The 57671-nt window shown below is 65.2% G+C and carries 47 protein-coding genes (1 of these 47 only partly in view); 20 read left to right on the top strand and 27 right to left on the bottom strand.

The genetic code is table 11. From position 1 onward, the window contains the following. The 5 genes in view from ldcA to queE are tightly spaced (at most 40 nt apart) and all read right to left on the bottom strand, a layout consistent with a single transcriptional unit that may run on beyond the window. On the bottom strand, positions 1-26 hold the 5' end (the start) of the coding sequence (gene ldcA, locus H597_RS0128075; protein WP_028105052.1) for a muramoyltetrapeptide carboxypeptidase. 877 nt of this gene lie to the left of the window's left edge; only the first 26 of its 903 coding nucleotides appear in the window; it begins with the start codon at positions 24-26; its stop codon lies off the left edge, out of view. Continuing rightward, positions 23-919: an alpha/beta fold hydrolase gene (locus tag H597_RS0128070; protein ID WP_028105051.1), complete on the bottom strand. Its 897-nt coding sequence runs from the start codon at positions 917-919 to the stop codon at positions 23-25. Before H597_RS0128070 ends, ldcA begins: the two co-directional genes overlap by 4 nt. A 40-nt stretch (positions 920-959) precedes the next feature. After that, positions 960-1412, bottom strand: coding sequence for a tRNA adenosine(34) deaminase TadA (gene tadA / locus H597_RS32775; RefSeq protein WP_051294172.1), 453 nt, complete (start codon positions 1410-1412; stop codon positions 960-962). A 7-nt stretch (positions 1413-1419) separates the two neighbouring features. Next, a complete protein-coding gene (queD, locus tag H597_RS0128060) occupies positions 1420-1863 on the bottom strand; it encodes a 6-carboxytetrahydropterin synthase QueD (RefSeq protein ID WP_028105050.1) in 444 nt (147 codons plus the stop codon). A 14-nt stretch (positions 1864-1877) separates the two neighbouring features. Next, positions 1878-2510 (bottom strand): 7-carboxy-7-deazaguanine synthase, encoded by a 633-nt coding sequence (gene queE, locus H597_RS0128055; protein WP_028105049.1) that lies wholly within the window; start codon positions 2508-2510, stop codon positions 1878-1880. A 139-nt stretch (positions 2511-2649) separates the two neighbouring features. On the opposite strand from queE, the gene H597_RS0128050 reads away from it, so the two are divergent. Beyond that, entirely contained in the window at positions 2650-3642 is a 993-nt protein-coding gene (locus tag H597_RS0128050; RefSeq protein ID WP_028105048.1) for a sensor domain-containing diguanylate cyclase, read from the top strand. On the opposite strand, the gene H597_RS32770 is transcribed toward H597_RS0128050, so the two are convergent. From H597_RS32770 to H597_RS0128015, 7 genes are all read right to left on the bottom strand, one after another. Further along, complete coding sequence (locus H597_RS32770; protein WP_051294170.1) at positions 3623-4546, bottom strand: diguanylate cyclase domain-containing protein; 924 nt, start codon at positions 4544-4546, stop codon at positions 3623-3625. The two genes, H597_RS0128050 and H597_RS32770, sit on opposite strands and share 20 nt — an antisense overlap. Next, a complete protein-coding gene (locus H597_RS33640; protein WP_051294169.1) occupies positions 4528-8610 on the bottom strand; it encodes an ATP-binding protein in 4083 nt (1360 codons plus the stop codon). The genes H597_RS32770 and H597_RS33640 overlap by 19 nt, the downstream gene beginning before the upstream one ends. An 83-nt stretch (positions 8611-8693) precedes the next feature. Continuing rightward, a complete protein-coding gene (locus H597_RS32760; RefSeq protein ID WP_051294195.1) occupies positions 8694-8903 on the bottom strand; it encodes a hypothetical protein in 210 nt (69 codons plus the stop codon). Between the two features lie 69 nt (positions 8904-8972). Beyond that, positions 8973-9962 (bottom strand): response regulator, encoded by a 990-nt coding sequence (locus H597_RS0128030; protein ID WP_028105047.1) that lies wholly within the window; start codon positions 9960-9962, stop codon positions 8973-8975. Continuing rightward, a complete protein-coding gene (locus H597_RS0128025; RefSeq protein WP_028105046.1) occupies positions 9959-11086 on the bottom strand; it encodes a hybrid sensor histidine kinase/response regulator in 1128 nt (375 codons plus the stop codon). Before H597_RS0128025 ends, H597_RS0128030 begins: the two co-directional genes overlap by 4 nt. Beyond that, positions 11083-12432, bottom strand: coding sequence for a sensor histidine kinase (locus H597_RS0128020; protein WP_028105045.1), 1350 nt, complete (start codon positions 12430-12432; stop codon positions 11083-11085). The genes H597_RS0128025 and H597_RS0128020 overlap by 4 nt, the downstream gene beginning before the upstream one ends. Before the next feature lies 1 nt (position 12433). Beyond that, the gene (locus H597_RS0128015) at positions 12434-13834 is read right to left on the bottom strand and encodes a class I SAM-dependent methyltransferase (RefSeq protein WP_028105044.1); all 1401 of its coding nucleotides are present in this window, start codon (positions 13832-13834) and stop codon (positions 12434-12436) included. Between the two features lie 221 nt (positions 13835-14055). On the opposite strand from H597_RS0128015, the gene H597_RS0128005 reads away from it, so the two are divergent. After that, complete coding sequence (locus tag H597_RS0128005) at positions 14056-14238, top strand: hypothetical protein (RefSeq protein ID WP_035375416.1); 183 nt, start codon at positions 14056-14058, stop codon at positions 14236-14238. 54 nt (positions 14239-14292) lie between these two features. On the opposite strand, the gene H597_RS0128000 is transcribed toward H597_RS0128005, so the two are convergent. Beyond that, the gene (locus H597_RS0128000; protein WP_028105042.1) at positions 14293-15486 is read right to left on the bottom strand and encodes a hypothetical protein; all 1194 of its coding nucleotides are present in this window, start codon (positions 15484-15486) and stop codon (positions 14293-14295) included. 117 nt (positions 15487-15603) lie between these two features. Here H597_RS0128000 and H597_RS33635 point away from each other — a divergent pair, with 117 nt between their 5' ends. After that, entirely contained in the window at positions 15604-17979 is a 2376-nt protein-coding gene (locus H597_RS33635) for a diguanylate cyclase domain-containing protein (protein WP_229632266.1), read from the top strand. Here the strand turns inward: H597_RS33635 and H597_RS0127990 are convergent. Further along, positions 17976-18866, bottom strand: coding sequence for a LysR family transcriptional regulator (locus tag H597_RS0127990; protein ID WP_028105041.1), 891 nt, complete (start codon positions 18864-18866; stop codon positions 17976-17978). The genes H597_RS33635 and H597_RS0127990 overlap by 4 nt on opposite strands. 121 nt (positions 18867-18987) lie before the next feature. Here H597_RS0127990 and H597_RS33630 point away from each other — a divergent pair, with 121 nt between their 5' ends. Beyond that, the gene (locus tag H597_RS33630) at positions 18988-20088 is read left to right on the top strand and encodes a hypothetical protein (RefSeq protein WP_154668311.1); all 1101 of its coding nucleotides are present in this window, start codon (positions 18988-18990) and stop codon (positions 20086-20088) included. A gap of 248 nt (positions 20089-20336) precedes the next feature. Here the strand turns inward: H597_RS33630 and H597_RS0127980 are convergent, their stop codons facing one another. From H597_RS0127980 to H597_RS0127965, 4 genes are all read right to left on the bottom strand, one after another. Further along, complete coding sequence (locus H597_RS0127980) at positions 20337-20789, bottom strand: hypothetical protein (protein WP_028105039.1); 453 nt, start codon at positions 20787-20789, stop codon at positions 20337-20339. 117 nt (positions 20790-20906) lie between these two features. After that, on the bottom strand, positions 20907-21458 hold the full coding sequence (locus H597_RS33625; protein WP_051294167.1) for a hypothetical protein: 552 nt from the start codon (positions 21456-21458) through the stop codon (positions 20907-20909). Between the two features lie 153 nt (positions 21459-21611). Next, on the bottom strand, positions 21612-22649 hold the full coding sequence (locus H597_RS0127970) for a helix-turn-helix domain-containing protein (protein ID WP_051294166.1): 1038 nt from the start codon (positions 22647-22649) through the stop codon (positions 21612-21614). Further along, positions 22628-23488: a GGDEF domain-containing protein gene (locus H597_RS0127965; protein ID WP_028105037.1), complete on the bottom strand. Its 861-nt coding sequence runs from the start codon at positions 23486-23488 to the stop codon at positions 22628-22630. Before H597_RS0127965 ends, H597_RS0127970 begins: the two co-directional genes overlap by 22 nt. 136 nt (positions 23489-23624) lie before the next feature. Here H597_RS0127965 and H597_RS0127960 point away from each other — a divergent pair, with 136 nt between their 5' ends. From H597_RS0127960 to H597_RS0127950, 3 genes are read left to right on the top strand one after another with little or no spacing between them, the layout of a single operon-like run. Next, a complete protein-coding gene (locus tag H597_RS0127960; protein ID WP_035375415.1) occupies positions 23625-26132 on the top strand; it encodes a TonB-dependent receptor in 2508 nt (835 codons plus the stop codon). Further along, positions 26132-27790 carry a phytase gene (locus tag H597_RS32740; protein ID WP_035375414.1) on the top strand — a complete coding sequence of 553 codons (1659 nt, stop codon included), beginning with the start codon at positions 26132-26134 and terminating at the stop codon, positions 27788-27790. The genes H597_RS0127960 and H597_RS32740 overlap by 1 nt, the downstream gene beginning before the upstream one ends. Positions 27791-27806: 16 nt before the next feature. Continuing rightward, on the top strand, positions 27807-29126 hold the full coding sequence (locus tag H597_RS0127950; RefSeq protein WP_035375441.1) for an NCS2 family permease: 1320 nt from the start codon (positions 27807-27809) through the stop codon (positions 29124-29126). Here the strand turns inward: H597_RS0127950 and H597_RS0127945 are convergent. Then, positions 29111-29362, bottom strand: a complete 252-nt coding sequence (locus H597_RS0127945) for an ACT domain-containing protein (RefSeq protein ID WP_028105034.1) — start codon at positions 29360-29362, stop codon at positions 29111-29113. The genes H597_RS0127950 and H597_RS0127945 overlap by 16 nt on opposite strands. Before the next feature lie 95 nt (positions 29363-29457). Between H597_RS0127945 and H597_RS0127940 the strand changes: the two genes are divergently transcribed. Continuing rightward, positions 29458-29919, top strand: a complete 462-nt coding sequence (locus H597_RS0127940; protein WP_028105033.1) for an Lrp/AsnC family transcriptional regulator — start codon at positions 29458-29460, stop codon at positions 29917-29919. A 12-nt stretch (positions 29920-29931) separates the two neighbouring features. Then, positions 29932-30681: a DUF481 domain-containing protein gene (locus tag H597_RS0127935; RefSeq protein ID WP_028105032.1), complete on the top strand. Its 750-nt coding sequence runs from the start codon at positions 29932-29934 to the stop codon at positions 30679-30681. Between the two features lie 2 nt (positions 30682-30683). Here H597_RS0127935 and msbA read toward each other — a convergent pair whose 3' ends face one another. Further along, entirely contained in the window at positions 30684-32495 is a 1812-nt protein-coding gene (gene msbA / locus H597_RS0127930) for a lipid A export permease/ATP-binding protein MsbA (protein ID WP_035375412.1), read from the bottom strand. Between the two features lie 100 nt (positions 32496-32595). Between msbA and H597_RS0127925 the strand changes: the two genes are divergently transcribed. Beyond that, entirely contained in the window at positions 32596-33393 is a 798-nt protein-coding gene (locus H597_RS0127925; RefSeq protein WP_028105030.1) for an isocitrate lyase/PEP mutase family protein, read from the top strand. Here the strand turns inward: H597_RS0127925 and H597_RS0127920 are convergent. Then, positions 33380-33781, bottom strand: coding sequence for a hypothetical protein (locus H597_RS0127920; protein WP_028105029.1), 402 nt, complete (start codon positions 33779-33781; stop codon positions 33380-33382). The genes H597_RS0127925 and H597_RS0127920 overlap by 14 nt on opposite strands. Positions 33782-33986: 205 nt before the next feature. Between H597_RS0127920 and H597_RS0127915 the strand changes: the two genes are divergently transcribed. From H597_RS0127915 to H597_RS0127890, 6 genes are read left to right on the top strand one after another with little or no spacing between them, the layout of a single operon-like run. Next, entirely contained in the window at positions 33987-36224 is a 2238-nt protein-coding gene (locus H597_RS0127915) for a TonB-dependent receptor (protein ID WP_083941327.1), read from the top strand. A gap of 12 nt (positions 36225-36236) precedes the next feature. Beyond that, positions 36237-37037 carry a carotenoid biosynthesis protein gene (locus tag H597_RS0127910; RefSeq protein WP_028105027.1) on the top strand — a complete coding sequence of 267 codons (801 nt, stop codon included), beginning with the start codon at positions 36237-36239 and terminating at the stop codon, positions 37035-37037. Beyond that, positions 37034-38389: an oxygenase MpaB family protein gene (locus H597_RS0127905; protein ID WP_035375440.1), complete on the top strand. Its 1356-nt coding sequence runs from the start codon at positions 37034-37036 to the stop codon at positions 38387-38389. The genes H597_RS0127910 and H597_RS0127905 overlap by 4 nt, the downstream gene beginning before the upstream one ends. Further along, positions 38389-41802 carry a hybrid sensor histidine kinase/response regulator gene (locus H597_RS0127900; RefSeq protein ID WP_229632265.1) on the top strand — a complete coding sequence of 1138 codons (3414 nt, stop codon included), beginning with the start codon at positions 38389-38391 and terminating at the stop codon, positions 41800-41802. The genes H597_RS0127905 and H597_RS0127900 overlap by 1 nt, the downstream gene beginning before the upstream one ends. After that, positions 41799-42704, top strand: coding sequence for a diguanylate cyclase (locus H597_RS0127895; RefSeq protein ID WP_028105024.1), 906 nt, complete (start codon positions 41799-41801; stop codon positions 42702-42704). The genes H597_RS0127900 and H597_RS0127895 overlap by 4 nt, the downstream gene beginning before the upstream one ends. Further along, positions 42704-42982: an acylphosphatase gene (locus H597_RS0127890; protein WP_028105023.1), complete on the top strand. Its 279-nt coding sequence runs from the start codon at positions 42704-42706 to the stop codon at positions 42980-42982. The genes H597_RS0127895 and H597_RS0127890 overlap by 1 nt, the downstream gene beginning before the upstream one ends. Before the next feature lie 8 nt (positions 42983-42990). Here the strand turns inward: H597_RS0127890 and lnt are convergent, their stop codons facing one another. The 3 genes from lnt to H597_RS0127875 are packed head-to-tail and all read right to left on the bottom strand — an operon-like array spanning position 42991 to position 47182. After that, positions 42991-45426, bottom strand: coding sequence for an apolipoprotein N-acyltransferase (gene lnt / locus H597_RS0127885; protein WP_028105022.1), 2436 nt, complete (start codon positions 45424-45426; stop codon positions 42991-42993). After that, the gene (locus H597_RS0127880; protein WP_028105021.1) at positions 45423-46103 is read right to left on the bottom strand and encodes a hypothetical protein; all 681 of its coding nucleotides are present in this window, start codon (positions 46101-46103) and stop codon (positions 45423-45425) included. The genes lnt and H597_RS0127880 overlap by 4 nt, the downstream gene beginning before the upstream one ends. Beyond that, positions 46103-47182, bottom strand: a complete 1080-nt coding sequence (locus H597_RS0127875) for an SGNH/GDSL hydrolase family protein (protein ID WP_028105020.1) — start codon at positions 47180-47182, stop codon at positions 46103-46105. The genes H597_RS0127880 and H597_RS0127875 overlap by 1 nt, the downstream gene beginning before the upstream one ends. Positions 47183-47357: 175 nt before the next feature. Here H597_RS0127875 and H597_RS32735 point away from each other — a divergent pair, with 175 nt between their 5' ends. From H597_RS32735 to H597_RS32730, 4 genes are all read left to right on the top strand, one after another. Beyond that, positions 47358-48329 (top strand): ribonuclease Z, encoded by a 972-nt coding sequence (locus tag H597_RS32735; protein WP_035375409.1) that lies wholly within the window; start codon positions 47358-47360, stop codon positions 48327-48329. 3 nt (positions 48330-48332) lie between these two features. After that, the gene (locus tag H597_RS0127860; RefSeq protein WP_028105019.1) at positions 48333-48710 is read left to right on the top strand and encodes a cupin domain-containing protein; all 378 of its coding nucleotides are present in this window, start codon (positions 48333-48335) and stop codon (positions 48708-48710) included. A 42-nt stretch (positions 48711-48752) separates the two neighbouring features. Beyond that, complete coding sequence (locus tag H597_RS0127855; protein ID WP_028105018.1) at positions 48753-49355, top strand: DUF3617 domain-containing protein; 603 nt, start codon at positions 48753-48755, stop codon at positions 49353-49355. Between the two features lie 308 nt (positions 49356-49663). Then, positions 49664-50557, top strand: a complete 894-nt coding sequence (locus H597_RS32730) for a polysaccharide deacetylase family protein (protein ID WP_051294163.1) — start codon at positions 49664-49666, stop codon at positions 50555-50557. 7 nt (positions 50558-50564) lie between these two features. Here H597_RS32730 and H597_RS0127845 read toward each other — a convergent pair whose 3' ends face one another. The 3 genes from H597_RS0127845 to H597_RS35430 are packed head-to-tail and all read right to left on the bottom strand — an operon-like array spanning position 50565 to position 57613. After that, entirely contained in the window at positions 50565-51902 is a 1338-nt protein-coding gene (locus tag H597_RS0127845) for an HlyD family type I secretion periplasmic adaptor subunit (protein ID WP_028105017.1), read from the bottom strand. Further along, a complete protein-coding gene (locus H597_RS0127840) occupies positions 51899-53614 on the bottom strand; it encodes a type I secretion system permease/ATPase (RefSeq protein WP_028105016.1) in 1716 nt (571 codons plus the stop codon). The genes H597_RS0127845 and H597_RS0127840 overlap by 4 nt, the downstream gene beginning before the upstream one ends. 27 nt (positions 53615-53641) lie before the next feature. Next, on the bottom strand, positions 53642-57613 hold the full coding sequence (locus H597_RS35430; RefSeq protein WP_028105015.1) for a beta strand repeat-containing protein: 3972 nt from the start codon (positions 57611-57613) through the stop codon (positions 53642-53644). Between the last annotated feature and the right edge of the window lie 58 nt (positions 57614-57671).

Genomic DNA, 57671 nt, shown 5'->3' with positions numbered 1-57671 from the left:
GCAATGGCGATTCCGATATTTTTCACCCGGCCATCTTACTCCGCAGGTGTTGATCGAGCAAGGTTAGCAACCTGCCAACCAGCGCCGGCGGCAAATCGTGCCCCATGCCCTCGATCAGCTCCAGCCGCGCGCCCGGGATCTGGCGCGCCGTATCGATACCGCAGGCGCAAGGCACCAGCGGGTCGGCGTCGCCGTGAATCACCAGTGCGGGGCAGCGGATCTTACCCAGCAAGGCGCTACGGTCGCCGGAAGCAACGATCGCCACCAGCTGCCGCGCCACGCCGTCGCCGTTGACATTGCGCGCCACGGCCTCGCCGGCCATCTGGCGCAACAGCGCTTCCGGCATCGGATAGGCCGGACTGCCGATAGTCCGGAAAGTGTCGACCATCTGCTCCACCACGCGCGCCCGATGATGGGCGCTGGCCGTGCGGCGCAGCAGGATGCGGCGGGCGGCCGGCGTCGGCCCGGGCAACCCGGGACGGCCGCTGCTGGACATGATGGAGGTCAGGCTCAGGGTGCGCGCCGGATAGCGCGCCGCCATGATTTGCGACACCATGCCGCCCATCGAAACGCCCACAATATGGGCCGCCGCCACCCCTAGCGCGTCAAGCAGGCCGACCGCGTCGCCCGCCATATCGTTCAAGGTATACGGGGCGCGCTGGCGCCAGCCGAACAGGTGTCGCAGGTAGGCCAGCCAGAGATTGGGTGCGCCGAGGTGATTGAAATTGGACGACAGGCCGGCATCGCGGTTGTCGTAGCGGATCACGCGGTAGCCGCGCTGCACCAGCCCTTCCACCAATTCATAGGGCCAGGAAATCAGCTGCAGGGCGAGGCCCATATTCAGCAGCACGGCCGGTCCGGCCGGGTCGCCGCTGGACTCGTAGGTAATGGTAATACCGTTTACATTGATGCTCGCCATGCTCCAGCATAGCACCGCCCGCCAAGCGCATGGCGCGCAATCAGGCCGCGTTGTTTTTGCGCAAAGCGCGCCGTTCGGCGAAGAAATCTTTCAGCACCTGGCCGCAGTCGTCGGCCAGCAGGCCGCCCTCCACTTCGGCGTGATGGTTCAGCTGCTCGCTCTCGAAAACATTGACGACCGAGCCACAGGCGCCGGTCTTGGGATCGGTGGCGCCGTACACGATGCGCGCCAGGCGCGCATGCATCATGGCGCCGGAACACATCACACAAGGCTCCAGCGTCACATACAGCTCGCAGCCGGGCAGGCGGTAATTGCCCAGGGCCTCGGCGGCGGCGCGCATGGCGACGATTTCAGCGTGGGCCGTCGGGTCGTGGCGGCCGATCGGCTGGTTGTAGCCGCGCCCGATCACCACCCCATCCTTGACGACGACGGCGCCCACCGGCACCTCGCCTTCAGCCCAGGCGCGGCGCGCTTCCAGCAGCGCCTCGCGCATGTACAGCTCATTCGACAATTTCGGCCCAGCAGTTCGGGGTTTCGTGCAGCACCAGCTTGTGCAGGTGCAGGCCGGTGCCGTAGCGGTCCTTGAAGGCGGCCCGCAGGATGGTCCAGGCCACGGCGGCCAGGTTTTCCACCGTCGGGATACGGTCGATCACCACGGTTTTGTGGTTCGGCAAGGAGGCCAGGAAGTCCTTCACGGCGGCATCCTTTTCGTACACCAGGAAGGCGTGGTCCCAGACGTCGACCAGGTGCTCCTTCGCGATCGCTTTCACGTCCGAGAAGTCCATGATCATGCCGTTGTCGGAATTGCCTTCGGTGTCGATCACTTGGCCGGTCAGGGTGATTTCCAGCGTGTAGCGGTGGCCGTGCAGGTTGCGGCACTGGCTCTTGTGGTCCGGAATGCGATGACCGGCATCGAATTCGAGCTTGCGGGTAATGGTTAACATCGGTTCAGCAATACTTAAGGTATGTTCAACAATTTATGGGTTTGCAGGCTCAGCTTCCATTTCGGATTGCGCTTGCAGGTTTCGATCGCCAGCGTGGTATTGAAGGCCGCCAGCGGGCCATCCATCGGCTGCACGAAGAAATTCTCGAAATCCAGCCCTTCGTAGGCGGCCAGGTCCTGGTCCTTCTGCGGGATCACGACCTTGATTTCATTGCCTTTGCTTACCACCAGCGGCGCACCCATCTTGGGACTGACGCAGATCCAGTCGACCCCGGCCGGCACCTCGATGGTGCCATTGGTTTCGATGGCGATGGTAAAGCCGGCCGCGTGCATGGCGTCGATCAGCGAGGTATCGAGCTGCAACAGCGGTTCGCCGCCAGTAAACACCACGTATTTATGGCCATGGCCGGCCGGCCACAGGCTATCGATTGCGCTGGCCAGGGCCGCCGCCGTGGCGAATTTGCCGCCCCGCTCACCGTCCGTGCCGACGAAATCCGTATCGCAGAACTGGCACACGGCGCTGGCGCGGTCCTGCTCGCGGCCGGTCCACAGGTTGCAGCCGGAAAAACGGCAAAACACGGCAGGACGCCCCGCGTGGGCGCCTTCGCCCTGCAGGGTGTAGAAAATTTCCTTGATGCTATAAGTCACGGTGAATCCACTGGTCGGCAACCCTACATTATAGCGCGTTTCACGAAACGAAACGCCTTTGCGCTTCGTCAACATTTACCGCTGGCAGCGGCGGCACAATCGAATTCCAGACGCAGTGAACAATAAGGGCCGCCGCCAAATGAATAGTCTCCTGAAAGTCCCCCACCTGATGGAGGACGCACCGTCCCCCGGCCAGCCGCAAGGCTTTGCGCTCAAGCTGATGGAGCTGCTGGTCATTCCCACCTTCGTGCTCGACGCCCAGGGCCGCGTCATCATCTGGAACCGGGCCTGCGAGCGCCTGACCGGGGTCCCGGCCGTCGAGCTGCTGGGCACCAGCGGCCACTGGTGCGCCTTCTATGCCCAACAGCGCCCTACCCTGGCCGACCTGGTGCTAACCGGACGCACCGGCGAAATCCTCGACCTGTACGACGGCCAGGCGCGCGGCCCGGCCGGCACGCGCGACAACCTGTGCGCGGAAAACTGGTGCGAGATGCCGCGCACCAGCGGCCGGCGCTATTTGGCCGCGGACGCCAGCCCGATCCACGACAGCGACGGCAAGCTGGTGGCGGTGGTGGAGACGCTGCGCGATCTGACCGAGGAAAAGCAGGCCCAGATCGCCCTGGAACAGCTGGCCACGCGCGACGGCCTGACGGGCCTGGCCAACCGGCGCTGCTTCGACCATACCCTGCTGGCCGAATGGCAGCGCGCCCTGCGCCAGGCCCAGCCCCTGTCCCTGCTCATGGTGGACGTCGACAACTTCAAGCAGTACAACGACGCCTATGGCCATGTGGGCGGCGACGATTGCCTGAAGCGCATTGCCGGCGCCGTGGCCAGCGAAATGCGCGCCAACGACCTGGTGGCGCGCTACGGCGGCGAGGAATTCGCCGTCATCCTGCCCAACCAGTCGCTGAACGGGGCTGCCATCGTGGCCGAGCGCATCCGCTGCCGGGTCGAAGCGCTGCGCCTGCCCAATAGCGGCGCCGCCCAGCACTTTGTCACGGTTAGCATCGGCGCCGCCACCGCCATCGCCTCGCACGAGCACATGCCGGCGCAACTGGTGGCCACGGCCGACGCGGCCCTGTACCGCGCCAAGCACATGGGCCGCAACCGTATCAGCTTGCCAGGCGCGTAGCGCTGGCCGGCGCGCCCAGCATGGCCCGGTTGCGCCCGGCGCGCTTGGCTTCGTACAGTGCCTTGTCGGCAATTTCCAGCAGCAGCGCCGGCAGATCGTCGGTACCGGGCGCCAGCGAGCACAGGCCGATGCTGATGGTCACCTGGGGCGCCACCGGTGAGGCCGCGTGCGCCAGCTTGAGCGCCGCGACGTGCTCGCACACCCAGTCGCCGTAGCGCAGCACGTCGTCGCCGCAGCTATTGGGCAGCAGCACCACGAATTCTTCGCCGCCATAGCGCGCCACCAGCTCGCCCGGCCGCCGGGTGCACGCCGCCAGCGCCTGCGCCACCGAGCGCAGGCATTCATCGCCCAGCTGGTGGCCGTAGTGGTCGTTGTACAGCTTGAAATGGTCGACGTCGACCAGGGCCACGCCCAGCGCCGCGCCCTGGCGCCGGTGGCGCGCCACCTCGACCGCGAACTGTTCGTCGAAGAAGCGCCGGTTGTGCAGGCCGGTCAGGCCATCCTTGTGCGCCAGCGTATCGAGGCTAGCCAGCGCCGCCTGCAGGCGCAAATGGGTGCGCACGCGCGCCTGCACCACCGGGCCGCTGAGCGGCTTGGTGATGAAGTCGACCGCGCCCGCGTCCAGGCAGGCGATTTCATTGTCGATGCCGGTGGCGGCGGTGACGAAAATGACCGGGCAGTGGCGCAGGTCGGGGTCGGCCATGATGCGTTCGCACACGGCAAAGCCGTCCATGCTCTTCATCTGCAGGTCCAGCAGGATCAGTTGCGGGCGCTGGGCGCGCGCAATCTCCAGGCCGGCCATGCCGTTGGTGGCGAACAGCACGCGCGCCTGCTCGCGCAGCATGGCGCTGAGCAGCCGGATGGTGTCCGGATTGTCATCGATGATCAGGATGGTGCTTTCCATGCTTCCTCGCTCAGGACGTCCAGCGCGCTACCGAAGTCCAGCGCCTCGATCGCGGTTTCCATTTGGGCGGCGGCGGCATCGCCATGCCGGCTCGCCAGTTGCGGACGCAGCTGGCGGAACTGCACCAGCGCGTCCAGGTCCTGCCGCTGCAGCATGCCGGCCAGGGTATGCATGGCCGCCTGCAAGTCCTGCTGCACCGCGGCGTCCGGCACTGGCTGCTCCTGCTGCAGCCAGTGCGCCGCGGCCGCCAGCGTGGCCGACAGGGCTTGCTGGGCCTGGGCGAACTGCAGGGCGGCCGCCGCCGCATCGCCGCCGCGCAAGGCATGTTCCGCCGCCAGGGTGGCTTCGGCGAAGCGGCTCGCCCCCAGGCTGCCGACGCCGCCGCGCAGCGCATGCAGGGCCGCCGCCGCGCCGGCCGCGTTGCCGTCCTGCCACAGCGCCCGGGCGGCATCGAATTCGGCTTGCGACTGGCGCACCACGCGCCCCACCAGGGCCACGATGTTCTGGCGCTGCGGCGTATCGCCGATGACCGACATCAGCTTGCGGATGGCGAAGACGCCGGGCTGCTGGTCCGCTTCGGGCGTGCCTGCCGGCGCCGGCGCCGGCACGCGGAGCGGTTCGGGCGCCGGCGCCCCCGCCAGGTGGGCGCCGATGGTGGCCAGCATTTGCGTGTAGTCGATCGGCTTGGCGATGAAGCCGTCCATGCCGCATTCCTGGCAGCGCGCCTGCTCCGTTTCCAGCACACCCGCACTCATGGCCAGGATCGGCAGGCGCACGCCCAGTTGCTGGCGCAGGGTGCGCGTCGCTTCGAAACCGTCCATGACTGGCATCTGCACGTCCATCAATATCAGGTCAAAGGCGTCGCCGTCCGCACGCAGCAATTCCACCGCCTGCCGTCCATTCTCGGCCACCGTGATCATGGCGCCGCTCGGCTCCAGCACGCCGCGCGCCACCACCTGGTTGGTCGGGTTGTCTTCCACCAGCAGGATGCGGGCCCCGCGCAGCGCCGCCCCGGGCCCGGCCAGGGCCGCCTCGGGCGCCGACTGCACGGCGCGCTGCTGGCGCAGTCCCTGCAGCAGGGGCCGCAGCGCCGAGGGCAACACCGGCTTGGCCAGCGCCGCCGCTTCGCCGGCGCCCGGCGGGCGGTCCAGGCTGCGGTTCAGGGCCACCAGGATCAGGCCCGCATACGGCGCCGCCCCTTGCGTATCGAGCAAGACCGAATCGACCAGGGCCACGTCCCAATGACCGGCCACGGCGGCCGGGGCGGCCGCGTGGGCCTCGACTTCGCAGCCCCAGCGCTGCAACTGCGCCTGCAGATAGTGCAGGGTCGGCACATGGTCGTCCACCAGCAGCACGCGCAAGCCCGCCAGCGGCGCGCCTGCGCCTTCCTCGGCGCGCTGGCGGCGCGCCAGCTGCAGCGGCACCGACACCACGAATTCACTGCCGCTGCCGGCCTCGCTGCTGACGGTGATGGTGCCGCCCATCAGCTGCACCAGCTGCTGCGAGATCGACAGCCCCAGGCCGGTACCGCCGAAGCGGCGCGCCGTGGAACTGTCGGCCTGCTCGAACGGGTTGAACAGGCGCCCCAATTGCTCGCCGCTCATGCCAATGCCGCTGTCGCGCACCGTCAGCTGCAGGATTTCCATGGCGCTGCCCGGCGCGCTGGTGCCGATGTGCACCCGCACCTCGCCTTCGGCGGTGAATTTGATGGCATTGCCGACCAGGTTCAGGGCCACCTGGCGCAGGCGCTGCAGGTCGCCCACCAGGCTGTGCGGCAAGCCCGCATCGAGCGTCAGCAAGAGGTCCAGGCGCTTGCCCACGCTGGCCGACTGCATGGCCGCCGCCACCGCCTCGGCCAGCTCTTCCGTCTGGAACGGCGCGGCCACCACGGCCAGTTTGCCCGCTTCGATCTTGGACAGGTCGAGGATGTCGTTGACCAGGGCCAGCAGCGCGCTGCCGGAGGCCCGGATCAGACGCACATAATCCTGCTGCTCCGGCCCCAGCGGGGTGCGCTCGAGCAGTTGACTGATGCCCAGCACGGCATTCATCGGGGTGCGGATCTCGTGGCTCATATTGGCCAGGAAGGCGCTCTTGGCGCGGCTCGCTTCCTGCTGCTGCAGCTCGGCTTTCTTGCGCGCCGTGATGTCGAGCACCACGATATGGAAGCCGCACACGGCGCCCTGCACATCCGTGTCGGGGATGTAGTCGGTCATGAAATGGCGCTGCCAGCCGGCCCGCTCGGCATCGGTCTCGAAGTGCACGTGCTCGCCGCGCAAGGCGGCCACCACTTGCCCTTCACTCTGGTCGTACAGCGCCTCGCCCAGCACCTCGCGCATCGTGCGCCCGATCATGCCGGCCGGATCGATGCCGAGCAGGCTCTGGTAGCCGCGGTTGGCGAAGCGGAACACCTGGTCCTGGTCGACATAGCCGATGGCCGCCGGGTTGTGGTCGGCCACCATGCGCAGGAAGCGCTCCTTGTCGGCCAGTTCCAGCTGGGCGCTGGCCAGGGCCGACAACTGCGCCGCCGCGTCTTCCTCGCTGCGCCGGCTCTGCGTGACATCGGTGACAAACACGGCATAGCCGGGCGCGCCGTCGGCGCCGTGCTGCGCCAGGGTGAGTTCCGCGTCGAAGCGGGCGCCGTCGCGGCGCCAGCCGGTCAGCGCCACCGGCTGGCCGACACTGCCGTCGGCCAGGCTGGCCAGCAAGTCCGGTCCGGCCTGCAGCAGTTGGTCGAATGGCTTGCCCAGGGCGTCGCTGCGCTGCCAGCCGAAGACTTCGGCGGCCCGGCCATTCCAATCGATGATGCGGCCCTCGGCTGTCACGCCCAGGTAGGCTTGCTGGGCCGCGTCGAGCATGGCTTGCCGCCGCACTTCGCTGGCGCGCAGCGCGGACTGGGTCTGCGCCAGATCGGCGCCGCCCTCGAGCAAGCGCTCTTCCAGCGCCGCCTTGTCGCGCCCCAGCTGGCGCAATTGGCCGTACAACTGTCCCAGCACGGCGTTGCAGGCCAGGCGCAGGCTTTCCAGTTCGCCGAAAGCGCCCGGCAGCGGCGGCATGTCGCGCGCCGCGCCTTGCTCCACCGCCCGCAACGCCTGCGCCGCCCCCAGCACCGGCCGCGCCAGGCGGCGCGCCGCCAGCCAGCCCAGCCCCGCGAACAGTACGGCCAGGACCAGCCCGCCCAGCGCCACCGCCGCCTGCAGCCGGCGCACCGGCGCCAGCAACGCGGCGGCGTCCTGGCGCAGCACGACGGTCCAGCCCAGGCCCGGATACCCGTCATAGCCGCGGGTGCGCGCATAGCCGACCAGATAGCGCCGCCCGTCGGCGCCGTCTTCCACACCCTGGCCTGGCGCCTGCTGGCGCGCCGGCGCCAGGACGGTATTCGCCACGCTGCGCTCCAGCAACTCGTCCGGGCCGGCCAGCACCTTGCCGGCGCGCGACAGCAACAGCGCGTTGTCGGCCAGCAGGGGGCGCACCCAGTTCCAGTTCAGGCGGGCAGCCAGCACCCCGGCCGGCCGGCCGGCGCTGTCGAAATAAGGAAAAGCCAGGTCCACTACGCGCAGCGCGCGGCCGCCATGGGCCGGCAATAGGCGCGCCAGCTCCGGGTCGGCATGGGAGTCGTGCACATACACGCCCTGCGCCGTCTCGGCCTGCCACGGCTGGCGCGCCATGTCCGCGCCCTCGCCCAGGCCGCCGGTGGCGCTGAGCACCTTGCCGTGGTGGTCGGTCAGGCCGATCCACGCATACAGGGGGTAGCTGCGCTGCAGCTCCTCCAGCAGGCGGCGGCGCTGGGCCGCGCCGCCCGCCAGTTCCGGACGGCGCGCCAGCAGCTGGATTTCACGAAAACGTTCGAACATGGCGGCGTCCAGCTGCTCGGCCATGTCGCCGGCGCGCTGCGCCAGCGCCTGGCCGGCGCCGGCCTGCAAGCCCTCGCCCATGCGCCAGCCCAGCAAGGGCACCAGCACGGCCGTCAAGCCCAGCATTCCGACCGCCAAGGTGGCGGCCAGCAGGACGCCCAGGCCGAAGCGCTGGCGCAGCGGGGAACGCGCAGGCAAGACTTGCTCAGGCATGGCTGCTCCGGTTATCCGATGCACCGAGTATAACCGACTCTTCCTTGCAAAGTTGCCAGAAAGTCTTGCCTAAACTGACTTGCCTAATGCACTTTACGTGGTCCGCGCGCCTTCTGCGCCTTAGGCGGTTTTTGCGGTTTTTGCGCCGGGCTCTCGCCCTGCTCGCGGCGCTGCTTGTTGACAATGCGGGCCGCGACTTCCTCCTCGCGCCCCGGGTAGCGGTGCTCCTGCTGGAATTCCTGCTTGAGCTCCTGGTATTCGCGCTCGCGCTTCGGGCTGGCTCCTCGTGGCATGATGGCCTCCTTGTCTGGCGTCGCTGCCATGCTAATCAAGCCTGGCCGGGGCCAGCGCACGCCAGCGCCTCAGAACTGCTCGACCCAGGCCGCCAGCTGGGCCGGTGTGAGCGTTGCCTCGGCCGGCGCCAGGCGGCATTCCACCCCTTGCGCCGTGCCCACCAGTTGCAAGGTGGCGCCGCGCCGGCCCAGCCACATCAGGCACGCCAGCCAGAACGCGTGCTGCTCCGACACCGCGATGCCGGTCGGCGTTTCCAGGAATTCGGCCAGGCGTGCGTCCGGCAGCAATACGGCATGGCCAGCGTCGACCGCGCGGAAGGCGGGGCCGAAGACCTCGGCCAGCCACTCCAGCGCCTGGGCCGGCGTGCCGTCGCCGTGGCGCTGTTCCAGCTGCTGCAACTGCGCGCGCACGGCCCGACCGAAGGCGGCGCTGCGGAAGGCTTCCGAGCTGATCAGATCCGAGTGGTCCAGCAGCAGCCAGTCTGGCTCGGGCGCCGTCATGCCCGCGCTCAGGGCGCCGGCCAGGTAGCTCTCCACCGGCACAGCGGCGCCGCTCTCGTCCAGGCTGGCCGCCAGCGTGTACAGGGCGCCGATACGGCTGGCCACGGCCTGTTTCTGGCGCACCAGCAGCTTTTCGCGCAGCAGCTGGGCGTGTTCCTTCTGCAGCCTGGCCAGGGCCAGCGCCTGCTTCAATTCCATGCGCAGGGCGGCGATGTCCCAGGGCTTGGCGATATAGCGGTGGATCTGGCCCTGGTTGACGGCGTCGACCGTGTGTTCCAGCTCGGAATACGCGGTGGTCAGGATGCGCACGATGTGCGGATAGCGGTCCCACGCGTAAAACAGCAGCTCATTGCCGTAGGCGCCGGGCATGCGCTGGTCCGAGACCAGCACGGCGATTTCCTCGGCATGCTCGTCGAGCATGCGTTTGCCCTGCTCCACCGACTCGGCCACATACACGGGCGCCAGCGAACCCAAGGCGCGCTGGAAATATTTGAGCGCGGTGGCCTCGTCGTCGACGTAGAGGATCGCCGGCGCTGGCCGGCTCGCTTGTTCTGTCATGCTCGTTCCTTTTCTAACTGCGGGAAATTCATGGTGACGGTGGTGCCGCAACCGGGCTCGGACTGCACCCGCAGGTGGCCGCCGAACGATTGCATCACGCGGTTGCAGAAGATCAGGCCCCAGCCGCTGCCGCCGTCGGCGCCGTGCATGGAAATGGGATCCAGCAGCAAGCGGTTGAGCAGCGCCGGCGCGATGCCGGGACCGTTGTCTTCCATGATGATATAGGGATGGCCGGCCACACCGACGCTGATCTTCACCCTGGGCTGGGGCCGGTCCTGCAGCGCGCGCAGCGCGTTGTTCAGCAGCGACGACAGCACCAGCGCCACGCAGTTGGGTGCGGCGCGCACCGTGAAGTCTTCCCGCACGTCGACTGCGATGATGCCGCGCTGGCCCGGCGCCAGCGGGAACACGCCCAGCAGGGCCGCCACCATCTGCTGCGCGCTCCCGCTGGCCGGACGCGGCGCCGGCGCCGGCCCGGCGCGCCGGACCGATTCGACAAAGGTGGCCAGCACCGACAGGCAGTAGCGCGCATTGTCGTGCATATGCGCGGCGGCGTTGCCGATATCGGCTTTGAGCGGCAGGCCCGGCTCGGCGTTGTCGGCGCTGCTGGCGTTCACGCGGCGCTGAATGCTGCGCGCGAAATTGGAAATGGTGGCCAGGGGCGTGTTCAGTTCATGCGCCAGAAAGGCCACGGTCTCCTCGATGGCCAGGAGGCTTTGCTGGCGCAGCGCCCGTTCGCGCGCGCTGGCGCTGGCCAGGCGCAGCACGCTGCGCACGGTGTGCGCGTCGAGCGGTTTCTCCAGGATGCGGAAGATGTCGCCGCCGTTGATGGTTTCCAGCAGCACTTCCTTGTCGGCGTAAGCCGTCACCAGGATGCGCACCAGGTGCGGGTAGTCGCATTCGACCTGGCGCAGCAGCTCGCCGCCCACCCGGCCCGGCATGCGGTAGTCCGTCACCAGCACCTCGACCGCGCTGTCGGGCTGGGCCAGCAGCTGCAGCGCCTCGTCCACGCCGGCCGCGGTCAGCACCGTGAATTCGCCCTCCAGGGCGCGCGCGAAGTACTTGCGCGCCAGCTCTTCGTCGTCCACGTACAGCACGGTCGCCTGCGGGCTGCGTCCTGTCATGCTTCGCCTCCGGCCACGCGCGGCAGATCGAAACTGAAGGCGGTCCACTCGCCCGGCGCGCTGTCGGCGGCCAGCAGGCCGCCGTGGCGCTGGATCACGCTGTAGCAGATCGACAGGCCGAGGCCCAGGCCCTGCCCCACCTCGCGCGTGGTGAAGAACGGTTCGAACACGCGCCCCAGGTTTTCCGGCGCGATGCCGGGACCGTTGTCGCGCACCGTGACATGCAGGCGCTCGCCGCGCGCCTCGGCATGGACGTCGATGGCCGGCGCCCGCGTGCCGCCCTTGCGCATGGCCAGGGCGGCATTGCTGAACAGGTTGATCAGCACGCCGATGATGGCCGCCTCGTCGCCGCGCACCAGGGTGTCGGCGTCGAGGTGGCGGTTCACCTGCACGCCCTTGATCTCATGGCCCACCAGGCGCACTGCCGACTCCAGCGCGCGCTCCAGCAGGAACTGCGCGCTTTCGTGGTCGGCACCCGACTTGCGGTAGGCGAAGGTCTTCAGGTCCGAGACGATGTACTGCACCCGCTGCATGCCGGACTTGGCGTCGGTCAGGCATTCGTGCAGCACATCGCTGCTCTTGGCGCCCGGCTCTTCCAGCGCGATATCGATCGCCATCATGCAGAAGTTGACTGGATTGTTGACCTCGTGCAGCAGGCCGGCAGCCAAGGTGCCCAGCGCCGCCATCTTTTCCTGTTGCAGCATCTGGCCCTTGATTTCAGCCAGGCTGCGGTTGTTCGCTTCCAGCTCCAGGTTCTTGCGCGCCACTTCCTCTTTCAAGGCGTGCAGTTGGCGCCGCCCACGCTCGTTGTAATAAGTGTAGACCGTGCTCCCGGCCACCGAGAAGGCGATGATGGTGAGGTGGAACAGGAACTGGCCGGCGTCGCCCACGCCCTCGGCCCGCAGGGCACAGGCCAGGTAGTAGGCCACCATGGTGAACAGGCCGAAGCCCAGCGTATACAAATAGCCCACCGGGAACAGCGTCCCCACCGCGAATATGGTGAGGATGATGCCGGCATAAAACAGCGAATCCGTGCCCTGGGTGACGTTGATCATCCAGGCGATCATCAGCTGCGGGAAGGTCAGCCAGGTAAACGTAATCAGGTGCACGTAGCGGCGCCCGAGCCGCGTGTACAGCAGGGCCAGCGCGGCCAGGATGGCAGCGGCGGTCAGCACGCGCGCGATGGCAAAGCGCAGCATCTGCTCCGGGTAGATGGCGAAGTCGAGCACCATCCCCAGCAGCACCAGCACCAGCACCGTGACGGCACAGGCACGGCTCGACACGAGGTGGTAGGCGCTCAGCTCTTTCTCATACGAGCTGCCGGGAAGCTGGGCGGCGCGGGCCATCTCAGGCCACCGCGCCCAGTGTGGTCTCGGCGAACACATTGACGCCGGTCGGGTCGGTGTAAATGCTGGCGCCGCCGCAGCGCTCCGGCAGGATGGCCTGCATGCGCGCCTCGTCGCGGTAGATCAGGTACCACTCGAGGATGTGCTCCATGCAGTGGCGCTCCGGGTTGCTGCTGTGGACATTGGTCACCAGCAGGCGGCCGCCGGGGCGCAGGCGCGAAGCGAAATAAGCGTTCAGGCGCGTACACACCTTGTCCGACAGATAGTCGAACAGGCCGGCGCAGTAGACCGCGTCGAACTGGGCGCCGCTGCCGCCCGGCGCCTCGGGCCGGCGCTTGAGCAGCTGGTGCACCGAATCGTGCACATAGTCGATGCTGCCGGCGCGTCCGGTGCGGCGCTGGATCGCATCGAGCGTGTTGCGGGTCCAGACCAGCGTCTCGTCGCTGAAGTCCACCAGCTGGAACGACAGCAGCGACGGATCGTCCGTGGTCTCCAGGAAGCGCTGGATTTCCTGCGCCGGGCCGCAGCCCACATTGAGCACGCGCAAGGGCCGCTGCAGGCGGCGCGCCTCGGCCGCCAGCCGCTCCAGGTAGGCCACCAGGATATCGATGCGGTGCCGGTGCGCCGTCGCCACCGCCGTGTTCAGGAAGGCGGTATTGACGATCTGGAAGTAGGTGCTGGGCCCATCGCGCGGGTCGCCCAGGATCTGGTTCACCATCTGGTAGTCGCCGGCGTAGCCGAGCGGCTTGGTGTAGGTGCGGAACACGAACGGCGCCCGCAGGATCAGCGGGTGCAGCGCACCCTGGGCAAAGGCGCGGTGGGCCGACGCCTCTTCTTCGCCGATCAGCGAAGCCTGGTGATTGATCTCGTCGAAGAAGGTCTTGGTCCGGGCCATCAAGGGCGCCGCCAGCTCGAAGAAGTAGTCGGCGCGCAGGCGCGTGTCCTCGCGCGGCAGCGCGTCGGACAGGTCGACCTGCTCCAGCCAGCGCGAGACATCGGTCAGGAAGGAGCGCGTTTCGTTGACGGCGATCTGGTAGTCGCGGCGGATGCGGAAGCGCTCGTCCCAGTCCAGCACGAACTTGCGCGCTTCGCGGCCCACCGCGCCCGGCTCCAGCACCGTTTCGCTCAGCTCGCGCCATTCGTCGATCAAGGTCACCGACACCACGGCCGTCAGCCCGGTGTTGACCATGCTGATCACCACGGCCTTGCCGACATAGGCGTTGAGCGTGCCCATGCGCACGGTCAGCTCGCGCAGCACCTCGCTGACCTGGACGATGGAATACGGGTTATACACTTCCATCACCAAGGACTTGCGCTGCAGGTTGACGATGGTGCCGCGCGCCGCCTCGCCTTGCGTGTTCAGGAAACTGACGACCGGATCGATTTGCGCCTGTGAATACACTGTTCGGAACTAATGGGTTGCCGTTAAATTAATTCGAGTGTACTGACTTGCGCCGCAAACCGCAATGTTTCCCCTAAGAGAAACCGGTTTCCGATAAACTTGATCAATTACTGGGCCGGGCTTTCCCCGCCACCACACGCGCCGCTGCCGCCGGCAAAGGTGGGCTGGCGCACCGACGCGGCCATCTCGCGCTGGCAAACTGTGCACAGCTTCAGGAGGTCATGATGGAGCATTCACGCTCATCCCCTACACCCGCCGATCCGGAACGGGCCGCCTTCCACGAACACTTTGCGCGCAGCTTCAGCGATCCCCGCTTCGACGCGCTGCGCGACGCGGTGGCGGCGCTGGAGGAACTGGCCTGGCGCCAATATTGCGAGCAGCGCCAGGCGCAGCCGGGCCATTAAGCCCAGCCGGTCCATTCAGCGCAGCCCGGCAACATTAAGCGCAGCCCGGCCACATTAAGCGCTGGCAGCCAGCAATTCCAGGCGGCCGGCCAGCCGCTCCGCCATCTGCGCATTGCTAAAGCCGCTATGCCGGGTGGCCACACCGCGCGCCGCCATCAGGGTACGGCCGTCCATCAGCAGGCTGCGCACCACGCTGCGCCAATCCACCGTGGCCGGCAGGCGCCCGCCGTTGACGGCCACGCCGGCCTGCTCCAGGCGCGCCGCCAGCAGGTAGCGTTCGAGCTGGGTCGGCAGCAACAGCAGCGGCACCGCCGCCAGCAGCGCATGCGCCACCGTGCCTTCGCCGGCCTGGCTGACGCAGATGCGCGACTCGGCCAGGGCCGCCGCCAGGTCGACCGGGCCGCGGGCATAGGCCAGGCTGGTGGCATGCACCGGCGGCACCGCGCCGGCCGCCACTTCCGGCTGGTAGCACAGCACGCGGCAGCCTTCCATCACCAGCGCGTGCAGCACCGCCACATGGGCCGGGTGCTCCTGGCGCAGGTAGACAAAGACCTTGTGGCCATGCCCAGGCGGCCATTGCGGCGCCGCGCCGGGCGGTGTGACGAAGGCGGGCCCGAACCATTGCTGGCTCTCCGGCGCGCGCCCGTAATGATCGGTTTCCGCCCAGGCGCACAGGAAATGCTGACGCCCCAGCAGCGCATCGGCCGCCTGCACATACGGCACGCCGCCATGGTGCACCAGGACCGCGTTCATCACTTTCAGGATGTGCATTTCGGCGCCCGCCAGGCGCGCCAGATCGACCGCTTCCCAGGGCCGGAAATTCGGTAGCGGCTGGCCCGGCGGCGGCAGCGTGAAGCCGGCGCCGATGGCGGCCGCCGGAATATCCAGGGTGCGCGCCGCCAGCAGGGCCGTGGGCGCGAATTCGGCCACCAGCACGTCCGGTTTGAGCAGGGTCAGCATGGAGCGCCAACCACGCACCAGGCCGTCCAGCCCCTGCGCCTCGCGGTAGCCGGAGGAAAGCATGATCTCGGCCAGGCTGGAGGCATGCTGGGCCGCGCCGTGCAGCCACAGCGGCGCTTGCAACATCGTCACATCCAGGTCGCCCAGCAGCCTGCGCGCCAGCGCCAGGTCGCGCACCGACAGGCTGACGGCGTGGCCGCGCGCCCGCAATGCCTGCGCCGCGACCCGCAAGCGCCCTGCGTGGGCGGAGTCGCCGCCCAGTTCCCAAGCCAGGTGGAAGTGCGCCATGGATCACCTCACCCGGCCGAGTGCCATTGCATTTTTCACATTATTTCCAATAATTGCGATTCCTTGGATTTTAGAACACACTGGCTGAGCAGTGTGGAATGTGTGCCATACTAAGCCATGGCTTTTCCCCGACTGCTTCCACAGAGCTTGCGCGCGCGCATGACCTGCGTGGTCATCCTGTTCGTGCTCGCGGCCACCACGCTGCTGACCTGGCAGGCCCTGTCGATGTCGGAAAAAGACATGAAAAGCGTGATCGGCCAACAACAGTTCAACCTGTTGTCCCTGGCCGCCGCCCACATCGACGAGCAGTTGGCGGCCAAGCGCATGCTGCTGGCCTCGATCGCCGAAGCGGTCCCGCCCGGCCAGCGCACGCCGGCCGCCATCCACGCCGCCATCGAACGCCATGCCGCCGTCTCGGCCGAATTTGCCAACGTGGCCGCCTTCGACGGCAGCGGCCGCTATTTGACCAGCCTGCGCCCGCCGCAGCAGGAAAATCCGAATGTCGCCGACCGTCCCTATTTCGAGCAGACCGTGGGGCAAAAACGCGCCATCATTTCACCGCCGGTGCGCGGGCGCGTCTCCAACCTGCCGGTGGTGGTGCTGACCCACCCGATCATCGACAGCGGCGGCGACGTGCAGGTGGTCCTGGTGGGCAGCATCGACTTGCTTAATTCGGACTTCTTCCACCACTTCAACACCATGAAGCCAGGCAAGACCGGCTTCATGTTCATCATGACCACCGGCGGCGTGCTGGTCAACCACCCCAACAAGGCGCGCCTGATGGAACACATCAACGCGCGGCCAGGCACCAACCTGGGCACGCTGCGCGCGCTGGACGGCTTCGAAGGCTGGATGGAAGCGACCAACAAGGATGGCGTGGAAGGCATCTATTCGTATAAGCGCCTCAACGCCACCGACTGGATCGTGGCCGCGCGCTATCCGACCGACGAAGCCTTCGCGCCCATGATACGCATGCGCCAGCAGGCGGTGCTGGCGGCCACCGCCTTTGCCGCCGTGGCCGGCCTGCTGAGCTGGGTCGTGATCAAGGCCCTGCTGGCGCCGCTGCAGCGCCTGCGCACCAATCTGTACGCGATCCGCGCCCGCGGCGCCGATATCGCCCTGCTGCGCAGCGGCGGGCGCGATGAAATCGGCGAACTGGGCGAGGCGCTCTACGAACTCACCGCCGAGCGCCAGGCGGCGCAGGAGCGCCTGGCCGAAAGCGAGAAACGGGCGCGTGTCATCGCCGACAATATCCCGGCCATGATCGCCTATATCGACCGCGAGCTGCGCTTTCGCTTCACCAACGAGCACTACCAGTTCCTGCTCGGGCTCGATCCGCGTGCCATGGTCGGCAAGCGCGTCGACGAAGTGTTCGGCCCGGCGATGCTGGCGCGCTGGCAGGATTGCTTCGATACCGCGCTGGCCGGACGCCGCATCCATGTCGAGCAGCCGGGCGAGGAGATGGGGCGCCACCTGCACCTGATGGCCGAACTGGTGCCCGACCTGGCGCCCGACGGCACGGTGCCGGGCTTTTACATGATGTGCACCGACATCACCGAACGCAAGAGCGCCGAACTGGCCCAGGCCGCCAGCGAAAAGCGCCTGCGCCTGATCGCCGACCACTTGCCGGTGATGATCAGCGCCATCGACCGCGAGCACGTCCTGCAGTTCGGCAACGCCATGTACCGGCGCTGGCTGGGCACCGATCCCGACACCCTGCCCGGCCGGCCCATGGTCAGCGTCACCGGCGAGACCGGCTACCAGGAAGCGCGCCCCTGGCTGGAGCGCGCCTTCGCCGGCCAGGTCACGGAATACGAGTCGAACGCACGCCTGCAAGGCGAATCCCGGGTGCTGGAAACCGTCTTCGTGCCCGAGGTGCGCAAGGACGGCAGCGTACCCTTCGTCTACGCCCTGACCAGCGACGTCACCCGCAGCCGCGAGGTGGAGGCGGAATTGCTGCGCCAGGCACGGCGCGACCCGCTGACCGGCATTCCCAACCGGCGTCAGTTCGAAGATGTGCTGGACCAGGCCATCGAGCGCGTGCGGCGCCAGGACAGCCAGATGGCCCTGGCCTACCTCGATATCGACAACTTCAAGCACATCAACGATAGCCTGGGCCACGCCGGCGGCGACGAGGTGCTCAAAGAGTTCGCCCTGCGCCTGACCGGCAATGTGCGCGCCACCGACACCGTGGCGCGCCTGGCCGGCGACGAATTCGTCATCATCTTCGAACATGTGCGCCATGCCGAGGAAGTGCGTCTGCTGGCCGAAAAAGTGATGGGCGCGGTGACGCCGGAATTCACGGTGCTGGCGGCGCCGTTGCGCGTCACCACCAGCATCGGCGTCGCGCTGTATGCGGGCGGCACGGAAACAGCGGGCGGCTTGATCGGGCGCGCCGACATGGCGCTGTACGACACCAAGCGCCGCGGCCGCAACGGCTACACCATCGACAGCGGACGCGGCTTGCCGGAAGCGGCCGCCGAACCGCCCTAGGACTGGCGCAGCAGTTCGATGAAGCGGCGCCCGGCCGGCCCCGGCGGCCCGTCCTTGCGCCAGCAGGCGTGCATGGAAAAGGCCTGGCCCAAAATAGGACTGGCCTCCAGCCGCAGCTCCACCAGGGTGCCGCGCGCCAGCTCGTCTTCCACCATATGGCGCGGCATGCCGCCCCAGCCTAGTCCAGCGCGCAGGAAGGCGTGCTTGGCGCCCAGGTCGGCCAGGCGCCAGCCCTGCGGGTTGAGCACTCCGAACTGGCGGCCCTCGGTCAGCGTGGAGCGGTCGGTCAGGATCAGTTGCACATGGCGCGCCGCCTCCTGGCGCGCGATCGGCGCCGCCAGCGCGGCCAGCGGATGGCAGGCCGCCGCCACCGCCACCAGCGGCACCTCGAACAGGAAGTCGGTGTCGCATTCGGCCGGCACCTCGGGATAGGATCCGACCACGGCCAGCCGGCAGCGGCGCTGCAGCAAGGGCTGCACCACAGCGCCCAGCACTTCCACATCTAGGCGCAGCGGGGTGCTCGGGAATTCCTGGTGGAAGGCGCGCACCGCCTCGGTCAGGCGGGCGATCGGGAACATCACATCGACCGCCACAGACAGTTCCGCTTCCAGCCCTTCGGCCAAGGTGCGCGCCCGCGCCTTGAAGCCATCCATGCTGCTGGCCGCGGCGCGCGCGCTGTCGAGCAAAGCGCGTCCCTGCTCGGTCAGGCGCGGATAGCGGCCGCTGCGGTCGAACAGGGCGAAGCCCACTTGCAGCTCGAGATTGGCCAGGGTCTGGCTGACCACCGACTGCGCCCGCCGCAGCTTGCGCCCGGCGGCGGAAAAACTGCCCTCTTCGGCCGCCGCAATGAAGGTGCGCAGCTGGTCCATCGACATCGCATCGAGCATGTCCGCTTTCCTGTTGTATGCTGGTGGCGAGCGATTCTACACGACGTGTAAGATTGCTCTGACATGGTCCTGCGCTGCGCTCTGCTAGAAATCGATAGCCACTACTCGAATACTACCTGCCATGATGACTACACCTCCCCCCAGCCGTAGCAACCCGGCCGCAGCGGACGGGCCGTCACGGCAGTTGTACCTGCTGCTGCGTGAGGCGCCCGACCGCGCGGCAGCCACGGCCTACCTGGAGCGCCGCCTGGCCGAAGCGGCGGTCTTGCCCTCCGCCTGGCACGGCGGCCAGACTGGCCTGGAAGCCTGGCTCGACCTACGCAGCCGCAACCGCGCCGAAGAATTCCGGCAATACCGGGCGGCCCGCCAGGATGGTGCGCCGCGCCGCCATTTCGCCACGCGGGCCCAAGCGCGCCGCTTCCTCTGCATGCAGGCGCCCAGCCTGCTGGCCGAGGGCGCGTGGCTGCACAGCGTGCTCGATTACTGGAGCCAGCCGGCCTTCATGCCGATCGTCAAGCTCTACCTTGATTACCTCGGCAAAGGCATTCCGGCCGCCAACCATGTTGCACAGGTGCGACAGCTGCTGACCGGCCAGGGCTGCGACGAATGGCTGGAACTGGAGGACAGCGCCTTCGTCCAGGCAGCCATCCGCATGGCCTTGGCGGCCACCGGCGAACAGTATTTCCCCGAAATGCTGGGCTACCAGCTCGCGGTGGCCGACCAGCCGGCGGCGCAGCCGGCGCTGTTGCACGAGCTGGCGGAGCTGGGCATTCCGCTGCCGGCACCGCCGTCCACCGACGACATCATCATGAATACCCTGCGCGCCCTGGCCGCGGCGCCGGAAGACATGGCCGCGCTGCTCCGGCGCCTCGAGCTGGGCTATGCCTTGGGACGCATCGGCCTGCAAACCCTGCCTGTCACGCCCGAGGACGGCGCGCCGCAGGATCCCCCGGCGGCCACTTTCGCCATGGCGGCCGAGCCATCCGCAGACAGTGCCAAAGAAACCCCGCGCGCCATCCTGCGCCATCACTTCCCCGCCGACGAACATGGCTGGGAAATCATCGGCAACGACCTGGGCCTGCTGGAGGCGCAGATCGCCGCCTGCGCCAGCCAGGCCGAAGCCATGGCCATGCTGGCCCGCCATATGGGTCCGGCCGTTCACCACCAGCCGCTCGGACTGATGGCGGCGCGCGTGTACAGCCAGTTGTTCGAGCTGGCTTAGAAGACGTTTCAAAATGATCATTCAAGCGACCGTACGCTCCACCAACCAGCCGATCTTGCCAAGTATGGAACTGTACGGCGTGCCGCGCGGGCCAGCGATGCGAGAAATCGCGCCGCTCAGACGACGTGTTATCCGGATGCAGTACAAGTAAATCGTGCAGTGTCACCTCGCCTCTGATGGTGCCGCAGGCAAAGCAGTCCTTGTCGCCCATGGAATTCAAGCGCCGCAAACCAGAAAAAATCGAGAGGTCAACGGTGGAATTTAAAGACGACCTTATCGACACACGCTGCGAATTCGGTGGAACTGCCATCCTTGAATTGCGCCTGGCAGGACTCGACTTCTTGGGTAATCAATTCCGCTTTACCAAAATCAGGGTGCCAATGCTTCAGCATACCCATTTTGCAAACTGAAAATTCGAAGTGATCAAATGTGACAGGCGAAAAGCTGGCCATCGCATAGACAAATGCAGCCCGGCGCATCACAGCCGCACGCATGCCCTTTTCCATTTCCAGATCGGCGACCTTGGCGGAACGCGCTTCAGTCATGTAGCGCTCTACCGCCCTTTCCTGCGTTGCGCGTTGATCCCGATATGTGGCTAACCAATGCATGGTTTGCGCCGAAAACTCGCAACTCGCAGCCTCATCGGCGGTCAGTGCATCATGCACTTCGGGATTGGCCGCCAAGCATTGCGTGGCGAACATCAAAGCTCCTATTCCTGCAACTTCAGAAAAACGCATATTCAAAGCCCTTTATTGTCCCAAAACGTAAAACGCTTCATCTTTTCTCATATGGATTTCAAGTCTTGAGTTCAACGCGCCCTAATTGTCGAAGAAGAAAAGAACGCGCGTGTCATCGAGGGGGCCGTAGCCGGGGAGAGTCGGAAGGAACTCGCTTACGAAGCCATCGCACAGCGACGCCTTGGTTTCGCTCCAGGAAATAGACTCAGAGTAGTCCCCCCATGGCTCGTGAACCCACGCACGGGGCGCCTGCTGTAGCTCTCTCCATATGGCAGCATCTTGTACCTTGACGAAGCCTTGCAAAGCGACGAGGTCGTTCCACGAATACTGAAGCAGTTCGGCCGCAGTGGCCCATGAATGCGAATGCCCATCAAATTCCCATTCCCTGACAATGCGAGCGCCGACTTCGCTGATGTCCGTGGGAACTCCTCGGACTGGAACGATCGGCTCAAACTTCGTGCGGGCATTGCGGACATTGGCGAGCAATGCGAAGAGAAGGTAGTTCCGCTCACAGAAAGGCTCTTCCCACTCGACCCAGGCTTCGGGATCGGTGGTATCAGTGGTGTAGCGGTTCGCAAACTGCCACGACTTGGCCACCCGCGTCTCTACCCAGAGATGAATATCTGCTCCCATTGCGTTTGGTCCGATTCGCGCTTAAGTTGATAAATTAAATATCTCAACAGTTTGCCGCAAACGCGGCTTTTGAGGCAAGAATAGGCTCGAAGCAGGCCTCTAATCAACCTTCGACGCTTGCGTGTGTGCGACGAGCGACATTGGCATGTCAGCTTAAGCGCCCAGCGCTGCCCGCAGCAACGCCGGGGTCAGGCCGGTCCAGCGCTTGAAGGCGCGCCGGAAGTTGGCCGCGTCGTGAAAGCCCAGATAATGCGCCACCGCCTCATTATCGGCCTGGCGCGACTGGAACAGATGCATGGCGACATGGGTGCGCACCTGGTCCAGCTCCGCCACGAAATGCGTGCCATGGCGCGCCAGGTGGCGCTTCAGCGTGGCTGGGCTGATGCAAAAGGCCGCACTGGCGCTTTCCAGCGTCGGATTGCGGCTGATCTCCGCCAGCAGGTAGTCGTACAGCGCATCGGGCAGGCTGGGTGCGCCGGCGTCCCGCCCCGCGGCTTGCAGCGCCGCCGCGCAGGCCTGGGGATCAGCGCCGGGCCAGGGTTGCCGGGCCGATGCCGCATCCAGCAACATGGCGTCGAGCTGGCAGTCGAAACGCAGCTCGCCCCCGAAGTGCACCTGATGCTGCTCGGCGTGGCGCGGGCGGGCGCGGTTGAAACAGAAGCGCCAGGGCAGGCGCGTGCCGCCCAGCCAGCGCGCCAGCGAAACCACGGCCGTCATATGCATTTCGACCTGCGTGCCACGCAGACCCGGCGCGCCATGGCTGTCGCTCCAGTACAGGACGATTTGCCCATCCGCCCCGGCATGCAGGCGCGGGCGCAGCAGCGGCAGCAGGCGCCCCGACCCGCCACACAGGATTTCCAGGGCTTGCTGCAGCGAGGCAGCGTGGCGCAGCGCGGCCGCCAGCGCGGGATCGGTGCCGGGCAGCAGCTGCTGGCCCAGCATGAAACTGGTATCGGCGCTATCCAGTTCGCGCAGGGTATTTGCCAGCAGTTGCAGGCATTGCGCCGGGCTGCTCAACGTCCCGGGCAAAGGCCTGCCGCCGTCGCCCGGCATGCCCGTGCCGCGCGCCACGGCTGCTGGCGCCGCGTCGCGCTGCATGGCGTAGTCCATGATGTGCCAGGGCAGGCCGTGCGCCGGGATGCTGGCCTGGTCGGGCAGCAGGTAGCGCGTCACACCGCGATCGCGGCGCATAGCCGCGCCAGCACGCCCTCGGCGTCGCCCCGCACCGGTTCGCAGGCAAAGCGCAGGCGCACCGCCAGCGGTCCGCTTGGCCCATGATGGCGCATCAACGCGACCATGGCGCACAGGTGCCGCGCCAGCTCGCTGGCTGCAGCGTCGTCCATGCCCGGCAGCAGCAGCGCGAAGCGGTCGCCGGCATAGCGGCACAGCAGGTCTTCGTTGCGCAGGTTCAGCAGCAGCATATGGCCTAGCGCCTGCAGGACGCGGTCGCCCTCGCGGGCGCCATGCTCGCGGTTGATGCGATGGAAGCCGTCGATATCGAACAAGACCAGCGCGCATTGTCCGCCCGGATCGCGCGCCTGCTCCAGCCGCATCTGGTGGCGCAGATAAGCCGCGTCGGCCAGCTGCGTCACCCGGTCGAAAGCGCGGTGCTGGCGGAACAGGCGCTCGCGCTTGGCCAGGTGGTCGTTCAGCATGAACTGTTCGTGGCGCCAGTAATAAAGGCCGGCAGTCAGCACCAGCATCCCGAACGGCACCAGCGCTTCCAGCCAGTTATCCCAGCTTGCGGCCTTGTCGATGCGGAAGAACTCGTCGAGGCAGTCGGCCCAGGAGCCGAGCATGATCGCGGCCAGTCCTCCCGCCAGCAGGCGTGTGACCAGGCCGCGCGGCCGGCTGCTCAGGGTCATCACGAACCACAGGCCGGCCATGGCCGCCACGCCGCCTTCCGCAATGATGTCCATCCAGCGCCAGGTGGCGAACGGCTTGCTTGCGCCAAGGGTGGCGTAAAGGGCCAGGAATGCCGCCACGGCGAGGGCCGCGGCGACCAGATAGTGTCGGTGGAGTTTCAGCATAACCGCGCAGCTTAGTCCTGCGATATGACGGCATCGTGACCGGCGCCGGGTCATTTCGGCTCACGGCGGCGTAACCGGCTTGTCATGCGGCGTTCACATAATGCGCTCCATTCTTTCACTCCCACCAGAATACTCGATGAAGAACCAAGTTCCGCGCGCCCTGCGCCTGACGGCATTTGCCGCTGCCTCGCTCACCCTTGCCAACGCTGGCGCGGCCGATGCCGCCGATGCTTCCCTGGCTGGCGCCGTGGTGGTCACCGGACAGCGCGCCGTGCAAGCCAAATCGATCGCGGCGCAGGACAAGGCCGACAATATCGTCAGCGTCCTGAGCAGCGACGACATCGGCAACCTGCCCGACAAAAACGCCGCCGAAGCCTTGGCCCGCCTGCCCGGCGTTTCGGTCCAGCGCGATCAGGGCGAAGGCCGCTACGTCACGGTGCGCGGCCTTGGCCCCGACCTGAATGCCGTGACCATCAACGGCGCGCTGGTACCGTCGCCGGAAGCGGGCCGCCGCGCCGTGGCGCTGGATGTGCTGCCGGCCGGCCTGATTCGCTCGCTCGAAGTGACCAAGACCCTGACGCCGGCCATGGACGCCAGTTCGCTTGGCGCCACAGTGGAAGTCAAGTCGCTGTCCGCCTTCGACTTGCCGGGCTCCCTGTTGTCGATGAATGCCGCGGCCTCGCACGACCAGAACACTGGCCGGAACAGCCCAAGCGCCGGCCTGCTGTGGGCCAGCCGTTTCGGCGGGGGCAAATTCGGCGTGGCCGTCGGCATCAGCGCGGAGAAGCGCAAGTTCGGTTCGGAAAATGCGGAAACCGGCGGCGCCTGGGACGGTGACCGCCTGTCTGGCTTTGAAATGCGCGACTACCTGCCGGTACGCGCGCGCCGCGCCGCGGCACTGAACCTCGACTACCGCCCGCAGGCCGGCAACGCCTGGTTCCTGCGCAGCTTCCTGAGCCGCTTTAGCGACGACGAGGTGCGCGACCGTATGACGGTCAGCAATGCCAGCGGCGGTGCCTTGTGGGAAGGCGTGCCGGCCAGCGCCCGCCTCGAGCGCCGCCTGCGCCAGCGCAAATTCACCCAGGAGATCGAGTCCCTGGTCCTCGGCACCCAGCAAACCCTGGGCGACTGGAAACTGGACGTGCAGGCCGGCCGCAGCAAAGCCGATGAAGACACGCCGGAGGCCCTGAACGACGGCCGTTTCCGCGGCAACGCCAACTTCAAGGACATCAGCTTCACCAACAGCGAGCGCCCTGCCCTCCAGGCGCCGCCGGCCGCCTACGATCCCGGCAGCTACAGCCTGAACGCCATCACCCTGCAGCAGCGTTATTCGAAAGACACCGAGCGCCACTTGAAATTCGACCTGGGACATGAATTCGGTCTCGGCGAGCTGCGTTCGGCCGTCAAGTTTGGCGCCAAAGCCAGCCGCCGAGAAAAAACCAACGACACCAACCAGTGGAGCTACGCCGCCAAGGCCGTTCCCGGCTCACTGTCGATGGCATCCTTCGTGCAGGGCCACCAGCTCGACTATCCCTTCGCCCCCATCGGCGCGGCCCTCGACCCAACGGCCATCCGCGCGCGTGTTGCGGGCCTTGCGCGCGACCCGGCCCGCCTGGCAAGCGAATCGGCCATCAACGATTTCACCCTGAATGAAGATATCAATTCGGCGTATTTCCAGGACACGCTGTCGCATGGCGACTGGCGCCTGCTGGCGGGAGTGCGCGCCGAACGCACGGACTTCGACGCCGCCGGCGTGCGCGCCAGCGGCGGCACCATTACGCCGCTGCAGCGCGGCCGCTCCTACACCAACTGGCTGCCCTCGCTGCAACTGCGTTATGACCTGGACCGTGAGACCAGCCTGCGCGGCGCCTGGACCAACTCCGTGGTACGCGCCAATTTCAGCCAGCTGGCGCCGGGCGTGGCGTTGGCCAGCGCCACCGAAGCCACCATCGGCAACCCGGACTTGAATCCGCTCAAGTCGCACAACTTTGACCTTGGCGTGGAGCGCGTCATCGGCAGCGACGGCGCTGTATCGGCCTATCTGTTCTACAAGGACATCAAGGATTTCACTTACACCACCAACCTGGCAGGTAGCGGCCAGTGGGCAGGATTCACGACGGCGACCACCTATGCCAACGGCGACAGGGCCAAGGTCAAGGGCATCGAGCTATCCTGGCAACAGCCGCTGCGCATGCTGCCAGCCCCATTCAACGGCCTGCTGGTTGGCGCAAACGGCGCGTTGACCGATTCCCGCGCCGGTGTCGCCCGTTTCGACAACAAAGCCGGCGCGATGGTGTCGCGCCGCATTTCCATGCCCGGCCAATCCGACCGCGTGATGAACCTGTCCATCGGTTATGAGGCGGGCCCGCTCAGCACCCGCATCGCAGTCAATTACAAGTCACCCTACCTGCTGGAGCTGGGATCGGACATCCTGAACCCAGCCCAGGACCGCATCGTCGACACCCAGAAGCAAGTCGACTTCTCGCTTGGCTGGCAGTTTTCCAAAGGCATCCAGCTCACCTTCGACATCGGCAACCTGAATAACGAGAAGTACTATGTCTACCAAGGAGTGAAGCGGCACAACGCGCAATACGAGCAATACGGCCGCACTTACAAACTGGCCCTGAAAGCGAGCGTGTTCTGATGCGCCGCCTGACTTTCTTATCCCTGCTGCTCGCCTGCGCCTTGCGGGCATGGTCGGCCGAAACCATTGCATTGTCGGGCGGCGCCGCGCTTATCCTGGACAAGCATGCGCTGCGACTGCGCTCCGCCGACGGCGCCGAACTGGCCAGCATGCCGATCCGCGGCCGTCACCTCGACTACCGCGACGGCCTTGCCCTGGTAGTCGATGCCAATACCGAACGTGCGATGACCGTCGCCGTCGACACCTCCGCAGGCACCCTGGCTGCGCAAGCACAGATTGACGGCTCGGCCATCGCCCCCGAAGCATCCTGCCTTTACCGCGACGGCCAGGGCCTGCTGCATGCCTTCCTCGCCGGAAAAGACGGCCAGGCGGAGCAATGGCTGCTGCCGCCACCCGGCGGCCGCCCGCAACTGGTGCGCAAGCTCGCCCTTCCGCCGCATAGCGCCCAATGCCTGGTGCACGACGCCAGCGCGACCCTCGTGCTCGCCGAAAAGGGCATGGGCGTCTGGGCCTATAACGCCGAAGCCGAAGCGCCACCCTCGCGCCGCGCGTTGGCACTGGCCGCGCCGTACGGCAGCCTGCCAGCCGGCGAGGATGGCACACCGGTACTAGTCCCTGCCCCCGCCGGCGTCGCCTTGGTCGACCGGTCAGGGAACGGCCGCCAGGAAATCACCCTGCAGCGCGACTTGCCGCCGGCGGTTTTCGTCCAGCCGCGGGTGCAAACGGAGTCGATGCCGCGCCTCGGCGATGCCGCCGACGACCCGGCCATTTGGATCGACCGCCGCAATCCGGGCCAGGGCCGGGTGCTTGGCACCAACAAGAAACAGGGCTTGCACGTCTATGATTTGCAGGGACGCCAGACGCAGATGCTTGAATCAGGGCGCCTGAACAACGTCGACCTGCGCCAGGCAGTAAGGATCGACGGCAAGTCCTTCGACCTCGCCGCCGCCACCCAGCGTGACGAGAACTCGCTGGTGCTGTATACCATCGACACCGCCGGCACAGTGGCGGAAGCGGCCCGCTTCCCAACCCCGCTGGAGCGCATCTACGGCATCTGCCTGTACCAGCCTGAAGGCGGCGGACTCAGTGCCTTTATCAACGATAAGGACGGCAGCTATCTTCAATACCGCATCGGCCGCAAGGCCGGCGCATTCACAGCCAGCATCGTGCGCCGTTTCAGGTTGGCGAGCCAGCCGGAGGGCTGCGTCGCCGACGACCGCAACGCCCGCCTGTTTGCCGGCGAGGAGAAGCGCGGTGTGTGGACCATCGACGCCCGCGCCGACAACAAGGCCGAGCCGAAATTGGTGATGCAGGTTGGCGGGCCCCTGCGCGCCGATGTCGAAGGCATGGCGATCTACCATGGCGCCAAGGCCAGCTACCTGGTCGTCTCCAGCCAGGGCAGCAACAGCTACGTCGTGGCGGACGCGGCGCCGCCGCACCGCATCCGGGGCAGCTTTCGCATCGGCATGAATCCAGGCGCGGGCATCGACGGCGCATCGGAGACCGACGGCCTGGATGTCACATCCGCCAATCTCGGCGGCCGCTTCGCGCGCGGCATGCTGGTGGTGCAGGACGGCTACAAGCGCCTTCCGGACGGCGCGCAGAACTTCAAATATGTTGCCTGGCAGGACATTGCCGCCGCTTTAAGCTTGCCATGATGGTATGCTCGCCCGTATGTCAAATCGGGGAGACGCCGTGTCCATCGTAGAAAAATTATTCAAACTTAAGGAAGCCGGCAGCGATGTGCGCACGGAGGTGGTGGCCGGGATCACCACCTTCCTGACCATGGCCTATATCATCTTCGTCAATCCCGCCATCCTTGGCGACGCCGGCCTGCCAAAAGACGCGGTCTTCGTCGCCACCTGCCTGGCGGCGGCGCTTGGCACCATCATCATGGCGCTGTACGCAAACTACCCGATCGGCATGGCGCCCGGCATGGGCTTGAATGCCTACTTTGCCTACGCGGTGGTGCTTGGCATGGGCATCGCTTGGCCGGTGGCGCTGGGCGCCGTATTCATCTCCGGCTGCCTGTTCCTGGTGGTTAGCGTGCTGGGACTGCGCGAAGCGATCGTCAACGGCATTCCCCGTTCGCTGCGCATCGCCATTACCGTCGGCCTGGGACTTTTCCTGGGCCTGATCGCGCTGAAAAGCGCCGGCATCGTGATGGCCAATCCGAAAACCATGGTCACCGTCGGCGACCTGCACAAGCCGCCGGCGCTGCTGGCCGTTGTCGGCTTCCTTCTGATCGTGACGCTGGACCGCCTGCGCGTGAAGGGCGCCATCCTGATCGGCATCATGGCCGTGACGGCATTGAGCTTCTTCTTTGGCGGGAACACCTTTCACGGCGTGTTCTCCGCACCGCCGTCGCTGAATGCCACTTTTCTCAAGCTCGACGTCCCCGGCGCGCTTGGCGTCGGCGTGCTGAATGTGGTGCTGGTCTTCTTCCTGGTCGAACTGTTCGACGCCACCGGCACCCTGATGGGCGTGGCAAGCCGGGCTGGCCTGCTGGTCAGCGGCAAGATGGAACGCCTGAACAAGGCCCTGCTGGCCGACAGCACCGCCATCGTGGCCGGTTCGATCCTCGGCACGTCAAGCACCACCGCCTACCTGGAAAGCGCATCGGGCGTCCAGGCCGGCGGCCGCACCGGCCTGACCGCGCTGGTGGTGGCCCTGCTGTTCCTGGCGGCTCTCTTCATCGCGCCGCTGGCCGGCGTGGTACCGCCCTACGCCACCGCCCCCGCCCTGTTGTTCGTGGCCTGCCTGATGCTGCGCGACCTGGGCGACATCGACTGGGCCGAGACCACCGAATGCATCCCGGCCGCCATCACCGCCCTGCTGATTCCCTTCACCTATTCGATTGCGCACGGCATCGCCTTCGGTTTCATCACGTACGCGGCGCTCAAGCTGCTGACCGGCCGCTTCCGCGAAGTGAAACCCATCGTGTGGGCGATCGCCATCGTCTTCAGCTTCAAATACGCCTATATTGGCGCGTGAACGCGGATTTTCAGCACGCCAATCAGGTTACACAGCCGCATACGGGCCAGCACGAGGGCGTCTTCGCCCTCGGCCGCCACATCCAGGTCGAGATTCATGCCGTGCACGCCCGGCGCCATGCGCATGGCGTGCAGCTGGACGCCGCCGCGGCGCAGGGTCGCCAGCACCGCCTCTGCCGCATCCATGGCGGAGCAGCGTTCGAGGCGTAGGCGGAAAGTTCTTTGTTCGGTGTTCATGTGAGGATTATCCGGCTGGCTGGCCGGAATAGGCATCTAAAGTTTGCCTCAGTTTCCATGTAAAATAGAAGAATCTTCTTCAATTTTCGAAAATCATGGAACACCTTGATGAAATGGACCGCAAAATCCTGCGCGAACTTCGCCGGGATGGCCGTTTAAGCAATACCAAACTGGCCGAAAATGTCGGCCTGTCGACCACCCCATGCTGGAACCGTGTGCGTGCCATGGAAGAGCGCGGCGTCATCGAAGGCTATACCGCACTGCTCAACCAACAGGCGCTCGGCCTGCCCGACACCGTCATTATCGAAGTCACCCTGGACCGCCATGACGACGACATGCTGCATAAATTCGGCCTGGCCCTGGCCGAACTGCCGGAAGTCATGGAAGCCTACCTGCTGACCGGCGAATACGACTACCTAATCAAGGTGGCTGTGGCGGGCACGGCGGGCTACGAGGAGTTTCTTCGCCGCAAGCTGTATAAGCTGCCCGGCATCCGCCACAGCCGTTCCACCTTTGTCCTGCGCTGCCTCAAACGGGCGCATTCTGTAGAGCCCTGATAGAATTCAGTTATGAAATACCTGACTACCCTGATTCTGGCCTCCGGCCTGGCCGCTGGCAATGCCCTCGCAGCCGACGACGATATTGATCATTCTGGCAACGTGATGCTGTCCGCCGAAATTGGCGCAATTACCACCAGCGGCAACACCTCCGGCACATCGGTGACCGGCCGTTTCGAAGTCCTGCAGGACACCCTCCGCTTCAGCAACGAATACACGGCCAACGGCTACTTCAAGCAAGACCGTACCCGTGTCAATGGCGAACAAACGACCGAACGCTCGGCTGAGCGCTACCAGGTCGGCGCCAAAGCCGGTTACAAGCTGCTGGAAGAGAATTCCACCCTGTTCGGCCTGGCCGCCTTTTCCGAAGACCGCTTCGGCGCTTACAAGCGCAGCGCCAGCGTCGGCGTTGGTCACGGCTCGCGCTGGTACCAGTCCGACGACAAGATCCTCGACATGGAATTCGGTCCGGGCTTTTTCAGCGCCACACGCGCCAACGACGAAAAGGAACGGGGCCTGGTCCTGCGCGGCCGCGCGGCCTTCCGCTGGAAAATGAGCGACAGCGCTACTTTCGCACAGATGCTGACTGTCGAGAAAGCCGCCTGGAACGCGCACTCGACTGCGGAAACTTCGCTCAGCGCCCGCCTTAACGGTTCGATGCACATGAAGGCCGCCTTCAGCGCCATTCACGACAGCAGCGTGCCTTCCGATAAGGCCAACACCGATACCCAGACGTCGATAACGCTGGTTTACTCCTTCTAAGCTTACTGGTCCAGCTGCTTCTGCGTCTGGTACAGGCGCGCATAAATGCCGCCCTTGGCCAGCAGCGCCTCATGACTGCCCTGCTCCGCAATCGCGCCGGCCGCCATCACCACGATGCGGTCGGCGTTTTCAATGGTGGACAGGCGGTGCGCGATGACGACCGTGGTGCGGCCCGCCATCAGTTTTTCCAGCGCCGCCTGCACTTGGCGCTCCGATTCCGTATCCAGCGCACTGGTCGCCTCGTCCAGGATCAGGATGGGCGCATCCTTGTACAGGGCGCGCGCAATGGCCAGGCGCTGGCGTTGACCGCCCGACAGGCGCGTGGCATTCTCGCCCACCTGGGTCTGGTAGCCCTGCGGCTGGCGCATGATGAAATCGTGGGCATAGGCCGCCTGCGCCGCGGCTTCGATACGCGCCATGTCCGGCGCCGGATCGCCATAAGCGATATTGGCCGCCAGCGTATCGTTGAACAGCACCACGTCCTGGCTGACCAGGGCGATCTGGCTGCGCAGGTCCGGCAGGCGGTATTCGCGCAGGTCGACACCGTCGAGCAGGATACGGCCGCTGCCCACGTCGTAGAAGCGCGGCAGCAGGCTGGCCAGGGTCGTCTTGCCGCTGCCTGATCCGCCCACCAGCGCCACCGTTTCGCCGGCCGCGATATCGAGCGACACGGAACGCAGCGCGGGCGCCGCCTCCGTATCGTCTTCGTTGTAGCGGAATCCGACGGCTTGCAGTTCGATGCGGCCTTTGACGCCATCGGCGCCGCGGGTGCCGGTATCGGCCTCCATCGGCGCGTCGATCAGGCCGTACACCGATTCGGCCGCCGCCAGTCCGCGCTGCAGCGGTTCGTTCAACTTGGTCAGGTTCTTGATCGGTCCCTGCATCGACATCAGGCAGGTAATGAAGGCGACGAAGGCGCCGGGCGTCAGCGCGCCCGCTTGCGCACGCAGCAATGCATAGTAAATCACCGCCGACAACGTCGCAGCGACCATCAACATGATCAGGCCCGAATTCATCGCCGCCGTCGAGGCGTGCTTGACGGCCAGCTGGCGGTTCAGCTTCACCACGGCGTCGAAGCGCTTTTGCTCATAAGGCTGGCCGCCGAAAATCTTCACCACGCGCTGGCCGCCGATGCTTTCGTCGAGCACGCGCGTCAGTTCGCCCATGGCATGCTGGGCGCTGGAACTCAGGCGGCGCATGCGGCGCGCGGCAAGCGTCACCACCAGCGCCACCATCGGCAGCAGGACCAGGCAGAACAGGGCCAGCTTCCAGTCGATATCGAACAACGAACTCAGGAAACCGATGACCGCCACCGTGTCGCGCACGGCGATGGTGAACACGCTCAAGCCGGCCTGCGTCACCTGGGTCGCGTCGAAGGCGATGCGCGACAGCGTGGTGCCGGTCGACGACTGGTCGAAATAGCGGTTCGGCAGGCGCAGCACGCGGCCGAACATCTTTTCCCGTACATTGGCCTGCACCCGCTGGGTCAGCCAGGCCGAGCCGTAGTCGCCGGCAAAGGTGCTGACCATGCGCAGCACGCCCAGCGACATGATCAGGACCGGAATCGCCCACAGCGCCGCAGCGCCCGGTTTGGACGGCAGGAGCTGGTCCAGCCAGCCATGCACCACGGCCAGCGCACCGCTCTGCGGCGCCGCGCCGTGCGGCTGCACGGCATCAACCACGTTCTGCAGCTGGCGGATCAGCAGCACATCGGTCAGCGAAGCCACGCCCACGCCGACCAGGGTCACCAGGGCGACCCATTTATAGGGGAGGAATTCCTTCAGCAGGCGGACATAGAGTTGGCGGCTTTGCACTATGGTGACGAGAGTAATTGGCAACCCCGCATTGTACCAAAGCGGGAATTGGGGAACCGTGGCAGAATGGCCTGCTCCTCAATCTTAAGGAAATAACCACATGCGCAACGACACCCGATTCCATGCCATGCACCAGGATGGCCTGCTCCTGCTGGCAAATTGCTGGGACGGTGGTACCGCCCGCATCGCCGCCCTGAGCGGCGCCAAGGCCCTGGCCACCAGCAGCGCCGCTGTCGCCTGGAGCCATGGCTATTCCGACCGCTCCCAGCTGCCCACCGCCCTGCTGCTGGAAACCGTACGCGACATCGTGCGCGTCAGCGAGCTGCCGCTGACGGTCGATATCGAAGACGGCTACGCCGCCGATCCGGAGCTGGTGGGCCAATTCGTCAGCCAGCTGCTGGCGGCGGGTGTGGTCGGCATCAATATTGAGGACGGCGGCGACGCGCCGGAGCTATTGGCGCGCAAGATCGCCGCTTGCCGCGCGGCCGCCGACGCCGCAAACGTACAACTATTCATCAATGCGCGCTGCGACGTCTATCTGCGCGGCCTGGCCGAACCTGGCAAACGCGTGGCCGAAACCCTGCGCCGCGCCGCTTTATACCAGGCGGCGGGCGCCAGCGGCCTGTTCGCGCCGGGTGTGACGGACGAAGCGGAAATCGCCGGCCTGGCCCAAGGCACGAGCATGCCCCTCAACGTGCTGGCGCGCTCTAAGCTGGCCGCCCCGGCCCGGCTGCAGGAGCTGGGCGTACGCCGCCTGAGCGCCGGTTCAGCCCCGGCGGAAGTGATGATGGGCCGGCTGCGCGCCTATATGGAACGCTTCCTGCAAACCGGCGCCATCGATGACGAGCTCACGCTCGACTACGGCGCACTGAATGCGCTGATGACTACTGGACAATAGTCGGGTCGTTCCAGTAGAAGACCAGGTCCTTGGTCCGCCCCGGCTGCACCAGCAGCTCGCGGCGCTGGACCTGGCCGTCGGCCGCCGATAGCGTCAAGCGGTAGCGCCCCGGTTCCAGGTTGACGAACATCAGCGGCCCCGCGTCGTGGGCGTTGACGTTGACGTTGCCATGCGCGTCGGTGATTTCGACTTGCACATCGGACCGGAATTCGCCGCCGCCGCGCGTGGCAAACGTCATGCGCACGTTGTAATCGGGTTTGCTGGCCAGCATTTGGCCGCGCTCTTCAAGGCCTACGCCGCCGGTGACGAACTGCGGCTCGGCCGCCGCTGCCACCGAGAGGAGGCTGCAAGCCAGGGTGCAGGCCATGGTAATGTTTCGAATAAGCATAATGCACTCCTTTCCTTGTCAGGTTTGACCCAGTATTCGCCTGTTGCGTCCCGCGCGCTATCGGCATTTCGGTCGTGTCCTTGTCGGGGAAAGCCTACATAGATCTATTTCCTTTTAACACGAACTGTTAGACTCTTGATCTTTGCAAGCCACGGTTTGCAACATTGCCAAAATAATCATACCAAGCAAGGCACTAGGGGTAACCATGTCGAACCAAGGGGCGCAGTTGCGTCCGACGTTGCTGGCCGCCGCCGCTACCAGCATCCTTTGCGCCCCCGCTATGGCGCAAAGCCAGGCCGAAGACCAGCTGCCGGAAGTCCTTGTGACTGCCCAGCGCGTCGCCACGCCCGAATCGCGCACACCCGTCGCGATGTCGGTGCTGACGGCTGCCCGGCTCGACAAGCTCGGCATCGACAACGCCGCTGCCATCGGCGCGCGCCTGCCCAATGTGCACATGGATGGCGCCGCCGACGGCCTGCGCATCACCATCCGCGGGGTGTCGAACGCCGACGCCACCGAAAAAGGCGATCCCTCCGCCGCCTTTATGCTGGACGGGATTTATATCGCCCGTCCCCAGGCGCAGACCATCAACTTCCTCGACGTCGACCGTATTGAAGTGCTGCGCGGCCCGCAGGGCACCCTGTATGGCCGCAACACCACGGCCGGCGTCGTCAATGTCATCAGCAACGCGCCGGTACCGCGGCTGGAAGGCGCGGCCAGCCTTGCGCTAGGCAATTACGCCTCACGTATGGCGACGGGCATGCTGAACGTGCCCGTCAACGATGTGCTGGCGCTGCGCGCCGCCGTCGCAATCAACAGGCATGACAGCTACCTGAGCAACGGCCAGGGCACCGGCTACCGGCTCGGGCAGGACCGTGACGACCGCGCCGCGCGCATCTCGGCCAAACTGGCCCTGGGCAACTCAGCTTCGCTGTTGCTGCGCGCCGAACGTGCTACGCAGGATGGCAATATCGACACGGTGGTCCCCGACACCAACTTCTTCCGCGGTGTCGAAGCGAATAAGCCTGTCTGGTTTGGCGCCGCCACCAGCGAACGCCTCAGGAACGGTTTCATGCCCTTCAATACCCGGCTCGAACAAGGCTACGGCCACAAGACCATGAGCGGCGTCGGCGCCGAACTGTCCTGGGACCTCGGCCAGGCAACGCTGAACTACCTCGGCTCGCACCGCAACAACCGCCACGACTTCCTCGCCAATTTCTACTACCGCGTCCAGCCGGGGCTGGCAATCGGCGTGCATGAAAACTTCGGCGGCGAGCAGCAGCAGGATTCGCATGAACTGCGCCTGTCGACCAATGGCGCCGGCCCGTTGAAAGCCCAGGGCGGCCTGTATTACTTCAGCGAAGAGTCGCATCAGCTATACGTCTTCCGCGACCTGCAACTGGTCAATCAGCCGCCGTATTATGTGTTCCCACACGGCCCGGCCATCGCCCGCAGCAAGGCCGCTTTCGGCCAACTGACCTACAGCGTGACGCCGGTCCTGCGCGCCACGGCCGGCCTGCGCTATACCAGGGACGACAAATCCCGCGTCGGCTCGACCAACTTCCAGCAGGCGCCGGACTTCAACGCAGCCACCGATTTCAAGCTGCTCAATGACGCAGCGCTTGCGAGCCACAAGGCCACCTGGAAGCTGGGCGCCGAATACGACCTGGCGCCCACGGCAATGGCCTATGCGAGCATCGCCACCGGCTACAAGTCAGGTGGCTTCAACGACGGCTGCCTGGCTGGATCGAGCGCGCTCGGCCTTGCCTGCCCGGCGGCCACCGCTGTCCCCGCCGCCACGCTGTTCTACCAGCCGGAGACTTTGAAGGCATGGGAAGCTGGCATGAAAGCCCGTTTCTGGGGCAATCGCGCCAGCATGAACCTGGCTGTTTTCAACTACGACTACCGTAACCTGCAACTGTCCAGTGTCGCGATCGTTGCCGGCGCGCCGCGCTTTCTCACCCAAAATGCCGGCGTGGCCAGCGCCAAGGGGCTGGAGCTGGACGGCCAGGTGCGCGCCACCCCGCTGGACAGCATCCAATACGGCCTCACCCTGCTCGATGCCCACTACGTTTCCTACGTGCCCAACGGCGTCGCGTCGTGGGCGGGAGAGCCGCTCGACCGCGCCCCGCATTCGGTGTTGAACCTGGGCTGGGAGCATACGTTCCGCCTGCCCGGCGCCGCGCTCCCCGTCGGCATCAACGCCCGCCGCAGCGCCGCGTACAACATCAGCGTTGCCAGCAAGCTGCTGCAATACCGTATCCCGGCGCGCACCGTCAGCGATTTCACACTGGGCTACCGCCCCGACGGCGCCAGCTGGAGCTTGTCGGCGCGCGTGAAGAACCTGGAGAACAAGGTGCAGCCGATCACAATCGACAGTTTCGGCATGGCCGTGCCGAGCGATCCGCGCACTGTCGATCTCCGTTTCGACTACCAATTCTAAGACTGGAGCCGTATGAAGCCCTTGCTGAACCAACTGCCCCGTATCACCTTGCTGCTGCTCGCGGCCTTCATCGCCGCCCTGTCGGTCCGCAGCTGGGGGGAAACCACGGTCCTGCTGGTGCTCAGCTCGATCCTGATGTTCGGCTGCTGCTGGGCCAGCGCCAGTCATCTGCTGGGACCCCGCCCGGCACTGCGCTTCGTCATCATCGGCATCGTGCTGGGCTGGATCGCCGAAGAGCTGGGTGCGCAAAAGGGCTGGTTCTTCGGTTCCTACACTTATACCGACGTGCTCGGGCCGCGCATCGGCTCAGTACCCTTCATCATTCCGCTGATGTGGTTCGCCCTGTGCTACGTGGCCTATGTGATCGCCAACCTGATCGTGTGGCAGACGCCAACCGACGGCGCCCCGTCGGCGCGCCAATCGATGGTGATGTCCTTTATTGCGGCCATGATTGTCACGGCCTATGACCTGGGCGCCGATCCCTATATGGTGTTCACGCTCAAGGCCTGGATCATGACCAAAACCGATGGCGGCTGGTTCGGCGAAACCCTGCAAGGCTTCGTCGGCTGGATGGCGGTGTCCTTCGCCATCATCTACGGCTTCCGCGCTACCCTGCGCGGCAAACCGGCGGTCGCCAGCAGCCCGGTGACGCCGCTGTATGCCCTGGTCCCCCTGATCATTTACGGCGGCAGCATGGCGTTCCAGGCGGTCCAGGGCAGCCCGATCGAAACGCGCACCATCGCCTTGTTCGCCATGGGCATCCCCCTCCTGACCGCGCTGTGCGGCTGGACGCGCTGGAGGGCCGCGGCATGAGCGAACTTGCTCCGGCGGCGCCAACCCTGCGCGCCGATCCCCTCGCGGATGACGCCATTGCCGCCATCCTGGCGGGTCACGACGGCAGCCAATGGGATGCGATCGCCATCGTCAACCGTTTGCTGGGCGACTGGCAGTCCAACGCCATCGTCACGGGCTGGCGCGCGCCGGAAGGCACGCCGGCGCCGATCGCCGCCGCCCTGGGAGCTTTTCTGGCGGACGCGGCGCGCCTGCCCGATTGGGCCGACGCCCGCCAGATCGCCCGCGCGGAAGAACTGTTCTTCGACATGAGCATGCTCTCCTGCAGCCTGCTTTTCTGCGCCAGCCTGCCGGAATGCTATGTGGTCCCCGACCTGGCCGGCGTGCTGCACGTGGCTGGACAGCTGGAAGCCCACTGCGACTACCGCGTGCGCTCGACGGCGGCAATGATTTTCCCCGTCATGATGCGCGGCGGCCTGGAAACGGCGGAAGGTGCCGGCATCGCCCAGATCCTCAAGGTGCGCCTGATCCACGCCACCATCCGCCACCTGATCCTGCGCGGTAATCCGTCTGCATCCATCGCCGACGGCGGCATCGCGGTGGAGCCGCTCGATGCGCCCTGCCGCAATATGTACGACACGCTGTACAACAACGGCTGGGATGTCGCCGCCAACGGCCTGCCCTGCAACCAGGAAGAACTGGCCTACACCCTGCTGACCTTCCACTACATCTTCCTGCGCGGCCTGCGCCGCCTTGGCTTGGGGCTGCCGCAGCAGGACGAGCAAGCCTACCTGCATACCTGGAACGTGGTCGGCCACCTTCTCGGCATTGAAACCGCATTGATGCCGCAGACGATGGAACAGGCCGAAGCGAGCTTCAACGCCATCCAGGCGCGGGCCCGCCTGTCCCCGTACCTGCCCGACCCGCGCCCGGCGCTCGGCGCCGCCCTCATGAAAGCGATGCAGGACGAAATTCCGCTGCGTATCCTGAAACCTTTCCCGGTACTGCTGACACGCTATTTGTGCGGCGATGCCGCCCGCGTCGACCTGGCGCTCAACCAGCGTGTCAACCTGGTTTCCTGCATCCTGTTCGCCGCCGGTATGGGCCTGGTGCGCGGCATCGACAGCCTGCTGCGCCTGGTCCTTCCCGGCTTTTCGATCTGCCGCATGATCACCCGCATCTTCGGCTACCAGTTCACCGTCAAATTCCTGATGAACGAGACCCGTCCCTTGAAACTGCCGCCCGCCGTCCTGAACCAGGTCGGCCAGGCGGTGCAGAACTGGGGCAACGATCCCAAGGCCCCGGGCTGGATGAATGCCCTGGAAGCACGCCTCGCCGGCCGCCGAACCGCCGGAGGCCAGCAGCCATGTTGATGCGCTTTATCCTTGCCCTGCTCCTGCTGCTGTCGCAAGCGGCTTCCGCCGCGCCGTTGTTGTTGGACGACCGCGCCGGTGCGCACGACGCATGGCCCGCAGTCACCATCCTCAAGGATCCCGGCGGCGCACTGACCCCGGCCGGCGCCCTGGCCGCCGCCAGCCAGTTCAGCAAGCCGCACTCGGCTTATGCCACGCTGGGCGTCAACAAAGGTACCGTGGTCTGGGTCCGCATACCGGTGGTGGTGCCGGCCACCGACAGTGGTGAGTGGACCCTGAATATCGACTTCTCGCAGCTGAATCGCGTCGACGTATTCGCAGCCACCGATGGCAGGCTGCACAGCCACACGGTGACCGGCAATCTGCAACCGGTGCTTGAACCGGGCGCCGGCGGACGCACGCCCGCGGCGGCGCTGCGCCTGGCGCCGGGGCAGGAGCACGTCGTCCTGCTGCGCATCGAGAACAATGGCTCGATGATCCTTCCCATCCAGTTCTCCAAAGCCACGGTGTACCACGCGCAGGCGCTGACCGAGCAGATGATGCAGGGCATCCTGATCGGCCTCAGTCTCTGCCTGCTGCTCTACAGCCTGGCGCAGTGGGCCAACTTGCGCGAACCCCTGTTCGGCAAATATTCCCTGCTGATCGCCGGTACCACGCTGTTCTCGCTGGAATTCTTCGGCCTGGGCAGCCAATACCTCTGGCGCGACAATGTCTGGATGACGCTGCACGCCGGCGGCCTCTTTGCCCTGATGGCCTCCTGCGGCGGCTACCTGTTCGTGGAGCAGGCGCTGGCCCGCCCCGGCGTGGACCGGGTCTTCTCGCTGCTCATGAAATCCGGCGCCGCCCTGGCCGGCGTGGTCGCCCTGGCCTACGGGCTCGACGTCATCAGCGTCGAAATCCTGGTCATGATCGTCAGCACGCTGGGCCTGCTGCCCATGCTGCTTGGCCTGCCGGGTGCCTTCATGCGCGCCCGCCGCGGCGATGCGGTCGGCATCTACTTCCTGGTCGGCTGGGCGGTCAGTTTCATGTCGTCCGTGGTTCTGAGCCAGGTCATCAGCGGCAAGCTGGCGGCCAATTTCTGGACCATGCACGCCCTCCAGTTCGGCAACGCTTTCGATATGCTGGTGTTCATGCGCATCCTTGGCCTGCGCACCAAGGCCATGCAGAACGCCATGCTGCGCGCCGAAGCGGCGACCCGCCTGAAATCGGACTTCCTGGCCAATATGAGCCATGAAATCCGCACGCCGATGAACGCCATTATCGGCATGAGCCGCCTGGCGCTGATGGCCGATCCGAACCCGAGGCAGCGCAACTACCTGTCCAAGATCCTCGGCGCCGGCGAGCACCTGCTGGGCATCATCAACGACATCCTCGACCTGTCGAAGATCGAAGCCGGCAAGCTCGCGCTGGAAAAAGTGCCGTTCAGCCTGGACGACATGCTCGACCACCTGTCCACCCTGACCGCCGTCAAGACCGATGCGCGCAAAGTGGAGCTGGTGTTCCGCGTCGAACGCGGCGTGCCGCAAGCGCTGCTCGGCGATCCGCTGCGCCTGGGGCAGGTGCTGATCAACCTGACCAATAACGCCGTCAAATTCACCGAACGCGGCGAAATCGTGGTGGCGGTCAAAGCGGTCGAACGCTCGGCCGACGGCATTACGCTGGGCTTCAGCGTCAGCGACACCGGCATCGGCATGAACGAAGAACAGCTGGCGCGCCTGTTCCAGTCCTTCAGCCAGGCCGACAATTCGATCACCCGCAAATACGGCGGCACCGGCCTTGGCCTGAGCATTTCGCGCCAGCTGGTCGAACTGATGGGTGGCAGCATCAAGGTCGCCAGCACGCCCGGCGTCGGCAGCCGCTTCAGCTTCACGGTGAAACTCGGCATCGGCACTGCCACCGGGGACGGCATGCCAACCCCGGGCGCTGCCCTGCAAGCCCGTGTCCTGGTGGTGGACGACAGCGCCACCGCCCGCGACGCCCTGGTCGAAATGCTCGCGTCCTTCGGCGTGGCGGCCCACAGCGCCAGTTCCGGCGAACAGTCGCTGAACATGCTGGTGCGTGCGGTCGAAAGCGGTACGCCTTACCAGGTCGTGCTGATGGATTACATGATGCCGGGCTGGGACGGGGTGGAAACCATCCACCGCATCCACGCCGACCCGCGCTTCGCCGCGCCGCCGTCGATCCTGATGGTCAGCGCCTGCACGCGCGAAGCGGTGCTGCAGCAGGAAGGCGAATTGCCGCTGCAGGGTTTCCTGACCAAGCCGGTCGGCCCGGCGCTGCTGTATCACAGCCTGCTGCAGGTGCTGCGGCCGGAGCTGACCCTGGCTGCGGCCGTGCAGCGCGAGCAGCGCGCCTTGCCGCCGGAAGAACTGGCGAGGCTGCAAAGCGCCCGTGTCCTGCTGGTCGAAGACAATGCCAATAACCGCGAAGTCGCGCTCGATTTCCTGGAAACCGTGCGCGTGCAGGCCGATGTCGCCGTCGACGGCGCCGAAGCGGTGCGCATGGTCCAGCAAGGCGACTACGACCTGGTCCTGATGGATGTGCAGATGCAGGGACTGGACGGCCTGTCGGCAACGCGCCAGATCCGCGCCGTCGAAGCGCTGCGCGGCCTGCCCATCCTCGCCATGACCGCCCACGCCATGCCGGAAGACCAGGCCAAAAGCCTGGCGGCCGGGATGAACGACCACATTACCAAACCGATCAACCCCGATATATTGTTCCGCGCCATGCTGAAATGGATCGACCCGGCGCGCCTTGCGGGCCGCACACCGGCTGCCGCGCCCGCCCCCGCCGAAATTCCCGCCGCCGCGCCCTTCCCGCCGCTGGCCGGCGTTGACTGGCAATTCGCCCTGTCGCGAGCCGACCGCAATCCCGCCATCCTCGCCAAGCGCATGCGCAGCTTCTGCAATGAGTACGGCGCGGGTCCGGACCAGCTGGCGGCGGCGCTGGCCGGCGGCGACTGGGCGCCCGTGGAACGCCTGGCACACAACCTGAAGTCCAGCGCCACTTACCTGGGCGCCGCGGGACTGGCCCAGCTTTCCGACATTGTCGAAGCGGGCATCCGCGACGGGCGCACCGATCGCTGCGCCACGGAAGCGGCCAGCATGGCCAGATCGCTGGAAACCATCCTGGCTGGTTTTTCCAATGCCCTGCAGCCTGCGGCAGGCGCCGGCACGCCCGAGCGCGCCGACTACCGCCGTCTGCTGCGCCAATTGGATGGCTACCTGCGGGCCGACGACGCCCGCGCGGAGGACCTGCTCGCTGAATTGGGCGCACTCCTGGCGGGCTCTTCCCATGCCGCCTTGCTGGCACAGATCCAGCGTGCCGTCGATGAAATCGAATATCATGAAGGATTGAAGCCGCTGTCCGAACTTGCCCGGGCGCTGCAGGTCGATATGGAAGTGAGCGCATGAGCGAGGAAACGCAAAAAGTCCTGATCGCGGACGACGACGGCATCAATCGCCAAGTGCTGGCCACCTTGCTCAAGCAGGACTACGTAGTGCTGTTGGCAAAGACCGGCGAACAGGCCATCGAGCGCGCCCAGCGTCACCTGCCGGACCTGCTGATGCTCGACGTCATGCTGCCCGATATGGACGGCTACGAAGTGCTGCGCCGCCTGCGCGCCGATCCCGCCACCGCCCACATCGAAGTCATCTTCATCACCGGCATGGGCCGTCCCGAAGACGAAGCCAAGGGCCTCAAGCTGGGGGCGGCGGACTACATCACCAAGCCCTTCAACACCACGGTCGTGATGGCGCGCGTCGCCACCCACCTGGAAGTGGTGCGCCAGCGCCGCATGCTGCAGCACCTGGCGCACATGGACGGCTTGACCGAACTGGCCAACCGGCGCCGCTTCGACGAAATCTATCAAAGCGAATGGCAGCGCGCCGCGCGCCATGGCCACGCGCTGTCGGTGGCCTTGCTCGATATCGACTGCTTCAAACAATACAACGACCACTACGGCCATCCGGCCGGCGACCGCGCCCTGCGCGCAGTGGCGCGCGCCGCACGCGGCGCCATGCGGCGGCCGTGCGACGTGGCAGCGCGCTACGGCGGCGAGGAAATCGTGGTACTGATGCCGGAAACCGACGCGGCGCAGGCGCTGCATGTCGCCGAGAGCATCCGTGAAGCGGTCGCGCAGATGCTGGTGCCCCATGAGCGTTCCATTGCCGGCCCGGTGCTGAGCGTCAGCATCGGCGGTGCCACCCTGCCGCCGGGTGGTGAGGAAAGCGCCCCGGCGCTCTTCGAATCCGCCGACGCGGCGCTGTACCGCGCCAAGCAAGCGGGCCGCAACCGGGTCAACTGGAGAATGTGATGGCCAAACGTTTGATGATCGAAGGATTGGTGCAGGGCGTGGGCTACCGCTACGCCTTCGCCGAACGCGCCACCGCGCTGGGTCTGGCCGGCTGGGTGCGCAACCGCAGCAACGGCGCTGTGGAAGCGAGCATCCATGGTCCGGCCGATGCGGAGCAAGCCATCATTGACTGGTCCCACCGGGGGCCCGGCGCAGCCCGCGTCAGCCGCGTCCTGGTTCAGGAAGAAACGGAGCCGGCGCCGTCCGCCGCCACCTTCGATATCCGCCCGACCGCCTGACACGCTGCTTAACTGCCGAATATCCGCCACAGGAGCCACGCGGGCAGGCCGACGTACAAGGCGACATGCGCGGCACTCTCGGCGTTGCCGCGGATGCGGATTGCCTGTCCGGGCCGCAACCCCGCCGCCAGCAGGGTCGCGCCTTCGATGACGGCCCTCAGCAACGCAGCCCCCAGCACGACGCCGATTGTCCACGCCGCCCACCACAGAGCAAAGGCATCCAGGTAGGCCGCCAGGCCGAAGCTGTAGTATTCGCCGAACGCGCTGCCGTATGCGATGTGCTGGTGCAGGTGGAAGGCAGGAATTGCCAGTATCAGTGGCAGCAGTACAAACTTGGCCAGTGGATGATCAAGCCGCATGCGCCCGAGCGCAAGCCGGGCCTGGGTGTACACATCGAGCAACGTCCGCGCCGGGGCTGTCAGCTGCGGGCCACCGGCAGCGGCAAGCGCTTTCGTGAACGCAGCCGGATTGGGCAGCGCCAGTCCATGGCGCCAGACTGCGCCGCTTGCCAGCCGCAACGACACCCCGGCCCCGGGCAGCGGTAGCCGCCAGGCCTGCACGGCGGAGATTTCCGCCAGCGCGAGTTCCATGTTTTGCTGGCCGCGCGAGAAGACCAGCTTGCCCTTGCTGACCGATGCCTGGGCGGAAAAGGCCAGCAATACGCACCACGACACGACTTCCGGCACCAGGAAGAGCAGCGCGAACCAGCGGATCTGGGCCAGCGTATTGCTGCGGAAGGATTCGTTCAGCAGCAAGACCAGGCAGATGCTGAGCAGGCCGATGCGCCCGCCCGCACGCACGACGCCAACGGCAATACGCGATGCTAATGGCAGCAGGTACACGCGCATGGGAAACGCTTCGGGACCCCGCGCCAACTCCGGCCAGCCGCGGCCGGAAACGCGCCACGACCGTAGCGCTGCTCTGGCGGCCAGGGCAATCAGGAAGGCGGCCGAGGCCATGCCCACCCAGTCGCCCCACAGGACCATCAAGGTTGGGCTGGCCGAGCGCAGCGGCACATCGGCGATCAGGAGCGCCGGTTCGCCAACCCGGGTTGCCGTCAAAATTTCGCCGCTGGCATCGAATACCGCGCTATAGCCGTCGCTGGTGACGCGAAATTGCGGCAGACGCGTCTCGATACTGCGGAACGCCGCCGCAGCCAGGTGCAGGCGCGCGCCCGGGCCATCAGCGCTGAACCAGGAATCGTTTGACATGGTCAGTATCACCTGGGCGCCAAGCCGGGCACCATCGATGGCCAATCCGGCATCGACGTCGTCGCGGCAGATCAAGGGCAGCACCGGGATCTCCCGGCCACCAGCGAGGCGCAATGGCAGCACACGCGCACCGTTGCCGGGTTTCCAGTTGCCGCTCCACGGCAGCAGGCGGCGCAGCAGCGGCCCGTCCAGCCAGGCGGGCAGATACTCCGTGAACGGGAACAAGTGGGTCTTGCGGTAGAAGCCGGTGATGCCCGCGCCAGGCTGCAGGAAGGCTGCGGCATTGTATTCGCCTGCGCTGTCGCGGTCATACGTGCCAAAAACCAGCGGCACGCCGGCTGCATCGACAAAGCGCCGGATCTCGGCATCGAATTCGGCGCCCGCTTCGCTCTTCGGATTACCGAAGGTAGTCGGATAGGCAGTTTCCGACCACAGCAACGCTTCCGCACGCTGCTCCGTCACTGCCTGGTAGCTCATGGAGAAATGCCTGTCGAGCAGCTCCCTGACAAAGGCGTACGCGCCCTTTTCCCGCCGCTGCTTTTCGTAGTCGACGAGATTGGACTGAATCAACCCCATACGCAGCGGCTTGCCCCCTGCCGCAGGAGTCGGCGGCATAGCAACCGTGCCGTACAAGGCCATCAGAACGGGTACCAGGGCGGCGACGGCAAGAGGACGGGCGACGGTGCGCCATCCATTCCTGCCGCTATTGAGCGCCGCCGCAACGCTTTCGTTCACCAGCAACAGCAGCAAGGTAAGGCCTGCGGCGCCGCCAAGATCGGCCGCCTGGCGCATCAGGCGCGAGGGGTAAAGCCCATAGCCCAGGGAATCGCCCAGGATGCGCGGCAACAGCCATTCGGCCGCAATCCATGCCGAGCAGGCGGAAAGCACGCGCAGAATGGGACCAAAGCGGCCCCGCCCGATATGGCGGACCATGGCAAAGGCAAAGAACTGGGGCTGGAACAATGGCGCGGCAAGCAGCAGCACCGCAATGCCTCCGGTCTCCCCGATCTGCGCATAGCGCCCCAGCGCAGCGCCGAACCAGGCGAAGCCCCCGGCAGTGAATGCCACCGACATTGCCCAGGCGCAGGCCAGCGTGCCGGCTGCCGTGCGTACACGCTCAAGCACCAGCAGCCAAGGCACAAGCAATATGAATCCGAGAATCCAGGCCGGACCGCCCTGGGCGTAAAGCGCCGCAAGCACGGCACTGGCAAATATGCATGCTGTTCGTTTCATTGGCCGGAGAAATCTATCGGGTGTGGGATGGAGATGCGCCGCAACGGCAGTCCGGGCGGCGCCAGGTCCGGCGGCACCACGCGGTCCTTGGGCATGGCGACGGGCTTATTGGCTGCGTCATACAGCTGGAAATCGGGGGCGAACATCAGGATCGGATCGATCGGCTGGCCGTCATCGGTGGTCTGGTGGTGCCGCACATAGCCCGGGGGCAGCACAAAGTCCTTCGGTACGGCGAGTCCTACCAGCGGCGGGCTGGTTCCCGGCGGATTGAAGGCGCCAAGACCGGTATGCACGCCATTCTCATGCAGGCGCTTGATGACTTCACCCATGGTCGGCTTCTCACCGCGCATCACATAGTGGCTCAAATCGCGCGTGGGGTCCGCATCACCTTCCGGCCCACGGGCTGCCGGCGCCGTCGATTGTGCCGCCGTGGCGGGCGGCGGCGTGGCGTTGGCTGGGGCTACTGCTGTTGGCACCGGCTCCCTGGAAACGATTCCCGCAGGCGGTGCTTCACCGTCCGGCTGCGAGAAGAACCACAGGAAGAACACCAGCGTGAAGGCCCCCACCGCCAACAACAGGGCCGCCGCCAGGTATCCGCGGTGCGGACGCCACGCGTTCCCGCCACCGGCGGCATCGCTGCCTGCCGGTTGGCCTGGTGGACGCGGTGGCTTTACCATCAAGGAGTCGGCGAGTTATAGACCGAAACGGCCCACCCCATGCGCTCATGCCCGAACTGGTTCCAGATCGGGTTTTTGCCGCCGCTGAAAGAGCCGTAGCGCGGCGCGCCGGTTCCTGTCGTACCGCCGAACAGGCCCGCGCTCACCGTGGCCCCAGTATAGGTCGGGTGCGTGTCATCGGACTGGATGTAGTCGTAGCTGCTGCCGGACGATACGAAATGGCTGTTGGCATCGCGAATCGTCGGGCGCAGGGTCGAGGTGATCCTGGCGACGTAGCTCGCCTGGCTCTCGCCATCCACGTAGCGCAGGCCTTCGGAATCGACGATCCCGTCGCCATTGCTGTCGTAGTCCGCCCCCATGTACTGGGCGAAATTATCTGCGCACTTGAAGCCTTTCTGGCGTGCCGTATCGCACATCACGAAGTTCATGCGCGCCAGGGCCGGCAGGAACTTCTGCTGCATGTTGACCGTGGCGCCTGTGTTCGGATCCTTGCAGGAGCTCTGCACATTGTCGGCGGCGTAACCGGGATAGTGCAGGTTCGAGATCACCTTCACCTTGACGCCCGCATAGGCGTTGGCATTGATATAGTCCATCGCCGCCGCAACGTAGGTCTTGCAGCTGTTCTCGGCCGCGGTCAGGACGGAATCGTCGCAAGTACCGGTCTGGCCCTTGAAGGCAGAGCGCGCCTGCAGGCCGTCGTTGCCGCACATTTCGAAGGTGACCACGCGCGTATTACTGGCCTGCATATAAGATCGCTCTGCGACAATCTTGTTGTTGTAGACGTCAGACGCCACGGCGCCTGATTTCGCGCGGCGCACGCTTTCGATATCCGCATTCCACAGGGCCGACAGGTATTCCGCATCCACCGTCGGCGCCGAATACTTGGCGGCGCTGCTGATCGAACCGTTATAGCCGGCATAGATCGAGTCGCCATAGGCCACCACCCGGTATTTGGTGGTGGTGCCCGGACGGTCGATGGTCCACGAAACGTTTTGAGTCAGGGTATTTGCTAAGGCCTGTCCCCCGAGGGTGAGGAACACTAGCGCGGCCAAAAACGTACTGCGCAAACGAGTATGCATTGAGTGTCTCCGATCATTGAAGTAGGTATTCGAAACGACCAGCCAACACATCCCATCTTAACGCTGGGTTAGCCCAGCGCGTCGGCATGGCTCGCCAGGACAAGGAAATGGCCCGCCGGGCCGCGCCGGCTGTCGCGCCCTGGCCACGAATGCACCTGATGCGGCATAATGTGGCATGCTGAAATTCACCTTCCTTGGCACGTCGTCGGGCGTACCAACCATCAAGCGCAATGTGACCGCGCTGGCCCTGCACTCAACTATCAACCGCGACTGGTGGCTCGTCGATTGCGGCGAAGCGACCCAGCACCAGTTGCAGCGCATTCCGCTCACCGTGCACGACCTGGTGGGGATCTGTATCACCCATATCCACGGCGACCATAGCTACGGCTTGCCCGGCCTGCTGGCGAGCGCTTCCATGACCGGCCGCAAGAAGCCGCTGATTCTGATCGCGCCGGCCGGGGTCAAGGCATGGCTGGATGCCACCATCCTGCACACTGAGCTCTTCCTGACTTTCGACATCATCCATATCGACGTGGCCAGCCAGAAGGAAGTACACCGCCAGGATGGCCTGCTGATCGAGCGCTTCCCGCTTTCCCACCGGGTGCCGAGCTACGGCTTTAAGTTTAGCCTCGAAAAGACGACATGGAAGGTTGATAGTGACGCCCTGCGCGCCCGCGGCGTACCGCCCGGCCCGGCCTGGGGCTTGCTGCAGCACGGGAAGGATGTGCGCCAGGACGACGGCACGATCTTGCAAGCCGCTGAGTTCCGCAGCCAGCACACCGAGCGCGCCGTCGCGGTGATCGGCGGCGACAACGACCGCCCTGCTTTGCTGGCCGAGGCTTGCGACGGCGCCAATGTGCTGGTGCATGAAGCGACCTATACTGAGGCCGTGCTGCAGAAAGTCGGGCCAGGTCCGCAACACAGTTCGGTCGAGCGCATCGCGCGCTTCGCCACGGCGGAATCGGTACCGAACCTGGTCCTCACCCATTTCAGCGCCCGCTACGATACCCCGGAAGGAATGGCCGAGGTGGCAGCCGAAGCACGCCAGCATTACGGCGGCAATCTGCTGCTCGCCCGGGATTTCGATACCTATGAATTGAACGACGGCTTGCTGGCCAGAGTGCCGCCACCGGCCCGTACAAAATAAGACATGCCGACCATCACCGAATTCAGCAAACAGTCGCCCACACCTGAATACGACCATCCACGCGAAGAGCGGCGGCTGGCGGGCAATCCCTTGCGTACCACCTGGAGCCACTTCAGCAATGCCAGCGGCGAAGTCCATGCCGGGATCTGGGCCTGCGAGCGAGGTAGCTGGCGCATCGCCTTCGCCGAGAACAAGGACGAGTATTTCTGTGTGCTGGAGGGCCGTTGCCGCGTGATCGACGAACAAGGGCACGCCGCTGAAGCGGGTCCAGGCGACGCCCTGGTCATTCCGGCCGGCTTCAGAGGCGTGTTCGAAGTGCTGGAGCCGGTGCGCAAGCATTATGTCATCGTCGAACGCGAAGCGCGCGACGCCTCCCGTTGATCATTTGATACTATTCGCTCCTTTCGCCAACAGGAGCATTAAATGAAGTTCTGCATCAAAGACCTGGCCCTCGGCGCCAGTCTGGCCGCCATCTGCCTGTCCAGCCAAGCCGAGATCATCCCCCTCAAGCTGGCCCCCGGGCTGTGGGAAGAAACGCGCGTCACCCTGATCAACGGCCAGAACGTTGACGAGGCAATCCGCAAGAGCCAGGAAAAAATGATGGCGCGCCTGACGCCAGAGCAGCGCAAGGAGATGCAGGAACAGATGGGCAATCGCGGCGCGGGCGGGACGGTGCAGACCTGCCTGACCCCGGCCCAGGTTGCCAAGGGTATCGATACCGACCGCATCAAGCGCAAGATGGAAGAATCGGCGCGAGGATGCAAGCTGGATATCATCTCGGCCAGCAGCTCGGGCGCCAAGTTCAATGCCTCATGCATGGGTCCGCAAGGTGGCGGCTACAAGGGCATCGGTGAATACATGGTGCCAAGCACCAAGGAATGGCGCTTCAAGATGGTCGGCGACGGCAAGATGACCGGGCCTAACGGCGCTCCGGCGCAAGGCGGTGACGTCCATGCAAGCCAGGAAGTGACAGCGCGCTGGAAGGGCAGCGACTGCGGCAACGTCCCTCCTCGCCTGGAAGAGTAAAGTCCTTCTGGCCGATGGCCCCCGCAACGCCGACTGGCAATGCGGGCCGCCGGGTGTTTCCAGCTTGCTGCCGCTGGCCGCGGCAGTCAACTGTCCGTAAATTTCATGACGCTGCTCGACCGCGCCTAAGAAATCAATAAACATTGCTATTAAGACATATTCATGTATTAAATATCCCTTGCAAATTAGTCAAAAAATCACTCTAATGTGGGGAACAGATCACAACACCGCCCTGCCGGACGCGTGGCGCCTTTGGGGGGCTGCCGGAGTTCGGATAAGATAGCGTTCCGACTCAGCAATTGCCTCTCATGAAGTCCTTGTTTCCCGCCGGCCGAATCCTGATGCAGACTGCAACGGTCATGCTTCTTTGTTGCGCCATTCTCAGCGCCGAAGCCCGAAGCTTCACCATCTCGCCGGACCTCGGCCCAGCCCCGAAGTCGCCAACCGACATCGAGAGCGCCAAGATCCGCCACCTGCACCTGGCCCGCCTGATGGAAAAACCGGCCGCGCCGCCGGAGGAGCCGGAAGGCAGTTGCCGTTATGAATCCGAGATATTGACCCCGCCGCCCACCAACAGGATTGCGCTGACTTTCGACGACGGTCCCCAGCCCGGCAAAACCGAGCAGGTACTGGACGTGCTGGCGCAGCACGGCATTTCGGCAACCTTCTTCATGATCGGCAAAAAAGCTGCCCTGCACCCCGAGCTGGTCGCGCGCGTGCGCGAGGCAGGCCACCAGGTGGTGGCCAACCACTCGTGGAGCCATCCGAATTTTCACGAACTGGATGCCGCGCAGCAAGTTGACGAAATCGTGCGCGGCGATGCGCTGGTTTCGCAGTTCAACGGTCCCAAATTGTTCCGCTATCCTTACGGGAATGCCACTTGCGCAGGGAATGCGCTGATCCACCAGCGCGGTTACAAGATCGTCGGCTGGCATATCGATTCCTGCGACTGGGCCTTTGAGCGGTCTGGGGTCGTGGCCCGCAAGGACGCCCACGCTTGCGGCGTGCTGCGTCAGTACCGCCGCGATTATGTCGGGCACGTGGTGGCCAAGGCCAGGGCGCGCAAAGGGGGCATCATCCTGATGCACGAGACCCATACACGGGCAATACGCCAGCTGGAAAGCCTGATCGAACAACTGATCGCCGCAGGCTTTACGTTCGGCACTGTTACCAGCCCCGAGTTTCAGGCCTCGCTGCGCTGAAGCGGCTTTAGCGCTCACGCACCGCGTGGCGCAGCACCTGAGTCACTGGCTCCAGCAGGTACTGGAGCGGGGTTCTTTGTTCGCCTTCGATGTAAATCTCGGCCGGCATGCCGGCCAGCAGTTTCATATCGCCGGCCTTCTCCAGCGCTGCCTGGTCGGCCTCCACCAGCACCGAAAAATACGGCATATTGTTCGCGCGATCCAGCAAGCGGTCGCCTGAAATGTAGACCACTTTGCCACGTATCAGCTGGGTGGTGCGGTACTTGAAGGCGGTAAAGCGGATTTCCGCGGACTGTCCGCGATGGATGCGGCTGACGTCCTCGGTGCGGATGCGCGCCTCGGTCACCAGGCGCGTGTCATCCGGCACGATATCTGCAATCGTTTCGCGCGGCGGGATCACCGATCCGGGCGTGGAATACTTCAAGTCGATGATTTCGCCGCTGGCGGAAGCCGTGATGACCTGGCGGGTCGAGGCGTCGACCGATTTGCGCTGCTCCTGCTCGATCTCGGACAGGCGTGCGGCCGCAACTTTAAGCTGGTCGCTGGCCTGCTGACGATATTCACTTTCCATTGAGCGGATGCGCAGGTCAATGTCAACAGCCCGCTGTTCGGCGCGAGCCAGTTCCGAACGGCGCTCCTCGACCTTGACGCCGTAGTCGGCCGCAAGGCCTTCCAGCTGGGCGATGCGGGTGGCGGAGATGTAGCCATCCTTGAGCAGCTTGCGGTTGTTGTCGAGGTCCTGCTTCTGGAATTTCATCGACTCGCTGGCCTGGGTGATTTGGGCGCGTAGCGCGACCGTCTCCTCTGCCACCTTGTCCCGCTGCGCGCGCAGCAAGCGCACCTGCCCGAGCAATGCGTCGCGCCGCGCGTCGAACAGCGAGCGTTCCTTGGCAATCTGCTCGGCCAGGCGCGTATCAGTGCGCGCCGTTTCAAGCACATCGGACGGAAAACTGACGGCATTGGCCATGGATTGCTCGGCGTCGAGCCGCGCCAGGCTGGCCTGCTCGGCCCTGACCCGATAGTCGAGCCGATTGCGGTCGGCGGCCACGGAAACGTCGCCAAGCACCAGCAGCGGTTCTCCCTGGCGCACATGCTGGCCATCGCGCACCAGCACCTGGCGCACGATGCCGCCTTCGGCGTGCTGTACGGGACGGCGGTTCAGGTCCACCTTGACGTAAGCCTGCGCCACCACCGCCGACGACAGCGGCGCGAAGCCCATCCAGGCCGCCACCGGCAGCAGGCCTCCCAGCACGACAGCCATGCCCCAACGAGTCAGGCGGCGCGCCTCGTTCACGTGCGGCAGCACCGGATCGTTTGCCGCCAATACATTCATCGTAGTCATCATGATGCCCTCCCCTCGGCCGCCGTACGCGGCATCACCACCACTTGTGCGCCTCCCTTGCCCGCGGCAGGCTGCTGCATGGCCGCCATCACTTCGCCTACGCTGCCGTAGTGCTGTACCCGGCCGGCTTCCAAGACCAGCATCTTGTCCATATGCTGGATCAGCGTACTGCGATGGGTCACCACGACAACCGTGACCTCCCCGCGCAAGCCCTTCAGCGCTTCGGCCAGCGCTATTTCACCGGCGCCGTCAAGGTTGGAATTCGGTTCATCGAGCACCAGCAGCCTGGGTTCTCCGTACAGCGCGCGTGCCAGGGCGATGCGCTGGCGCTGCCCCGGCGAGAGCACCACGCCCATCTCGTCGATGCGCGTATCATAGCCATCCGGCAGCGACAGAATCAGGGCATGGACACCGGCCCGCTGCGCCGCCCGCACCACTTTTTCGGAATCGACCGCGCCGAGCCGGGCGATATTGTCAGCGACACTGCCAGCAAACAGCTCCACGTCTTGCGGCACATAGCCGATCCAGGGGCCGAGGTCTTCACGCGGCCATTGCGTCAATTCCACGTCATCAAGGCGCACAGAACCCGCGTTCGGTTTCCAGAGGCCGGTCAACAGGCGCGCCAGTGTGGACTTCCCGGCACCACTGGCCCCGATGATGGCCAGCGCCTCGCCGGGATCCAGGCTCAATGCAACGCCGCCCAGTATCATCCGTTCACTGTTCGGCGCGCGGAAAACGAGGCCTTGCACCAGCAATTTCCCCGAGGGAGCTGGCAACTTCATGCGCTCCGGCTGGGATTCGACGGCATCGAGCAAAACCGCCAGGCGGGCAAACGCCAGACGGGCCTCCGCCAATACGCGCCAGCTGCCGATCACCTGCTCTACCGGCGACAATGCCTTCCCCAGCAGCATGGTGGTCGCTACCAGGATGCCCGGAGTTCCTTCCCCGCTGATGACCAGGTAAGCGCCGAGTGCCTGCATCAGCACCTGCACCGCTTGCCGCGCCGAGCGGGTAAAGGCCGCCATGGCCACCGACCTGCGCGCCGTCGGGCCTTGCAGCTCGGTGACCCGGGCGTTCATTCCTTGCCAGCGCCCCACCAGGGCCTCGCCCATCCCCAGCGCATGCACCACTTCGGCATTTTGCATGGACGACTCGAGATAGCGTGTCGCCGCCGACGCTTCCTTCTGCAAGGCCTCGATGCCGCCGCGCGTGATCCGGTCGTTCGCCACCGCAAGAGCCAGCATCAGCAGCGATGCCCCGGCGGCGCCAAGCCCCAGCAGCGGATGCGCCATCCAGATGACCGCGATGTACACCGCGGCCCAAGGCGTATCGAAGAGCGCCAGCAGGCCCTGGGCGGAAAACAGGTTGCGCAGGGCCGCCACGTCGCGCAGTCCTTCCGCCGGGACACGCCCGCTCCGGCGCGCGGTCTTTTCAAGCATCGCCTTCGCCACCGTCGGCGAGAGCTGCTCGGCGACCAGCCCGCCAATGACGCCCTGCAGGCGGCTGCGCAGGTAATCCAGCATCAGCATCAAGGCGAACACGATGGCCATGCCAAGCAGCAGGACCAGCAAGGTGTCCTTGCTCTGGCTGGTCAGCACGCGGTCGAAAACCTGGAGCATGAAAAGCGCCGGCGCCAACAGCAGCAAGTTGACGAAGAAGGATAGCCCCGCCACAAAGAGGAGCGGACGCTTGAGCAGGCTGAATAGTGGTTTCATGGCTGAGGCCGATCCATCGTCAGGTGATCAAAGACCGACTTTGATATCGTTCTGGTCGAACGTATCGGCCGGGTTTTCCAGCGCAAGATGCGCCATCAGCGTGCGGTTCGCGGCGCCCAAGCCATCGGAGTCGTAATACAGATTGCCGGTGGCGCTGTCGTAAATCACGCGGACGGCGCCGCCAACAACGTCCGATGCCGCGCCGCCATCCAGTGCAGCGAACTCGCTCGCCGCCAAGGTATTGCCGGCGGTTGAGGCAAGAGCGGTGAAAACTGCTGCCGACAGTTCGATCGTGTCGCCGCTTGCCACCGAGCCGGAAGCATTGAAATCAGTGATCGAATCGACGGCATTCGGGGCAGTGTCGAACACAAAGGTGTCATTGTCGGCGCCACCGGTAAGGATATCGGCGCCAGTGCCGCCAACGATGCGGTCATCCCCGGCCAGGCCGTTGATGGCGTCGTTGCCGCCGCCACCGCGCAGCTGGTCGGCCGATGCGGAACCGGTCAAGGTATCGGCGTAAGCAGTGCCGATCACGCCTTCGAACCCGGAATATGTGTCGGTACCAAGGTTTGCCGCACCAGTCGCGAATACGGTCCCGCTGCCGTTGTTCACCAGCGTGAAGGTAATACCCGCTGCGCCATCGGAGAAGTCAAGCAGGTCGTTGCCGCCCTTGCCGTCGAGCGTGTCGTTCCCGGTGCCGCCGCGCAGGATGTCATTCCCACTGCTGCCGTTGATGGTATCGGCAAATGCGGTGCCGATCACGCCTTCGATATTCTTATAATTGTCATTATTGCCAAGGCCGCCGGTGCCATTGGCGATATTCGTCGAACTCGCGCTTTGTACCAGGGTAAAACTGATGCCTGACGTCGCGTCGGAAAAATCGAGCATATCTTCGCTGCCCGCGCCGCCATCCATCGCGTCGTTGCTGCCCATGCCTCCTCGCAGCACGTCGTTGCCGGCGCCGCCGGAGAGCGTGTCATTGCCATCCCCGCCGACCAGCAAGTCATTGCCGGCAGAACCCGTCAGGGTATCGGCCGCATTGCCTGTCCCGCCGATAAAGACATCGCCACCGGCGCCGCCCGTCAGCGTATCCGCCCCGCCGCGGCCATCGATGTACGACACTTGATAGGCGCCGGCCGAACTAAGGTCAATGGTATCGGCGCCATTGCCGGTTCCCACGGTCCGGATATCGATCGTCACGGTGGCAGTCGCGGTTCCACCGGCGCCGTCCGATACCGTATAGCTGAAGCTACCTGCCGATGCGCCGGCGGTATCGCCGCTAGTGAAGCTGATCGTGCCCGCCGCGGTATCCAATTGGAGGCCGGTAATGCCGCTGGCGGAACTGACGCTGGTGATATCAAGCGAGTAACCATCAATATCCGTATCGTTTCCAAGCAGCGCGCTGGTCGAAATAGTGATCAGCGTACCGTTGGATACAATAATACGGTCGGCAATAGCGATCGGGTTATCGTTAACCGCCGTCACCAGAATACTCGTTGAATCGGTCGCGCTGGAGAAAGCGGAAGTGCCGCCGTTGATTGCGGTGCTGGCCTTTGTGCCAGCGGTGCCACTCGTTCCGTCCCAAGCGCGGAACGTAATGGCATTGGCCACAACCCCGTTGAAATCTGCCTCTCCCTGGAAATAGACCCGTGTGCTGGAGTCTGCGGCCAGCAACAACGCCGAACTATTCGTGACGGAACCGACGGCCGACCAATTGACGCCTCCATTGGTCGAGTACCACCACGTGCCGTTCGCTGTGTTGGCATCGGTCATCGCAATGCCAGTCAGCGCACCACTATCGGCATCGCTCACGTTGTCCAGGCCCCCAACTGGAGGGTTCAGGTTGACCAGGCTGGAAACAAGCGTACCGACGGCGCCAAATGGCGTTCCCGCATCCTCCGCCACGCTGGTCAGGACAGGAGAAGCGGCGGCATTCAATACTGGCGCATCGTTGGTCCCGGTGATGGTAATGACGACATCCTGGCTAGTGGTCGATCCGTGCTGGTCATCTACCGTTACCGTGTAGGTCTCCGTAACTGTCTGGCCCGCGGCGAGGAAATTCGCGGCAGCGTTGTTGACCGTATAGGTCCACCCCAGCTGACCAGACTCGGTCGCGGCGCTTTCTGAGACTGATCCGAGGGAAAATACGCCCAGGGCACCTGCGTGCGGAACAAAGGACGCGGTATGGACATCGATCAGGTCTGCGTCGTTGAAGCTGATCGTGCCGGCGGCCTGCTGTTGAACGCCATCCTCAGTTACCGAGCCGCTCTGGGCGCCGCTTGTGATGCTTACGGCATCGTTCGTGCCAGAAATCGTAATTGAGACGTCTTGGGTAGCAAATGAACCGTGCTGATCGTCCACCTTAACGGTGTAAATCTCAGTGACGGTTTCGCCTGCCGCCAAATGATTCGCGGCGATGTTATCCACCGTATAGGTCCAGCCAACTTGTCCGGATGCGGTGGAGGCACTTTCGCTAACGGCATTCAGTGCCAACGCTCCCAACGCACCTGCGTGGGGGACGAACGACGCAGTATGGACGTCAATCAAGTCGGCGTCATTGAAACTGATCGTTCCGCTTGCCGGCTGAGGAGCGCCATTCTCAACCACCGATCCGGCCTGCGCTCCGCTGGTGATGCTGACAACATCATTGGTGCCGGTAATCGTGATCGCGACGTCCTGGGTCGTGAACGAGCCATGCTGGTCGTCCACCTTGACGGTGTAGGTTTCGGTGACGCTTTCACCAGTAGCCAGGCGATTGGCTGCGGCATTATTAACAGTGTAGGTCCAGCCAACCTGGCCATTCTCGGTGGATGCACTTTCCGACACTGGCGCCAGCGCAAACACACCCAGGGCACCGACATGCGGTACGAACGACGCAGCATGAACGTCGATCAAGTCGGCGTCATTGAAACTGATCGTGCCGTTTGCTTGCTGCGGAGCGGCATCTTCAACCACAGATCCGGACTGTCCACCGCTAGTGATGCTGACGACATCATTGGTGCCGGTGATCGTGATCACTACGTCCTGGGTGGTGAACGAACCATGCAGATCGTCCACCTTGACGGTGTAGGTTTCAGTAACGCTTTCACCAGCAGCCAGATGATTGGCGGCGCCATTATCAACGGTGTAAGTCCAGCCAACCTGGCCATTCTCGGTTGATGCACTTTCCGACACTGGCGCCAGCGCAAACACACCCAAGGCACCAGCATGAGGCTGGAACGATGCAGTATGAACGTCGATCAAGTCGACGTCGTTGAAGCTGATCGTGCCGTTTGCTTGCTGCGGAGCGGCGTCTTCGACTACCGATCCGGATTGAGCGCCACTGGTGATGCTGACGACATCATTGGTACCGGTGATCGTGATCACGACATCCTGAGTCGTGAACGAGCCATGCTGATCGTCCACCTTGACGGTGTAGTTTTCGGTAACGCTATCACCAGCAGCCAGGCGATTGGCTGCGGCATTATCAACGGTGTAGGTCCAGCCAACCTGCCCCCCCTCGGTGGATGCGCTTTCCGCCACTGGCGCCAGGGAAAACACGCCCAGGGCACCGGCATGCGGTAAGAACGATACAGCATGAACGTCGATCAAGTCGGCGTCATTGAAACTGATCGTGCCGTTTGCTTGCTGGGGAGCCGAATCTTCAACCACCGATCCGGACTGTCCACCGCTAGTGATGCTGACGACATCATTGGTGCCGGCGATCGTGATCATAACGTCCTGGGTGGTGAACGAACCATGCAGGTCATCCACCTTGACGGTGTACGTTTCGGTGACGCTTTCACCAGCAGCCAGGTGATTGGCTGCGGCATTATTAACAGTGTAGGTCCAGCCAACCTGGCCATTCTCTGTGGAAGCACTTTCGGCCACTGCCGCCAGGGCGAACACACCCAAGGCACCGGCGTGGGGAACGAACGACGCCATATGGACGTCAATCAAGTCGGCATCGTTGAAGCTAATTATGCCGTTTGCTTGCTGCGGAGCGGCATCTTCAACCACAGATCCGGACTGTCCACCGCTAGTGATGCTGACGACATCATTGGTGCCGGTGATCGTG

This window comes from Pseudoduganella violaceinigra DSM 15887 (genome assembly GCF_000425385.1).
GTDB classification, from domain to species: Bacteria; Pseudomonadota; Gammaproteobacteria; order Burkholderiales; family Burkholderiaceae_D; genus Rugamonas; species Rugamonas violaceinigra.
Note: the sequence above shows the minus strand (reverse complement) of the source record. Positions and strands in the feature narration are given on the sequence as shown.

What these genes read in the sequence shown, in the direction of transcription:
- H597_RS0128070 (WP_028105051.1), bottom strand. Translation starts at nt 919, where the DNA reads ATGGCGAGCATCAATGTAAACGGTATTACCATTACCTACGAGTCCAGC.
- tadA (WP_051294172.1), bottom strand. Translation starts at nt 1,412, where the DNA reads ATGCGCGAGGCGCTGCTGGAAGCGCGCCGCGCCTGGGCTGAAGGCGAG.
- queD (WP_028105050.1), bottom strand. Translation starts at nt 1,863, where the DNA reads ATGTTAACCATTACCCGCAAGCTCGAATTCGATGCCGGTCATCGCATT.
- H597_RS0128050 (WP_028105048.1), top strand. Translation starts at nt 2,650, where the DNA reads ATGAATAGTCTCCTGAAAGTCCCCCACCTGATGGAGGACGCACCGTCC.
- H597_RS32770 (WP_051294170.1), bottom strand. Translation starts at nt 4,546, where the DNA reads ATGGAAAGCACCATCCTGATCATCGATGACAATCCGGACACCATCCGG.
- H597_RS33640 (WP_051294169.1), bottom strand. Translation starts at nt 8,610, where the DNA reads ATGCCTGAGCAAGTCTTGCCTGCGCGTTCCCCGCTGCGCCAGCGCTTC.
- H597_RS32760 (WP_051294195.1), bottom strand. Translation starts at nt 8,903, where the DNA reads ATGCCACGAGGAGCCAGCCCGAAGCGCGAGCGCGAATACCAGGAGCTC.
- H597_RS0128030 (WP_028105047.1), bottom strand. Translation starts at nt 9,962, where the DNA reads ATGACAGAACAAGCGAGCCGGCCAGCGCCGGCGATCCTCTACGTCGAC.
- H597_RS0128025 (WP_028105046.1), bottom strand. Translation starts at nt 11,086, where the DNA reads ATGACAGGACGCAGCCCGCAGGCGACCGTGCTGTACGTGGACGACGAA.
- H597_RS0128020 (WP_028105045.1), bottom strand. Translation starts at nt 12,432, where the DNA reads ATGGCCCGCGCCGCCCAGCTTCCCGGCAGCTCGTATGAGAAAGAGCTG.
- H597_RS0128005 (WP_035375416.1), top strand. Translation starts at nt 14,056, where the DNA reads ATGATGGAGCATTCACGCTCATCCCCTACACCCGCCGATCCGGAACGG.
- H597_RS0128000 (WP_028105042.1), bottom strand. Translation starts at nt 15,486, where the DNA reads ATGGCGCACTTCCACCTGGCTTGGGAACTGGGCGGCGACTCCGCCCAC.
- H597_RS33635 (WP_229632266.1), top strand. Translation starts at nt 15,604, where the DNA reads ATGGCTTTTCCCCGACTGCTTCCACAGAGCTTGCGCGCGCGCATGACC.
- H597_RS0127990 (WP_028105041.1), bottom strand. Translation starts at nt 18,866, where the DNA reads ATGCTCGATGCGATGTCGATGGACCAGCTGCGCACCTTCATTGCGGCG.
- H597_RS33630 (WP_154668311.1), top strand. Translation starts at nt 18,988, where the DNA reads ATGATGACTACACCTCCCCCCAGCCGTAGCAACCCGGCCGCAGCGGAC.
- H597_RS0127980 (WP_028105039.1), bottom strand. Translation starts at nt 20,789, where the DNA reads ATGTTCGCCACGCAATGCTTGGCGGCCAATCCCGAAGTGCATGATGCA.
- H597_RS33625 (WP_051294167.1), bottom strand. Translation starts at nt 21,458, where the DNA reads ATGGGAGCAGATATTCATCTCTGGGTAGAGACGCGGGTGGCCAAGTCG.
- H597_RS0127970 (WP_051294166.1), bottom strand. Translation starts at nt 22,649, where the DNA reads ATGCGCCGCGATCGCGGTGTGACGCGCTACCTGCTGCCCGACCAGGCC.
- H597_RS0127965 (WP_028105037.1), bottom strand. Translation starts at nt 23,488, where the DNA reads ATGCTGAAACTCCACCGACACTATCTGGTCGCCGCGGCCCTCGCCGTG.
- H597_RS0127960 (WP_035375415.1), top strand. Translation starts at nt 23,625, where the DNA reads ATGAAGAACCAAGTTCCGCGCGCCCTGCGCCTGACGGCATTTGCCGCT.
- H597_RS32740 (WP_035375414.1), top strand. Translation starts at nt 26,132, where the DNA reads ATGCGCCGCCTGACTTTCTTATCCCTGCTGCTCGCCTGCGCCTTGCGG.
- H597_RS0127950 (WP_035375441.1), top strand. Translation starts at nt 27,807, where the DNA reads ATGTCAAATCGGGGAGACGCCGTGTCCATCGTAGAAAAATTATTCAAA.
- H597_RS0127945 (WP_028105034.1), bottom strand. Translation starts at nt 29,362, where the DNA reads ATGAACACCGAACAAAGAACTTTCCGCCTACGCCTCGAACGCTGCTCC.
- H597_RS0127940 (WP_028105033.1), top strand. Translation starts at nt 29,458, where the DNA reads ATGGAACACCTTGATGAAATGGACCGCAAAATCCTGCGCGAACTTCGC.
- H597_RS0127935 (WP_028105032.1), top strand. Translation starts at nt 29,932, where the DNA reads ATGAAATACCTGACTACCCTGATTCTGGCCTCCGGCCTGGCCGCTGGC.
- H597_RS0127925 (WP_028105030.1), top strand. Translation starts at nt 32,596, where the DNA reads ATGCGCAACGACACCCGATTCCATGCCATGCACCAGGATGGCCTGCTC.
- H597_RS0127920 (WP_028105029.1), bottom strand. Translation starts at nt 33,781, where the DNA reads ATGCTTATTCGAAACATTACCATGGCCTGCACCCTGGCTTGCAGCCTC.
- H597_RS0127915 (WP_083941327.1), top strand. Translation starts at nt 33,987, where the DNA reads ATGTCGAACCAAGGGGCGCAGTTGCGTCCGACGTTGCTGGCCGCCGCC.
- H597_RS0127910 (WP_028105027.1), top strand. Translation starts at nt 36,237, where the DNA reads ATGAAGCCCTTGCTGAACCAACTGCCCCGTATCACCTTGCTGCTGCTC.
- H597_RS0127905 (WP_035375440.1), top strand. Translation starts at nt 37,034, where the DNA reads ATGAGCGAACTTGCTCCGGCGGCGCCAACCCTGCGCGCCGATCCCCTC.
- H597_RS0127900 (WP_229632265.1), top strand. Translation starts at nt 38,389, where the DNA reads ATGCGCTTTATCCTTGCCCTGCTCCTGCTGCTGTCGCAAGCGGCTTCC.
- H597_RS0127895 (WP_028105024.1), top strand. Translation starts at nt 41,799, where the DNA reads ATGAGCGAGGAAACGCAAAAAGTCCTGATCGCGGACGACGACGGCATC.
- H597_RS0127890 (WP_028105023.1), top strand. Translation starts at nt 42,704, where the DNA reads ATGGCCAAACGTTTGATGATCGAAGGATTGGTGCAGGGCGTGGGCTAC.
- lnt (WP_028105022.1), bottom strand. Translation starts at nt 45,426, where the DNA reads ATGAAACGAACAGCATGCATATTTGCCAGTGCCGTGCTTGCGGCGCTT.
- H597_RS0127880 (WP_028105021.1), bottom strand. Translation starts at nt 46,103, where the DNA reads ATGGTAAAGCCACCGCGTCCACCAGGCCAACCGGCAGGCAGCGATGCC.
- H597_RS0127875 (WP_028105020.1), bottom strand. Translation starts at nt 47,182, where the DNA reads ATGCATACTCGTTTGCGCAGTACGTTTTTGGCCGCGCTAGTGTTCCTC.
- H597_RS32735 (WP_035375409.1), top strand. Translation starts at nt 47,358, where the DNA reads ATGCTGAAATTCACCTTCCTTGGCACGTCGTCGGGCGTACCAACCATC.
- H597_RS0127860 (WP_028105019.1), top strand. Translation starts at nt 48,333, where the DNA reads ATGCCGACCATCACCGAATTCAGCAAACAGTCGCCCACACCTGAATAC.
- H597_RS0127855 (WP_028105018.1), top strand. Translation starts at nt 48,753, where the DNA reads ATGAAGTTCTGCATCAAAGACCTGGCCCTCGGCGCCAGTCTGGCCGCC.
- H597_RS32730 (WP_051294163.1), top strand. Translation starts at nt 49,664, where the DNA reads ATGAAGTCCTTGTTTCCCGCCGGCCGAATCCTGATGCAGACTGCAACG.
- H597_RS0127845 (WP_028105017.1), bottom strand. Translation starts at nt 51,902, where the DNA reads ATGATGACTACGATGAATGTATTGGCGGCAAACGATCCGGTGCTGCCG.
- H597_RS0127840 (WP_028105016.1), bottom strand. Translation starts at nt 53,614, where the DNA reads ATGAAACCACTATTCAGCCTGCTCAAGCGTCCGCTCCTCTTTGTGGCG.